The organism is Phytobacter massiliensis JC163, assembly GCF_000321045.1.
In the GTDB taxonomy this organism is placed as follows: domain Bacteria; phylum Pseudomonadota; class Gammaproteobacteria; order Enterobacterales; family Enterobacteriaceae; genus Phytobacter_A; species Phytobacter_A massiliensis.
Window position 1 is genome coordinate 337,336 of sequence record NZ_HE578949.1, and the last position, 55,634, is coordinate 392,969.

Consider the following 55,634-nt stretch of genomic DNA (forward strand, 5'->3'; position numbering starts at 1 on the left):
AGCCCCAGCGCGCAGGGACAGGCGATGATCAGCACGGTGGTGGTGATCACCAGCGTATAGACAATCTGCGGCGCCGGGCCGAAGAGATACCAGATAGCGCCGCTCAGCAGCGCGATGGCAACCACCACCGGCACGAAGACGGCGGAGATTTTATCCGCCAGCTGGCCTATCTCCGGCTTGCTGCTCTGCGCCTGGCGCACCATGCGGATAATGCGCGACAGGGTGGTGTGGCTGCCCACCGCGCTGGCGGTAAAGAGTACGCTGCCGTCCTGCACCACCGTTCCGGCGTGGACGGCATCGCCTTCGCCTTTCTCCTGCGGGACCGGTTCGCCGGTCAGCATCGCTTCGTCAAACCAGCCCTCGCCTTTGCTAATATGGCCATCCACCGGTACGCGATCGCCGGTGGTCAGGCGCAGGGTCATGCCGGGAGTGACCTCCGCCAGCGGGACGGTTTTTTCGCCTGTTGGGGTCACCACTCTGGCGGTGGGCGGCGTCAGGTCGAGCAGTTTTTCCAGCGCCTTTGAAGAGCGCTGCCGGGCGCGCGCTTCCAGCATATGGCCGAGGTTAATCAGGCCGATGATCATCGTGCTGGCTTCGTAATAGAGGTGACGGGCCTGCATCGGGAACCACTGCGGCCAGAGGTTGACGCTAATGGAGTAGAGCCAGGCCGCACCGGTCCCCAGCGCCACCAGCGTATCCATGGTCGCCGTGCCGTTGGTCAGGCTTTTCCAGGCGCTACGGTAGAAGTGGCCGCCTGCGACCACCATCACCACCAGCGTCAGCCCGCCGAGCCACAGCCACAGCGTACGGTTTTCCGGGGTGACCATCATATTGTCGCCCACCATGCCCCACAGCATCAGCGGGATGCCGAACAGTAGCGCGACAATGGCCTGCCAGCGAAAACGCCGGGTAGTGGCCTCGGCCGTCTCCTGCTGGCGTTCGCGGCGTTTGATATCGTCTTCAATCGCCTCAGCGCCGTAGCCTGCTTTTTCCACAGCGCTGACTAAATCTGTCGCGGAGGCGCTGCCCATTACAAGGGCAGTGCGCTCCGCAAGGTTGACCCGTGCCTGCGTGACGCCCGGCACCGCCTGTAAGGCGTTCTGTACGCGGGAGACACAGCTGGCGCAGCTCATGCCGTTAATGAGCAGCTGCTGGCTGTCATCTGCGTCATCGGCTGCCGGAAGCTCAGGGGAGGCCGCTGTCAGTGCTTCCGACGGGGTTGATGACTCTGCCAGCGGGTTAGCCTTTGGGTGGCTTACGCTCGCGCCATACCCGGCTTCTTTAATGGTGTCGATAAGGGCTGACGCGTCGGCGCTGCCGGTAACCCGCGCATGGGTGATGGTCACGTCCGCCTGTTCGACGTCGTCGCGTTTTTCCAGACTCTCTTTGACCCGTTTAACGCAGTGGCCGCAGGAGAGGCCATCCAGTTCCAGTTCAGTAATGTGAGACATAATAAGTTTCCTGTATTATTGGTCGTGTAAACATTGACCTGGTTAATCACGTGTAAGGTGACTGTGTTAAAGGTTAAACCTTCCATCAAGGGGAAGGTCAAGGGGGGAAAGGTGAATATCAGTATCGTGGCAAAAAAACCGGTTTAACCAGCAAGGCCATCCGTTTTTATGAAGATAAAGGGCTGGTGACGCCGCCGCTGCGGGGCGAAAACGGCTATCGCAGCTATACGCAGCAGCATATCAACGAACTGACGCTGTTACGCCAGGCGCGGCAGGTGGGATTTAACCTTGAAGAGTGCGGCGAACTGGTCAATCTGTTCAACGATCCGGCCCGTCACAGCGCGGATGTTAAAGCGCGAACGCTACAAAAGGTGGCGGAGATCGAGCGGCATATCCTTGAGCTGGAAGCGATGCGTAAGCAGCTGCTGGCGCTGGCGGAAGCCTGCCCAGGCGATGAGAGCGCCGACTGCCCGATTATCGACAACCTTTCCGGCTGCTGCCACACGCCTCGCCCCTGACGGGATTAAGCATAAACACCACGGTGCCGCGATACCACGCCGACGCAGGCTGGTTTTCCTCGCGCCATTCACCGTGCTGCACCAGGCCAAGCTTAAACGGAATGCGCAGCGCCGCAAGGGCGGGCAGGTAATCGGCATAGTTGCTGACGGTCCTGCGCCCCTGGTAGCTCTGAATAACCAGTTCATCAATGGGCAGGGTGTTGATAACGGCGATATCTCCCGTTTTCGCCCAGTCGAGCAGGCCGGTCACTCCCAGCGCATAGCCCGCGGGCAGCACCGCTCTGACCCTTTTCAGGAACAGGCCGTACTCGTCAAGACGGTGGGTGGCGGCGTCAAAATCTATCTGGAGCCCGATAACCCGGTTGCCTTTGCGCTGCCAGCTATCCAGCAGACGCACAATACGCAGCAGCAGCGCGTCCGGCACTTCAAGCGTGGCGAAGCGCACCGTTATCCACAGGGTGGGGAAGCTAAGTCGGCTCGCAGGCAGGCCCAGTTTTTCAAACGTTGCGCCCGCGGGCAGCGCGACCACCTCTCCCTGATGCAGGTAAACGATCTGCGCCTGCTTCATCTCCGCCGTCGGCTTAACCCCCGACCACAGCCAGAAGGCCTGATGATCGGCGGGTTGCACCGCCGCCACTGATGCTGGCGGCAGCATCAGCGCGGCGATTACCAGTAATAGTCGAGTTTTTGCGCCCACGGACTGCCCGGATATTGTGTTTTCAGCTGGGTAAACCAGCCCTTGCGCTTGCGTTTATCCACCTCTTCGCCGCCGCAGTCGTTATAGCCTGCGGGGGCGTAGCAGCGAACGGCGCGATAGAGGGCGTAGGCCTTATCTTCCACTTCGGCTTTATTGTCGGTGATTATCTGCTGATAGTAGCGTTGGCGGTCTGGTTCACCGTTTTTAAGGGCTTTCGCGACTGCGCTACTCAGCGCATCATTGCCCTCGGCCTCTTTCCAGCTGTTTACTTTGGCCTGAGTGGTGCGGAAAAATTCGCCCAGGCAGTTAAGGGCGTGGGCATCATCGGGGTTTTTCGCCAGTACCGAGACGGTGTTGGCGAGCGCCGCGCAGTAATAGCCTTGCTCCGTCTGCTTGCCGTTCCAGTCAAACACCGTCAGGCTGACATCGCTAAACGCTTCGTCAATCACCGGACGGGAGATGTGGCTGGCCAGTTTTTTTATCCGTCAGCCACTCGCCGTAACGCCCGTCAATCAGGTCTTTCATCAGCAGCGTATGCAGGGCGATGGTGCGCTCTTCGCTGTTCGGGCCGTTGATGACCTGTTGGCGAAGAAGATCGGCAGAGGCTTTCGTTTTCAGCACCAGCGAACGGTAGCGCAGGCTGGTGACCGCGCTGTCGGCGGCGAACACGGCATCGACATTGCCGCTCTCAAGCTCCGTCGCCGCCAGTTTGGCCTGCAGATACTGCTGCTGTTCGAAATCCTTGCTCAGGCCAAGCAGATGCAGCCAGTGGCTGCGGGCTTCGGGCCACTGCTTCTGCGCCATCAGCGCCTCGCCGTACAGTGCCTGCTCGCTAAACAGCAGAATGTCACTGGCCGGTAGCGAATCAACCGGTTTGATGGCGCTGACCACGGCGGGGTAGGCCTTTTGCGCGTACTGATGGCGAAGCGACAGGTAGCGCCACAGCTCAGGCTTACCGCTGTTGTCAAAAATGGGTTTGATAGCCTGCAGGAAAGCATCGTCAACGCAGGGGGCATTATCGTCACATTCAGTGGCGCGCATCAGACGCAGGGTCTGGGTGAAGGTGATAAGCGGCGCATCAGGGGCGCTGATAAAAAAGTCGTCGTAGCCGCTGAGATCTTTGCTCTGCAATTTGCTGTCGTTCTCGGCAATCAGCGCGACCAGCGCTTCGCCGCTTTGCGCCTGGGCGAAGGCCTTTTCGTACAGCGCCGCCAGACGATCCCAGTCCTGGCGATACCAGCTGATTCTGCGCATCAGCCCGCGAGTGGACGAGGCATACATGCCCTCCGGCCAGCGCTGAAGGTAGCTTTCCGCCCACGCCTGCGCCCGATCGGCGGCGGCTTTATCTACCTTAAGCACCATAAACTCGCCGTAGTCGCCCCTGGCGTTGGCCGTACTCTGGTTAAGCGCGGTACGCATCAGCATATAGGTCGCGGTTTCGGCAAGCCAGGGCTGCGGTGAGTCCTTAAGGCGGGCAAAAATGGCCGCAGCCGGAGCATAATCCCCCTGATAAAAATGGTCTGCGGCCAGCAGATAATCACGAAACGCCGCTGCGGAGCCTTCGGCGTAAGGCAGTTCAGAAAGCATTGTTTGCAGCTCTGCGCCGCCGGGGACGGCAAGCCTCGCCCTGGCGAGAGTGGTGCGTTGGTCCGGCGTTAGCGACTTATCCGCCAGCAGCGCGGCGAAAAGCGCCGAGGCGGACTCAGGGCTATTAGAGATAAAGCGCCCGGAGGCGTCATCACCGCGAAAAGTGTTTTCGTTGAGTTCATCCGCAGAAAGATTAAGCGCTTTTAACCGTTCATCAAAAGCCGTTTCGGCCAGCGGGGATGCTGTCTCCTCATCCGGCGCGTCCGCGTTGTACCACTCGTCGATATGCGGGCCGAAATAGTAGCTGCGGCTGCGGGTAATATCATCAGGTATTGGCTGACGCAGCGGTGTAAAGGCATGCTTTTCGCCCGTAAGGCGCAGCAGGTTGTCGCGGCTATCGTTGCTGGTGTCCAGCACCGGGGGGCTTGCCAGGAAGCAGCCCTCATAACCCCACGGGCAGCTGCCCATATCCGATGAGGCGTGCGCGCTCAGGCTGGCGGTAGCGGTGACCGCCAGCGCCAGCATCGTTTTGTGCCAGGTTTTCATTGCTTGTCTCTGATTACTGGGGCTCAGTGAGCGCTTTGATTCGCAGGGTAATGCCTTCGACGGCGGTCACTTCCACTTTCGTTCCTGCCGGCAGGTCTTCTCCGGCGCTGACCGGCCAGGAGCTGTCGCCCACCCGCATATGACCGCGTCCGTTCACGAGCGCGTTATCCAGAATAAAGTGGCGGCCAACCAGCTGCTGCCCGCGCCGGTTAAGGGCGGCATCAGCGGGTTTTTGCTCCCGCACCCGTTTTGACAGCCACAGCCACCAGAGCCAGGCGGCGATGAGGGTCAGCAGGGCAAACAGCACCCCCTGCCACTCCCAGCCGAACGGCACCAGCCAGACCAGCAGCCCGGTGATCACCGCCGCGACGCCGCTCCACAGCAGGTAGCCGTTACCGCCGAGCATCTCGGCGGCCAGCAGCAGGCCGCCCACGGTTAGCCAGAAAATATAGGCGTGTTCAAACAGCAGGGCGATCATGGTCTCTTCCGCTCGCCGGCGCTGTCTTTGACCAGTTCAGCGATACCCGCGATGGAACCCATCAGGCTGCTGGCATCCAGCGGCATCATCACCACCTTGCTGTTATCCGCGGAGCCAATCTGCTGCAGCGCCTCGGTATATTTCTGCGCCACGAAGTAGTTGATGGCCTGAATATCGCCAGCGGCAATCGCTTCGGAGACCATTTTCGTGGCGCGGGCTTCCGCTTCCGCCGAACGTTCGCGCGCTTCTGCTTCCAGGAAAGCCGCCTGACGTTCCCCCTCAGCCTTGAGGATTTTCGACTGTTTCTCCCCTTCGGCCTTAACAATTTCCGCCTGGCGGATACCTTCGGCTTCCAGGATGTAGGCGCGTTTGGTTCGTTCAGCTTTCATCTGGGCGTTCATGGAAGAGACCAGTTCAGCAGGCGGGCGCACGTCGCGGATTTCGATACGGGTGACTTTGATGCCCCACGGGTTGGTCGCCTCATCAACAATGTGCAGCAGGCGAGTGTTGATGCTGTCGCGCTGGGAAAGCATTTCGTCCAGCTCCATCGAGCCAAGAACGGTACGGATGTTGGTCATGGTGAGGTTGATGATCGCCAGTTCGAGGTTACTGACTTCATACGCGGCTTTTGGCGCGTCGATCACCTGGATAAAGCACACCGCGTCAATGGTGACGTTGGCGTTATCTTTGGAGATGACCTCCTGGGAGGGGATATCAAGCACCTGCTCCATCATGTTGATTTTGCGGCCAATGCGGTCCATAAACGGCACCACCAGGCTAAGACCAGGCTGCAAAGAGCGGGTATAGCGGCCAAAACGCTCCACCGTCCACTCATATCCCTGCGGGACAATTTTGACCCCGGCGCCGACAATCACCAGCGCCACGAAAATAAGGACGGGAATCACAATAAGCATCAAATCAACCTCCTGTTTAATTTGCTGCCATTCTAAACAAATTTGGGGATCAAAACAGCGAGATCCCCAAATTTAGCAGGCGGCCTTCTTAATAAAGGAGTGAATAAAGCTGACGGCGATACTTCGCGGCCAGCGCATCGCCGGTGCCGAGCGCGGCCAGGATCTCCTGCAGCATTTTCCGCGCCTGGCCGTCCGCCGCGCCCAGATCCTTGCGCAAATGGCCGAACAGCAACTCCAGCGCCTCTTCATTACGGCCGACCTGATGCAGCTGTAACGCCAGCTGCGTCGCCAGCTGGGCATCCTCGGGGCTGGCTTCAACCTGCTGTTGCAACTGCTGAATTTCTGGGGTATCCGCCGCCTGTTTCAGCAGTTCAATCTGCGCCACCAGTCCCTGATAGCGGGTGTCCTGATCCTGCAACGGCACGGTTTTCAGCACCGCCTCCGCCTCATCGGAGCGGTTGAGCGCAATCTGCGTCTCGGCCAGCAGCAGGCCGATTTCGCTGCTCTGGTTCGATAACTGCCAGGCTTCTTTCAGCAGCGGCAGGGCCTCGGCGTGCTTGCCTTCTTCAATCAGCGCCAGCGCCTGCTGCGCTTTCAGTTCCTCTTCACGCGGCAGCACTTTATCGAGCAGCGCGCGAATTGCCTCTTCCGGCTGCGGCCCCTGGAAGCCGTCTACCGGCTGGCCATTCTGGAACAGGTAGACCGTTGGAATGGCGCGCAAACCGAACTGGGAGGCGAGCATCTGCTCGGCGTCGCAGTCGACCTTCGCCAGAATAAACTGGCCGTTATACTGCGCCGCCAGGCTTTCAAGGATTGGGGTCAGTTGCAGGCAGTGCTGGCTGCGTTCGGACCAGAAATAGAACAGCACCGGCGTAGTAACGGACTGATCGAGCGTCTGGTGAAGGTTGGCTTCTGTAATATTGACGATGTTCTGTACAGACATGGGTCATTCTCTGTTTAAGTGTTTAGGATTACATGGGGACAGGCGGCGCGCCTTCAACTCACCCCTGTAAAATTTTATCCATAACGCGCCCCGGCAGCAGGCGTTTGAGCAGGCTGACCGCGTGGGTCACCAGCGTCACCGGGTAACGCAACCTGGGCCTGGGGCTTTCAAAAGCATGGCGCACTTTGGCGACCACCGCCTCCGGCCCGAGGGTAAAACGGGCCGCGATACCGGGGTTTTCCACCGGTTTGTCGCTGGTCTGGTTAACGTTTTCCGTAAAGCGCGTGCGGATGGGGCCGGGTTCAATCAGGCTGACTTTAATACCGGTATGACGCAGCTCCATACGCAGCGCGTCTGCCCAGGCTTCCAGCGCGTATTTGCTGGCGGCGTAAGCGCCACGGCCCGGCGTGGAGATCAATCCCATTACCGAAGAGGTCATCACAATGCGCCCTTCGCCGTGGGGTATCATCGCGGGCAGCAGGCGCATGGTGAGCTGATGCGCGCCAAAAAAGTTGGCGGAAAATTGCTGCTCCATCTGCGCGCGGCTGATTGTGTTGAGCGGGCCATAAACGCCAAACCCGGCGTTATTGAAAATACCGTACAGGCGGTTGCCGCACAGGGCGATAACCTCATCGGCCGCGCGATCCACGCTCTCCGGCGCGTCAAGATCGAGCTGAATGCCGGTAAAACCCAGCCCGTTGATCCGCGCAACGTCCTCGGCTTTGCGGCAGGCCGCCAGCACCTGGAAGCCCTGGCGTTTCAGGTCATGGGCGCTTTCCAGGCCGATACCGCTGGAACATCCTGTTATTAAGACCGTTTTTTGCATAACTTTACCTGAATGCACCCCTGATAACTCAGGAGTCATGGTTAACTAATGGAGCCAGACGGGTCGCCATCCAGTCGGCGATAAAAGGCTGCGCGTCGCGGTTAGGGTGGATGCCATCATCCTGCATCCACTGCGGTTTCAGATAGACTTCTTCCATAAAGAACGGCAGCAGAGGCGCATTAAACTCTTTAGCGAGCTTCGGATAGATAGCGCTGAACGTCTCAGTATAGCGGCGGCCGTAGTTAGGGGGCAGACGAATCTGCATCAGCAACGGCTCTGCGCCAGCCTCTTTTACCGCCTGCAATATCGTGCGCAGCGTCTGTTCGGTTTGTTGCGGGGCAAAACCGCGCAGGCCGTCATTGCCGCCCAGTTCCACCAGCACCCAGCGCGGCTGATGCGTTTTCAGCAGCGCCGGAAGGCGCGCCAGCCCCTGCTGGGAGGTATCGCCGCTGATGCTGGCGTTAATGACGGACGGCTTTTGCTGCCACTTATCATTCAACAGCGCGGGCCAGGCGGCGGTGGCGGCCATACGATAGCCCGCGCTCAGGCTGTCACCCAGCACTAACAACGTGTCAGCGGCGGCGCGCACGCTAAACAGAAGCAGAAACAGGAAGGGCAAATGCCAGCGGAAAACATTGTTGAAGTTCATCATCTTAAGAAGTCCGTCGGTCAGGGGGAACATGAACTCTCCATCCTTACCGGAGTTGAGCTGGTTGTCAAACGGGCGCAGACCATCGCGCTGATTGGCGAGTCTGGCTCCGGCAAGTCCACTCTACTGGCGATCCTGGCCGGGCTGGACGATGGCAGCAGCGGCGAAGTCTATCTGCTTGGCAAGCCATTACATACCATGGACGAAGAGGCGCGGGCAAAACTGCGCGCGGAGCACGTCGGCTTTGTTTTTCAGTCCTTTATGCTTCATCCCCACCCTTAACGCGCTGGAGAACGTTGAGCTGCCAGCGCTGCTGCGCGGCGAGAAGAGCGCTGACAGCAGGACGAGCGCTAAAGCGCTGCTGGAGACGCTGGGGCTGGGTAAACGCCTCGATCACCTGCCCGCCCAGCTTTCCGGCGGCGAGCAGCAGCGGGTGGCGCTGGCCCGCGCCTTCAATGGTCGCCCGGCGCTGCTGTTCGCCGACGAGCCCACCGGTAACCTTGACAGACAGACCGGCGACAAAATCGCCGACCTGCTGTTTGCCATGAATCAGCAATATGGCACCACGTTGATTCTGGTGACGCACGATCCGGCGCTGGCCGCGCGCTGCGACAGGCGGCTACGTCTGGTGAACGGCGAACTGCGGGAGGAAGCATGATTGCCCGCTGGTTCTGGCGCGAGTGGCGCTCGCCCTCGCTGCTGATTGTCTGGCTGGCGCTGAGCCTGGCGGTGGCCTGCGTGCTGGCGCTCGGTAATATCAGCGACCGCATGGAAAAGGGGCTAAGCCAGCAGAGCCGTGAGTTTATGGCGGGGGATCGCACCCTGCGCAGTTCCCGCGCCATTCCCCAGGCGTGGCTGGATGAGGCGCGTAATCGGGGGCTTAGCGTCAATGAGCAGCTCTCTTTTTCAACCATGACCTTTTCCGGCGATACGCCGCAGCTGGCCAGCGTTAAAGCGGTGGATGACACCTACCCCCTTTATGGCGAACTGCAAACCCGCCCGCCAGGCTTAAAGCCGCAGGCGGGCAGCGTACTGCTCGCCCCGCGCCTGATGGCGCTGCTGAATCTGAAAACCGGTGACATGATTGACGTGGGCGACGCCACGCTGCGTATCGCCGGGGAGGTGGTACAGGAGCCGGATGCCGGTTTCAACCCGTTCCAGATGGCCCCGCGCCTGTTGATGAACACCGCCGACGTGGCGAAAACCGGTGCGGTGCAGCCGGGCAGCCGGGTAAGCTGGCGGGTGAAATTCGCCGGTCAGCCCGCGCCGCTGGCGGCCTACGAAAAATGGCTACTGCCGCAGCTTAAGCCAGAACACCGCTGGACCAGCCTGGAGCAGGATGAAGGGGCGCTGGGCAAATCCCTGCAGCGTTCGCAGCAGTTTCTGTTGCTTTCCGCGCTGTTAACGCTGCTGCTGTCGGTGGCGGCGGTTGCGGTGGCGATGGGGCACTACTGCCGCAGCCGCTACGATCTGGTGGCCATCCTGAAAACGCTGGGAGCGGGCAGGGCGCAGCTGCGTAACCTGATCGTCGGCCAGTGGCTGATGGTACTGGCGCTGGCGACGGTGACGGGCGGGGCGATTGGCCTGCTTTTTGAAAATGTGCTGCTCGTCCTGCTTAAGCCGGTGCTGCCGGTGGCGTTACCCGCCGCTAGCGGCTGGCCGTGGCTGTGGTCTGTCGGGGCGATGCTGGTTATCTCCCTGCTGGTGGGGCTGCGGCCTTATCGTTTGCTGCTGGCGACACAGCCGCTGCGCGTGCTGCGCCGCGATGCGGTAGCCAATGTCTGGCCGCTCAGGTTTTATATTCCTGTTGTCTGCGCTGTTGCCGTGCTGCTGCTCGCCTGGCTGATGGGGGCCAGCATGCTGCTCTGGTCGGTGCTGGCGGGCGCGGTGGTGCTGGCGCTGCTGTGCGGCGTGGTGGGCTGGCTGCTGCTGCGGGTGCTGAAAACCCTCACCGTAAAAACGCTGGCGCTGCGCCTGGCGGTGAACCGTCTGCTGCGCCAGCCGTGGTCGACGCTGAGCCAGCTTTCCGCCTTTTCGCTGTCGTTTATGCTGCTGGCGATGCTGCTGGTGCTGCGCGGCGATCTGCTGGACCGCTGGCAGCAGCAGCTTCCGCCGGAGAGCCCGAACTATTTCCTGATCAATATCGCCCCCGAGCAGGTGGAGCCGCTGAAAACGTTCCTTGCCGGGCATGACGTGACGCCACAGACATTCTGGCCGATTGTGCGGGCGCGTCTGACGCAGATAAACGGCAGCGCTCCCGTGCATTCCAGCGATGAGTCGTTAAACCGCGAGCTGAACCTGACCTGGCAGGCAGGGGAGGCGCGTTACAACCCGGTGACGGCAGGAAGCTGGCCGCCGAAAGCGGGCGAGGTGTCTATCGAGCAGGAGCTGGCGAAGCGGCTGGGCATTAAGCTCGGGGATAGCGTGACCTTTACCGGCGACACGCAGCCCTTTACCGCTAAAGTTTCCAGCCTGCGCAAGGTGGACTGGGAAAGTCTGCGGCCTAACTTTTTCTTTATCTTCCCGCAGGGGGCGCTGGATGGACAGCCGCAAGGCTGGCTGACCAGTTTCCGTCTTGAGAATAACAACGCCATGCTGACGCAGCTTAACCGGGCGTTTCCTACCGTCAGCCTGCTGGATATCGGGGCGATTTTGAAGCAGGTAGGGCAGGTACTGGAGCAGGTGAGCCGGGCGCTGGAGGTGATGGTGGTGCTGGTGACGCTCTGCGGCGTGCTGCTGTTACTGGCGCAGGTGCAGGTAGGCATGCGTCAGCGCCATCAGGAGCTGATTGTCTACCGCACCCTGGGGGCGGGCAAACGGCTGCTGCGCGCCACTTTGTGGTATGAGTTCGCGCTGCTGGGGGTTGTGTCGGGGCTGGTGGCGGCAATCGGCGCAGAAACCGCGCTGGCGGCGCTGCAAACGAAGGTGTTTGATTTCCCGTGGGAGCCGGACTGGCGGCTGTGGGTAACGCTGCCGCTGTGCGGCGCGCTGCTGCTCTCCCTGTGCGGCGGCTGGCTGGGCACGCGGCTGCTCAAAGGCAAGGCGCTGTTTCGCCAGTTCGCCGGTTAAGCGCGGCCTTATTTCCCTCGCCCCGTTGGGGAGAGGGAATGTATTTGTAGCCCGGATAAGCGAAGCGCATCCGGGGGAAATTCCCCCCGATCAGTGACCTGCTTCACAGGATCATGAAATTTTTTCAATTACCGCTGCGGCGCGTTTATGCCATCTTATCGGCTGGCATACCGAGCGCGCCGCAGGTACGGCGCGCCACACAGCACACATACCTCAACAGGGAGACTGTAATGGGACGCACCGGTTTACGCGCCGCCTTTGGCGCGCTGCTTCTGGCTTGCGGGCTGACCGCCGCGCAGGCAAACAGCGATCCGCATACGATCGTTTTCGGCGTTGCGCCGGGGCCGTATGGCGATATGGTTAAACAGGCCATTGCGCCAACGTTAAAAGAAAAAGGCTATAAAGTGGTCGTGCGCGAGTTCAGCGACTACGTACAGCCAAATATGGCGCTCTCTAACGGCAGCATTGACGCCAACCTTTTCCAGCACTCGCTCTATTTCGATAAGTTCACCGCCGATAAGGGGCTGAAACTCACCAACCTGATCAGCGTGCCGACGGCGGGCATGGGCTTTTATTCCCACAAAATCAAAAGCCTTGATGAACTGAAAAAAGGCGATATCGTTACCCTCTCTAACGATCCGACCAACCTTGCGCGCGGGCTGCGTTTCCTGAAATCCCTCGATCTCATCACTATTAAAGAGAATATCGATCCGACAAAAGCCTCCGAGCGTGATATCGCCAGCAACCCGAAAGGGCTGGTGTTCAAACCGCTGGAAGCCGCGCAGCTGCCGCGCACCCTGGATAGCGCCACCGCCGCGCTGGTCAACGGCAACTTTGCTGTCGCCGCCGGGCTTGATCTGTCGACGGCTATCAAGCAGGAACATCTGGATGAGAACCTGAAAAATATCATCGCGGTGCGCACCGAAGATGCCGACAAACCTTTCGCCAAAGATATTGTCGAGGCGGTGAAATCTCCGGCTTACCGTGCCGTTATCGACGACCCGAAAAATATCTACAGCGCTTTCCAGAAGCCCGACTGGATGACCGCCGCAGATAAAAAATAAGCATTGATGCTGAATCAGGCAGGCTGCGGCCTGCCTTTTGCCGTTTGAGGAACACATGATTGAAATAGATAAGGTCTGCGTCGACTTTCCCGCAGGCCGTGGCACCGCGACCACCCGCGCCGTGGATGAGGCGAGTCTGCATATTGCGGCCGGTGAAATTTTTGGCATCGTTGGCACCAGCGGGGCAGGGAAAAGCACCCTGTTACGCACGCTGAACGCCCTGCAACGCCCAAGCCAGGGCCGCGTTAAAGTCAACGGCGTGACCATCTCCGAGATGGAAGGCGCCACCCTGCGCAAAGCCAGACAGCGCATTGGCATGATTTTCCAGCACTTCAACCTGATGCACACCCGCACCGTGGCGCAAAATGTGGCGTTCAGCCTGAAAGCCGCAGGCTGGGAGCGTAGCAAAATCGCCCCTCGCGTCGCGGAAATTCTTGAGCTGGTCGGGCTGAGCGATAAAGCAGGGCGTTACCCGGTACAGCTGAGCGGCGGGCAAAAGCAGCGTGTCGGCATTGCCCGCGCTATTGCTAACCACCCGGACGTGCTGCTGTGCGATGAACCGACCTCGGCGCTGGATCTGGAAACGTCAGCCACCATTCTGGAGCTGCTCAAACAGATCAACGCCCGTCTCGGGATCACGATCGTGCTGATCACCCATGAGATGAACGTGATCAAAACCATTTGCGATCGTGTAGCGGTGATGTCCGGCGGTAAAGTGGTGGAGATGGGAGATGTGTTCGATATTTTCGCCCATCCGCAGCATCCCTTTACCCGCCAGCTGGTCTCCCGCACGCTCAACCTGACGCTGCCGGATCGCCTGCGCGAACATCTGCCCGGCCAGCTGCTGAAAATTCTGTTTGTCGGCGACTCCGCCGAGCAGCCGGTGCTCTCTGACGCCGCCGTCAATTTTGGCGTGGCGGTAAATATTCTGCACGGCAAGATTGAGTATATTGGCGAGCGCGCGCTGGGCATTCTGGTGGTGCAGTTGACCGCCCCGGAGGCCGCCGTGGTTGAGCGCGCGGTGGACTATATTCGGCAACGTACCGCAGAGGTGGAGGTGATCCGTGGATGATTTACTGGCCGATCTGAGCCTCGCCTTTGGCGAAACCTTCCAGATGCTGAGCATTTCAACGGTGCTGGCGATTATCGGCGGCCTGCCGTTAGGCTTTCTGATTTTCGTTACCGACCGAAATCTCTTCTGGCAAAACCGCTTTGTCTATCTGCTGAGTTCGGTGCTGGTGAACATTGTTCGCTCGGTGCCGTTTGTCATTCTGCTGGTGCTGTTGCTGCCGCTCACTCAGTTTCTGCTGGGCAACACCATCGGCCCGGTGGCGGCGTCGGTGCCCCTTTCCGTTGCGGCGATCGCCTTTTACGCCCGGCTGGTGGACGGTGCGCTGCGTGAGGTGGATAAAGGGATTATCGAAGCGGCGGAAGCCTTTGGCGCAAGCCCAATGCGTATCATCTGCACGGTGCTGCTGCCAGAGGCGAGCGCCGGTCTGCTGCGCGGTCTGACCATCACCCTGGTGAGCCTGATCGGCTACTCGGCGATGGCCGGGATTGTCGGCGGCGGCGGCGTGGGCGATCTGGCGATTCGCTACGGTTACTACCGCTACGAAACCGAAGTGATGATCGTCACCGTTGTGGCGCTGATCGTGCTGGTGCAGGTGGTGCAGATGCTCGGCGACTGGCTGGCGCAGCGGGCGGATAAGCGCGACCGGCACTAGCTGTGGTTATTCCCGGATGCGGCATGCCGCCTTATCCGGGCTACAGACCGTGCGGTGATGCATCCGGGCAACGTTAAACGCCGCGATGGCTGAGGTAATCGGCAACCGTCTGCCAGGGGCCGCGAAAAACAATATTCGCGGCTTTTTTCTCCAGCTGATAGCGGTACATGGGGTCGTAATATTCGTTGAGCAGCGGAACGAGCCAGGCCATGTGTCCGTCGGTATCGCCGCTGGCCTGCTGGGCGAGCAGCGCCGAATCCAGGTGCGCCGTAAGCTGGGCGAAACGCGCCAGGCCAAGACGGCGGCGAATGGCGAACAGCCCGTGATGCAAATAGTCGCTGTAAGCCTGCCAGCCCGCCTCTTCGCCATACGCGGCGGTAAAATCATGATGCATTCGCACAAAGTACTCATCGCGCAGGCGCTCAAGACGCAGGGCCAAAGGGTCTTCAACCACCACTACCTGCGCACTGAGCATACGCACGCGCAGGGACTCCGGCAGGTGGTTCGCACCGATGGTAGGGCCTTCATCCTCCAGAACCCAGCGGCGTGAGGCGGGGCGAGCGTCGATTTTCACCATCTCTGCGGCGAGTAAATTCTCAAAGCTGGCCTGGCTAAGCTGGGTTTTCAGCGTGCGGCCAAACGAGGAGCCGCGATGGCGCGCCAGCCCTTCCAGGTCGATGCCGTCAGGCTGCTGGCGCACCAGCTGCGTTTTGCCACTGCCGGTACAGCCGCCGATCAGCACAATCGGTTTTTGCACCAGCGCGTCGGTGGCCTGAATTGCCGCCTGGCGTAGCGCCTTGTAGCCCCCCTTAACCAGCGGGTAGTTGACGCCCGCCTCGGCCAGCCACTGCTGCACAATATGCGAGCGCTGACCGCCTCGCGCGCAGCAGATATAGCCTTCCGGGTGCTGGCGACAGGCGGCCAGCCACGCTGCCAGACGCTGCTGCCGACGCTCTCCGGCTACCAGCTGGTGGCCCAGCGCCAGCGCCGCCTCCGGCCCGTGGCGTTTATAGCAGGTGCCGACGGCGGCGCGTTCGTCATCATTCATCAACGGCAGGTTGATAGCGCCCGGCATTGCGCCCTGTTGAAACTCAACCGGCGCGCGGACATCAATTAATGGCGTACCGGCGCAGAGAATCGCCCGGTAGTCCGTGACTTCTTTCATGGAGAACCCTGGAACAGACAAGATATCCGGGGATTTTACGCGCGAGGAGAGGGGCCGGGAAAGGAAAAGCGTCCCTTCCCGGCATTAATCGCTTAGTTAAACTTTGCCTGCGCCCAGGCGATACCGCTCGCATACTCCGGCGGTAACAGCGGCAGCAGCGCTTCCAGCGTGGCGCACAGGCGCGCGCTGTCGCTGTCATTGAGGTTCAAATGGCCCACTTTACGACCGGGGCGCACCTCTTTATCGTACCAGTGAAGATGCACAAGCGGCAGCTTCAGCCAGTCATAGTTCAGATCGCTGCCGATAAGGTTGATCATCACGGACGGGCTGTTGACCACCGGCGGCGGCAGCGGGAGGTCGACCACCGCGCGCAGATGCAGCTCGAACTGGCTGATGGAGGCGCCGTTCTGCGTCCAGTGCCCGCTGTTATGCACGCGCGGCGCCAGTTCATTAATCAGCAGCCCCGCAGGCGTGACAAAGCACTCCATCGCCATCACGCCGACATAGTCCAGTTCGGCCATGATGGCCGAGAGCATCGACTCTGCCTGCGCCTGCTGCTGCGCGCTGGCCTGTGGGAAGACAACGCTGGCGCGCAAAATGCCCTCCTGATGCAGGTTGTGGGTAAGGGGATAAAAGACGGTGCTGCCGTCCCGGGCGCGGGCGCCCACCAGCGAGACTTCGCCTGAAAAGTGAATCCCCTGCTCAACAATACACTCGCCGTAGCAGTCGTCCGGCAAAGTCTGTGTGTCCGTTGCGTGCAAACGCCACTGCCCGCGACCGTCATAGCCGCCAACGCGACGTTTAACGATAGCCAGCGAGCCCAGGCGGTCGAACACCGCAGGCCATTCGCTGGGGTCGGCCAGCAGCTGCCACGGCGCGGTGGCGAGGCCGAGCTTATCGAAAAGCTGTTTTTGCGTCAGGCGGTCGGCGATAACGGGAAAAACATCGCGGTTAACAAACGCCGGGTGGCGGGCCAGCTCGCGGGTGAGGGCGGTCTCGGGCCAGCGTTCGATTTCAGCGGTAATGACGCTTTGCGCAAAAGGCACCGCTTCCGGTTCGGCATCGAGCCCAACCGGCCAGACGGCAATACTGAGCGGTTCCCCTGCCTGGCGCAGCATACGGCCAAGCTGACCGTTGCCGAGGACGCAAACCTGCTTCATGCCTCACCTCGCGGATCCGGGTTATCCAGCACTTCGTCAGTCTGGGCTTTACGCCACTGCGCCAGACGCTGGCGCAGCACATCATCTTGGGTGGCAAGAATTTGCGCCGCCAGCAGGGCCGCATTCGCCGCGCCGGCTTTACCAATTGCCAGCGTACCCACGGGAATACCGCGCGGCATCTGTACAATAGAATAGAGGCTGTCAACGCCGCTTAACGCCGCGCTCTGCACCGGCACGCCCAGCACCGGCACCAGGGTTTTGGCCGCGATCATGCCTGGCAGATGCGCCGCGCCGCCTGCGCCGGCAATAATCACCTGATACCCGTTCTCTTCGGCGCTCTCGGCAAAGCTGAACAGCTTATCGGGGGTACGGTGGGCAGAGACGACTTCAATATGGTGCGGAACGTTCAGGATATCGAGGATTTCAGCGGCGAACTGCATGGTCGCCCAATCGCTTTTCGATCCCATGACGATGGCGATACGCGCCGGATGGTTGCCAGAAGACATGCGTCTAAAAACTCCTGTGGGTGTGCTACGAACAGCGTCAAGGGCACAAAGAATAGCACGTTCTGCCAGCGAGGAAAACGTTTGCGTAGCGCCGGTAGCAGTGCGGCGGCGATACCGGTCAGAAGGGGAAATGGCTGAGTTCAATGCCCTCAGGGGTGACTTTTACCATCGAGCCTTCGCTGTGCCATGCGCCCAGCACCACGCGTTGCGCGGGCATGCCGTTAACGGTGAGCGCGTGCACCGCCGGGCGGTGGGTATGGCCATGGATCAGATACTGGACATGCTGTTTTTCCATCGCATCGATCACTGCCTGCGGGTTCACGTCCATAATGTCCACTGACTTGCTGCTGTTAGCGGCTTTGCTGCCGGCACGCATTCTGGCGGCGATGCGGCGGCGGATAAATAGCGGCAGGGCTAAAAAGAGGGTTTGCAGCCAGGGCTGATGCACTTTGGCGCGAAATGCCTGGTAACCCGCATCGTCAGTACAGAGGGTGTCGCCATGCATAATCAGCACGTTGCGGCCATAGAGATTGAGCACCTTTTCTTCCGGCAAAAGCTGCATGCCGCTTTCACGGGCGAAGCGTTTGCCGAGCAAAAAGTCACGATTGCCATGAATAAAGTAGCAGGGGACGCCGCTTTCCGTCAGCGCGCGGAGCGCCGCCGCAACCTCATGGTGTAGCGGGGTAGGGTCGTCGTCGCCAATCCAGGCTTCAAACAGATCGCCCAGAATATAGAGCGCGTCAGCCGCGGAGGCCTGGGTGCGTAAAAAACGCAGAAAACCGGCGGTAATCGCCGGTTCTTCTGTTTGCAGATGAAGGTCTGCGATAAAAAGTGTCGCCACCCGTTACTCGCTGACGGTCACGCTTTCAATCACAACGTCTTCTTTCGGGACGTCCTGATGCATACCGCTGCGGCCGGTAGAGACGGCTTTAATTTTATCAACCACGTCCATGCCTTCTACGACTTCGGCGAAAACACAGTAGCCCCAGCCCTGCATGCTTTCGCCAGAAAAGTTAAGGAAGTCGTTATCGACAACGTTAATGAAGAACTGCGCGGTGGCGGAGTGCGGCGCCTGGGTACGGGCCATCGCCAGCGTGCCACGGGTATTTTTCAGGCCGTTGTTGGCTTCGTTTTTAATAGGGTCTTTGGTCGGTTTCTGGTTCATGCCCGGTTCGAAACCGCCGCCCTGGATCATAAAGCCATTGATCACACGGTGAAAAATGGTGTTGTTGTAGAAGCCTTCACGGCAGTAGTCCAGGAAGTTTTTAACTGTTTCAGGCGCTTTGTCGTCAAAGGTTTTGATGACGATATCGCCGTGATTTGTGTGGAATGTAACCATTTTTGCATCCTGTTCCGGTAGTTTGCAGCACAGACCCGATGCGGGCCAGAGATAGTCGCTTGTTATAGCATAACCGACTGGCGGGATCACCTTGCAAAGTGTGCTGCTTCGGGGTTGAATTACAGGTAATATATGCGTTTTTCCGTCCCACACACGTCTACATGGAATCTTCGATGTTAAAAATCTTTAATACACTGACGCGCCAAAAAGAGGAATTCAAACCTATTCATGCCGGGGAAGTCGGCATGTACGTGTGTGGTATTACCGTTTACGATCTCTGTCATATTGGCCATGGGCGCACTTTTGTCGCTTTTGACGTCGTCGCGCGTTACCTGCGCTTTTTGGGCTATAAGCTGAAATATGTGCGCAATATTACCGATATTGACGACAAAATTATCAAGCGCGCCAATGAAAACGGCGAAAACTTCGTTGCGCTGGTCGATCGTATGATCGCCGAAATGCATAAGGATTTCGACGCGCTGAATATTCAGCGTCCGGACCTGGAGCCGCGCGCGACCCACCATATCGCTGAAATTATCGAAATCACCGAACAACTTATCGACCGCGGCCACGCCTATGTGGCGGACAACGGCGACGTGATGTTCTCCGTGCCGACCGATCCGCACTACGGCCAGCTTTCCCGCCAGGATCTGGATCAGCTGCAGGCCGGGGCGCGCGTTGATGTTGTTGACGTTAAGCGTAACCCGATGGACTTTGTTCTGTGGAAAATGTCGAAAGAGGGCGAGCCGAGCTGGCCGTCGCCGTGGGGCGCGGGCCGTCCGGGCTGGCACATTGAGTGTTCAGCGATGAACTGCAAACAGCTGGGCAACCATTTCGACATTCACGGCGGCGGTTCGGATCTGATGTTCCCGCACCACGAAAACGAAATCGCCCAGTCGACCTGCGCCCATGATGGCGAATACGTTAACTACTGGATGCACTCCGGTATGGTGATGATTGACCGCGAAAAGATGTCAAAATCGCTGGGCAACTTCTTCACCGTGCGCGATGTGCTGAAATATTACGATGCCGAAACCATCCGCTATTTCCTGATGTCCGGCCACTATCGTAGCCAACTTAACTACAGTGAAGAGAACCTCAAACAGGCGCGTTCCGCGCTGGAGCGCCTCTACACCGCCCTGCGCGGCACGGATAAAACCGTGGCGGCGGCTGGTGGCGAGGCGTTTGAAGCCCGCTTTATCGAGGCGATGGATGACGACTTCAACACGCCAGAGGCCTATTCCGTGCTGTTTGATATGGCGCGCGAAGTCAACCGCCTGAAAACGGAAGATGCCGCGGCGGCCAGCGCGATGGCTTCCCACCTGCGTAAGCTCGCTGCCGTGCTGGGGCTGCTTGAGCAGGAGCCGGAGCTGTTCCTGCAAAGCGGCGCGCAGGCGGATGAAGGTGAAGTTGCTGAAATTGAAGCGCTGATCCAAAAACGGCTGGATGCCCGTAAAGCGAAGGACTGGGCGGCGGCGGATGCGGCGCGCGATCGTCTGAGCGAAATGGGCATTATTCTGGAAGATGGCCCGCAGGGCACGACCTGGCGTCGTAAGTAATCTCTACCCCCTCACCCAGACCCTCTCCCCAATGGGGAGAGGGGATCAGGAGGGCATCAGCGTCCACGGCGCAGGTGCCACAACACGCCCATCAATATGATTCCCGGCACCCACACCCACAGCAGTTCCGACAAGATCACCTGCTGGCCGTAGGGGGTTGTATAGCGCGACAGGGCAAACGGCGCGACTTTAATCACCTGCCACGGCGCGAAGAAGCGTTCGTCTGACCATGGCCACAGCCAGCCCACCCCTTTGCCGCCATCGGTAATAGAATCCAGCAGACTGTGCGACAGCAGCGACACGGTCAGAAATGCCCAGCAGCGTAGCAGGGAGGCTTTAAACCATCGTCGCCCCAGCCATAACGTTATCAGCGGCACAATAAAGGCGAACAAAAGAGAGTGGGTAAAACCGCGGTGTCCCAACACGTTGCCGTAAGCAACGCCAAATTTAAAGGCGAGCACATCGGCGTCCGGCAGCATCGCCAGCGCGATACCAGCCAGCAACAGGCGGCGGGGAATAATGTTCTGGCCTAATCCTAAGCCGAGACAAATCGGCACGGCGGCGTGGGTAACAATGGTTGGCATCCTGGCATCCATAAAAATGAAAAAGTATATCTGCGTTGTTACCGCAGGGGGAGAAAGGATGCGCTGAAAATGGCTATGCCGACTCGCGCACCACCAGCTGGCCGGAGAGGGTAATCCGCTGCGTCAGCAGATCGTGCTCTTTCAGCTTGCGGATAATCAGCCCCGCGGCCTGCTTTCCCGCCTCTTCGCTGGCCGAGGAGACATAGGTAAAAGAAGGGGAGGTGAGGTTGACATGCAGCATATCCTCAAAGCCAATCAGCGCCACCTGCTGCGTCAGGAAGACATCCTTACCGATGGTGCGCCCCACATGATGGATCCCGCTAATAGATCCGATAACCGCATTGGGCGAGTGGCAGAGCAGGGCGGTGATGGTGTTGTTTTTCTCCAGCAGCTGTCGGGTCGCCAGGCTTGCCGCTTCGGTGCTCTCGCTACAGGCCGGGGTGTACTCCTCGCGTAGCGCCATGCCGTACTGTTTGAGAGCGCTATGCACGCCCAGCAGGCGCTGATGACGAACCAGATCTTTTTCCGTTCCGCCAATATAGGCGATATTACGATGCCCACGTTCAATAAGGTAGCGTGTGGCGACGCTGGCGGCCTGGCGGTTATCGCGCATCACTAAATTACACTCTTCTTCCGGTAGCGCTTGCGACACCACCACCAGCGGCAGAGGGCAGCTGGTAATCTGCGGCGGCAGATGCGAACTCAGGGTATCGGATGAGAGATAGATGACCCCGGCGACGCCCTGCTGCTTAAAAGAGAGCAGGCAGCGTTCGAGATGATCGCTATCGTTAAGCGGCTGGCCCAGGAACACCATATAACCCTGGCGCTCCAGCGCCTGCACGGTACTGGCCATCACCTTGATTGAAAAGCTGTCGCTGAAATCACGTAGCAGCAGGCCGATAAGGTTTGAGGTGTTGGCGCGCAAATTGGCTGCCGCAACGTTATGTACATAGCCCAGCTCGTTAATAGCGGCGTGGACACGTTCAATCGTGGCGTCGGAAATTTTGCCCTTCTGGCGCAGCACCAGCGATACCGTGGAAACCGAAACCCCTGCCAGTTTAGCGACATCAATGATGCTGACCTTTTTCAATCGAGCTCCCTGAAAGTACAAAATAACCTGTCAGAAAATAGTAAAGCCTCCTGTATAAATACAGGAGACTTATTTCACCCTAACCGCACGCGATTATTTGCCAAGCGATGTCGCCATCGTCTGGGCGAGGAACTGCGCGCGGGCGCCGAATATAACCTGTACGCCCTTATCGCCCACGAACACCACGCCGCGAGCGCCAACGCCGTTAAGCCCCTCTTTATCGACTTTGCTACCGTCGAGAACCTCAACGCGCAGGCGGGTGATACAGGCGCCAACGGAGTTGATGTTAGACGCGCCGCCCAGCAGAGCGACAATGTCCGTCACCAGTTCGTCATCGGTTTTGTCGCTGGCATCGACAGAGACTTCCGTGCGGCCCGGCGTTTTAACGTCGAAACGGCGAATGACATAGCGGAAGGTAAAGTAGTAAATCACCGCCATCGGCACGCCGATGATAATCGCGTTCAGATAGTTAGTCTCATAGCCGTTGAAGGACGGCAGGATGCCGAACGACAGATAGTCGATAAACCCGGCGGAGAACGATTTAGCGATATGCGCGTGCATCAGGTACATCGTCATATATGCCAGCCCCGCCATGATGGCGTTAAAGACATACAGGATCGGCGCGACAAAGATAAAGGTAAATTCGACCGGCTCGGTGATGCCGGTTAAGAAACAGGTCAGCGCGGCGGAGAAAAGAATACCGGCGGCGATTTTTTTGTTTTTGGTGTGCGCTTCGTGATACATCGCCAGACAGGCCGCGGGCAGCGCGAACAGCATCAGCGGGAATTCGCCCTGCATGAATTTACCCGCATTCTGGTAAGTGTCGCTGCTAAAGCTTTTCACCCCCTCTTCCAGCATTTTGAACCAGATGGTCTGGTCGCCATGTATAACCTGGCCGGCCTGGGTGGTGTAGTCGCCAAAAGAGTACCAGAACGACGGGTACCAGATATGGTGCAGGCCGAGCGGGATCAGCGCACGTTCCGTCAGGCCAAAGATAAAGGTCGACGCCGCCTGGTTATCGCCGTTCACCACCACCGAGAGCGCATCAATGCCTGACTGAATATGTTGCCAGATATACGGCAGCACCAGCCCCAGGATGAAGGAGAGAAACGCGGTAGCAATGGCCACGAAGCGTTTACCGGAGAAGAAGCCGAGGAATTCCGGCAGCTGTAAGGTATGGAAACGGTTATAGCACCAGGCGGCGAGAATACCGCAAATCAACCCGCCGAATACCCCCATCTGCAAAGAGGGGATGCCGACGACCATCGCGTATTTACCGCCCTGAGAGGCCATTTCCGGAGTAATGGAGAGCACAGTGCTGATAGTTATGTTGGTCACAAAGACGGAGACCGCCGCGGAGAGGGCGGCGATACCCGATTCCGACGCCAGGCCTACGGCTGAACCGATGGCGAACAGCAGCGGCAGGTTATCGAAAATAACCCCGCCCGCGTTCATCATTAACGGCAGATGAAACTTATCGCCAAACGCCAGTAACAGACCGGCGGCAGGCAGCAATGAAATGGGCAGCATCAACGCGCGCCCAATCATAGAGAGCTTTGAGAGTGACTTTATCAGTCCTGTTAACACATTCATCCTGTGATTCCCCCGACTGTGAGTATTCTTTGCGCAAATCAGCGCTATTATTTTAGGTAGAACGTTCTAGTAAAACGTTCTACTTATCGTCGTAGAAGCGATTTCCCGGCGCAACTAAAATCGCAGCGCCAGCCATAGCAATTTCTGATTATTTGAAGGGGATCAAATATCGCCCGCGACGGCAGGCGGAAGGAGAGGCCCGGCAGCGCGGGCCTTTAGGTGATCAGGCAACGATGGTGATGCTGTGGCCGTCGAACGTGACCGTTTGGCCCGCGACGATTTTGCAGCGTTTGCGCCGCTCAACCTGGCCGTCAACCTTCACCAGACCGTCATCAATGGCGATTTTCGCCTGTGCGCCGCTTTCGCTCCAGCCTTCCAGCTTAAGCAGATCGCAAAGCTCTACATGCGGGTGCTTACCTAATGAAAATGTCGCCATTATGCTTTCTCCACGTCGTGATACTCTTCGCACGCCTGTAAGGTATTCTGAATCAGCGTTGCTACCGTCATCGGGCCAACGCCGCCGGGGACGGGGGTGATATAAGCTGCCCGCGCGGCGGCCTCATCGTAAATGACATCGCCCACCACTTTGCCGCTTTCCAGCCGGTTGATGCCAACGTCAATCACAATCGCGCCTTCTTTAATCCAGTCGCCCGGAATAAAGCCCGGTTTGCCCACCGCGACCACCAGCAGATCGGCATTCTCAACGTGGTGACGCAGGTTTTTGGTAAAACGGTGGGTAACGGTAGTCGTGCAGCCCGCCAGCAACAGCTCCATGCTCATCGGACGCCCGACGATATTGGATGCGCCAATCACCACCGCATTAAGGCCGAAGGTGTCGATATTGTAGCGCTCAAGCAGCGTGACTATTCCCCGCGGCGTACAGGGGCGCAGACGCGGCGCGCGCTGGCAGAGGCGGCCAACGTTATAAGGATGGAAACCGTCCACGTCTTTGTCCGGCGAAATGCGTTCCAGCACTTTCACATAGTCGATACCTGCGGGCAGCGGCAATTGCACCAGGATACCGTCAATCGCGTCGTCGGCGTTGAGCTTATCGATCAAGGCCAGCAGTTCTGCTTCTGTTGTGGTTTCAGGCAAATCGTAGGAGCGGGAGAGGAAGCCTACCTCATCACAGGCTTTACGTTTGCTGCCGACATAAATTTGCGAAGCGGGGTTATTGCCAACCAGCACGACCGCCAGACCCGGCGCGCGTTTTCCGGCTGCTAAGCGGGCCTGCACCTTTTGTGCAACCTCAGCGCGTACCTGCTGCGCAATCGTTTTACCATCAATAATCTTTGCTGCCATCAGAGAAAAGATTCCATCTGTAACTGACCAAGGGGGGAGGGGGATATTTTGTCAGAAGCCGGGCCGGTTGTCAGTCTCCGGTTTCTCTGTAATGCATCCGCGACAGGTGTGCATGTGAATAATCCGTAGCGTAAGTGGCCCTGCTGAGCGGTTTCTTTCGCTTTCTTAGGAAGAGGCTTAGGCGACTTAGAGTAATGGACGATATTTTTGACCGCCGCCGTTGATTAGTATTCTGCCGTCGTGAAGAGGGGGCAAATGCGCGTCAGCTTCACTGATAACGGAACTTAAATTAACGCCTGTTTGGGGGTGTTTTAAATATCTCTCAGGGATGCAGAGAATAATCAGTCCGGGGTGTGTAGGTTCGTTGGTTATATACCCGTTTCCTCTTGAGTATCAGGAAGAACGTTTGGGCTTGTTGCCAGCGAGCGGACATATACGGATAAACAAACGGGTCGTGCAGGATGCAGAGCCGTATACGCTATTTACTTTGAAGGAATATTCATGAAACTGAACAAAATCGCAGCTACCGTTTTTGCAACTATGGCATTAATGGCTGGCGCCGCTCATGCAGAAGATACTACTACCACCACCACCACGACTGTTAATGGCGGTACTATCCACTTCACTGGCGAACTGGTAAACGCGGCTTGCTCTGTAAGCACCAAGTCTTCCGATCAGACCGTTGAGCTGGGCCAGTATCGTACTGCTGATTTCCCGACCGTAGGCTCTGTAAGCGCAACCAAAGGGTTCGAAATCGTGCTGAACGATTGCGATCCGGAAGTCTCTAAAACCGCGTCTGTTGCTTTTAGCGGCCAGACTGACGGTACCAGCCCCGATCTGCTGGCCATCGCTTCCGCCGATAACGGTTCTACCGCATCTGGCGTAGCTATTGAAATTCTGGATACCACCTCTAAGGCGCTGTCTCCGAATGGCGCAGTCTACTCTACCGCTCAGGCGCTGATCGACGGCACCAACACCCTGCACTTCAGCGCACACTATAAATCTACTTCTGCGACAGTGACCGCTGGTCAGGCTAACGCTGACGCGACTTTCATCATGAAGTACGAATAAGCCACTCAGCGCTTAACGTAGGCTCAGGGAAGAGAAATCGCCTCAACGGATGAGGCGAATTTAATCTGGCGGGAAAGTTCTATGGGAAATGGAAGGAAGCTCTTCTTGTCGATACTTTTACTGACGAACGCTGTTCAGGCATCGTCGGACGTCAGCGATGGCACCATTCATATGCGGGGCTCGCTGGTGAACGGGGGCTGCGCGGTTGCTCAGCAAAGTCAGAACCTGTATGTGGATATGGGGCAATACCGTACGGATATGTTTTCCGGAAAGGGCAGCTTCGCCACGGCTATCGTGCCTTTCGCGCTTGAGCTGGTCGAATGTGACGCCGATGTCTGGCGCTACGTGGGTATCGCCTTCCAGGGCGTTACGCCCGCAGCCGATCCGCAGGTTTTTCTGGCGACCAACTGGCCCGATAGCGCAGGGGGAGACAGCGGAATAGGCCTTGCGATTTTTAACGACCAGCAGCAACACATCATCCCCAATGCCGCCCCGCTGCATTTTACGCCGATCGTTACCGACAAAGTTACCTACCATTTCAGCGCCCGTTATCGTGCCCTGTCCGGCACGTTTATACCTGGAAAAGTTCAATCAGACGTTTGGTTTACGCTGGTCTATCCGTAACACAACCGTAAGCCAGAATAAGGGATTATCAACATGAACGCTTTTTTAAATCGGGGCTTATGCTGTGCCTCGGCCTCTTTTTTTCTCGTTTAATGCCCAGGCGAGCGGTGGCGTAGCCCTTGGCGCAACCCGTGTTATCTATCCGGCTGATGCTAAACAGACCTCGCTTGCGGTGATCAACAGCAACCCTAAAGAGCGCTTTCTCATTAATGCCTGGGTTGAAAACAGCGAGGGGAAAAAAGAAAAAAGCTTTGTGATTACCCCGCCGCTGTTTGTCAGTGAAGCAAAAAGTGAAAACACGCTGCGTATTATTTATGCGGGCAATCCGTTACCGACGGACCGGGAATCTATTTTCTGGTTAAACGTCAAGGCGATTCCTTCGATGGATAAAAACAAGCCTGACACCAAAAACGTCCTCCAGCTGGCGATCCTGTCGCGCATTAAGCTTTTTGTCCGCCCACGAAATTTAGCGATGAACCCGAACGAAGCGCTGGAGCAATTACGTCTGGAGCGTGCGGGTAACCACCTGAAAGTAAATAACCCATCGCCGTATTACATTACGCTGGTCAACATAAAAGTGAATGGTAAAAAAGTCGACAACATGATGGTCGCGCCGAAAAGCTTTGCGCAGCAGGCTTTACCCTCAGGAACGGGCGGCGGCAGCGTTTCATACCAGACAGTGAATGACTACGGCGCAATTACAGCTGTACGGAATGCAACGCTGTAAATCTGCCGCGGCTAGCCGGGATCATGGAGGAAAATAATGAATCATTTACTGCGCCATCATTATATTCGAACGCGGAAACTTCCTCGTGTTAGCGCGCTTACGCTTGCCCTGACGGCCGTTCTCTACCCGCAGTCAAGCCATGCGGAAAAATACTTCAACCCGGCATTTCTGTCAGAAGATACCGCCAGCGTGGCGGATTTGACCCGCTTTGCTAACGGTCGCAGCCAGGCGCCGGGCGTTTACCGCGTGGATATCTGGCGCAACAGTGAATTCATTATTACTCAGGATTTACAGTTTCAAGCTCAGGACGCAGAGCGCGACAGCGGTCCGAATTCGGGCGGGCTGACGCCATGCGTCTCGCAGTCGCTGCTAAAGCGGATGGGCATCAACACAGCGGCCTTCCCTGATCTTAAAAAATACACTGAAAACGACTGTATTCCATTAGGCTCCGCGATCCCGGACGCCTCCACGACATTTAATTTCTCCAGGCTACGCCTGGATTTTGAATTTCCCCAAGTGGCGATGGCCAACAGCGCGCGCGGCTATATACCGCCGGAAGAGTGGGATGAAGGTATTCCCGCCGCGCTGGTCAATTACAGTTTTAGCGGAAATCGCGGTAGTGAAGATGACAGCTATTATCTCAACCTGCAAAGCGGGCTTAATTATGGGCCGTGGCGACTGCGGAATAATGGCGCATGGAGCTATAACTCCGACACCCATTACAGACGCTGGAATAACATCGGCACCTGGGTGCAGCGGACGGTTATCCCGCTAAGAGGCGAGCTGGTAATGGGCGACAGCAACACCGGCAATGATGTCTTTGACAGCGCGGGGTTTCGCGGGGCGCGCCTGTACTCCGCTGATAATATGTACCCGGATAGCCAGCAGGGCTACGCGCCGACGGTAAGAGGCATTGCCCGTACGCCGTCAAAAGTAACAATCCGGCAGAACGGCTACGTCATTTATCAGAGTTATGTTCAGGCGGGGGCGTTTAAAATAGACGACCTCAACCCTACCTCTTCCAGCGGCGATCTTGAAGTTACCGTTGAGGAGAAGGGCGGACAGCAGCAGAAGTTCACGGTGCCTTATTCAACGGTGCCGCTGCTTCAACGCGAAGGGCGGGTTAAATATGATGTGACGATGGGCGATTATCGCAGCGGCGACAGCGGCCGCGATGAGCCTTTTTTCGCCCAGGGAACGCTGCTTCTCGGGCTGCCGCATGATTTCACGCTCTATGGCGGCACGCAGCTGGCGTCGCGCTATAGCGCGGTAGCGCTGGGGGCGGGGAAAAACCTCGGGGATTGGGGGGCCGTCTCCCTGGATGTGACCCATGCCCGCAGCAAACTCACCGATGACTCCGTACACACCGGGCAGTCGCTGCGTTTCTTGTACGCTAAATCACTTAACAGCTATGGCACCAACTTCCAGCTACTGGGCTACCGTTATTCCACCCGTGGGTTTTATACCCTGGACGACGTCACCTGGAAGAGTATGTCGGGCTATCAGTACGGCGACGATAAAGATGAAAACGGCGTACGCCAGGTCGAGAGCTATCACAATCTGAGCTGGAATAAAAAGGGCCGTTTTCAGGTCAGTATTTCGCAGTCGCTGGGTGAGTGGGGCTCGGTTTATCTCTCCGGTAATGAGCAAACCTACTGGGGAACCAGTGAAACCAATACCTGGTATCAGGTTGGCTATTCGGGCTCCTGGAAAGGGGCCAGCTACTCGCTCTCCTGGTCGAGAAATAAATCGGTCGGCATTTCCGATACCGACAACATCTTTGCTTTTAATCTCTCGGTACCGTTTAGCGCGCTGCTTGGCCACGGCTTTTCCCGCAAGTCAGCCCTCGACCGCGCCTGGGCGACCACAACCTGGAACCAGAACAGCAAGGGTGACAGCAGCTGGCAAAGCGGGGTAAACGGAACGCTGCTGGAGGGGCAAAACCTCAACTACAGCGTCACCCAGGGGCACTCCAGCAATGGCGGCTACAACGGAGGGGCGACGGCCAACTGGCAGGCGACCTACGGCACGCTTGGTGTCGGTTATAACTACGACAGGGATAGCCATGACCTCAACTGGCAGCTTTCCGGCGGGATAACCGGCCATGAGAACGGCATTACGCTTAGCCAGTCGCTCGGCAGCACCAACGTGCTGATCAAAGCCCCTGGCGCGTCCGGCGTCAGCGTTGAAAACCAGACCGGCGTGAAGACGGACTGGCGTGGCTATACGGTTATGCCCTACGCAACGGTATACCGCTATAACCGTATCGCGCTGGATATCAATACCACCGACGATCACACCGATATTAAAGATAACGTCAGCAGCGTCGTGCCCACCGAAGGGGCGCTGGTGCGCGCCGCCTATGATACGCGGATCGGTATTCGCGCGCTGTTTACCGTTCGTCGCGACGGTAAACCCGTGCCTTTTGGCGCCGTGGTGCGCGAGGTAGAGAGCGGGGTCACCAGCATGGCGGGCGAAGACGGACAAATCTATTTAAGCGGGCTGCCTGTGCAAGGGAAGCTGTTAATTCAGTGGGGAGATGGCGATTCAGCGCGCTGCTTCGCGCCCTATACGCTAAGCGAGCAAAGCCTGAAACAGGCGGTGACCATCGCTGACATAACATGCTCCCGCTAATGCTATGAAAAGGAAATGACGATGAAAGCAGCGTATTTACTGGTGGGGGCCGCGCTTATGATGGGCGCGTTTACCGCGCAGGCAACAGTATGTGTTAATAGCACTGGCACGCCAACGGATGTTTCTTACGATCTTTCCGGGGTGTTTAACAGTTCGAATAACCAGGTGGGACAGATTGTTACCCTTGCAGAAAAATCAGGCTATGTTGGCGTCTATGCTGTCTGTCCGGTGGGAACGGAAAATGGCACTACTTATCGTAGCTATGTGACCGATCTGCCTGTAACAACTACTATCGATAGGTTTAAATATGTAAAACTTAACGATTATCTTGATGGGGCAATGCAAATCACCGACGATTACGCTGGTGCGTTTTATCCACCGCAGAACTACGTGAAAATGGGTGCTTCTTATGCCGTTCCGATTCAAGTACCTTTTGAGGTTCGCGATTCAAAACTTATTTTTCGGCTTAAAGTGACCCGCCGCTTTATCGACATGGTGGTCATTCCCCGTCAGGTGCTTTTTCGGGTATATGTTACCTCTACCCCTAATGACCCTTTAACCTCGGTGGTCTATACCATCAGCTATAGTGGTACAGTCCAGGTGCCGCAAAACTGTGAAGTCAATGCTGGCAGTATGGTGGAATTTGATTTCGGCGATATTAGCGCATCCCAGTTCAGCAAAGCGGGAGCGGGCAACCGTCCTGAAGGCGTGATGCCGCAGAGTAAAACGCTGGGAATCAAATGCACCAATATTGAAGCGCAGGCCTATTTAACGCTGCGCCTTGAATCAGAACAGTCCAGCGGCAATATGATGGTCTCTTCCAACCCTAACGTGGGGTTTATTGTTGCCGATAAGAACCTCACGCCGCTGGCGCCCAATAATGTGTCGAGCAAAATCCCTTTCCAGCTTGACGGCAGCGCTTCGGCGCAAATTCCTATTATCACCTGGCCGGTCAGCGTTACCGGCTTAAAACCTCAGAAAGGCTATTTCGTTGCACGCGGCTACCTGGGCGTCGATTTTGATTAAGGAGAGCGTAATGAGATGGCATGCACTGATTCCTCTTTTCGCCCTCGCTGTATTACCGCCACCGACGCAGGCGGATACGCTGGGCCGTATCAACATTCAGCTCTACGGTAATATTATTGACTGGACCTGCGTTGCCGTTGCCGACGACGTCACTAAAAGCGTGCCGCTTGGGCGCTGGACGACAACGCAGCTCTTGCATAAGGGCGACACGACGCCGCCCGTTCATTTCCAGCTCAGGCTTACCGGCTGTCCAACCGGCCCGGTGTCGATAGCGTTTCGGGGGATAAGCGATCCCTCGGATGAAGGTCTGCTGGCGCTAAATAGCGGCAGCAGCTCAAAAAATGTGGCGGTGCAGTTTATGGATCAGTATAAAAAAAATCTGCCCTTTAAACAGACAAGCCAGACAGTACAGGCGGATGAGAATGGCAACGCGGTGTTCAATTTTTATGCACGTTATATCGCCGTAGCGGATTATCCCAAACCAGGGACCGCAGATGCGGACGCCCTCTTTTTGATTAACTACGACTGATCGTTACGCCCACACCTTGAAAAACTCCCGGTTTACCGGGAGTTTTTTTTACAGTAGTTCGTGTGCTTTGGCGTAATCGATCAGTTCAACAATAGAGTGGACGCCAAGTTTCGAGAATATATTCGACTTATGTGCGCTAATCGTTTTGTTACTTAACAAAAGCTGCTTTGCAATCTCTTTATTGGAGAGACCGTTCGCCAGATAGCGAAGCACGGTCACTTCTCTGTTTGAAAGAGGCATATCGTCACGTTCGCGCAAGCGTCTGGGAAATTGATTAAACTGAATAAGAATTTCTGAGGGAAAGAAAGAGTATCCGGCCAGCAGCATTTCTACAGCATTATATATCTCATTGAGATCGGTCTTTTTGCTGACGAAGCCGTTGGCCCCGGCGCGTATAGCCCGGCCTGCATAAAATGACTCAGATTTAGACGACAAGAAAAGTACCTGTGTATTGGGTCGTATCTCTTTAATTCTCTTAAGAAAAGTAAAACCATCCGAATTGGGTAGTTCAATATCAAGGATAACCAATTCGACATTATGCTTGCGAATGTAGCTTAATACTTTATGTCCATCATCTGTATTAAGGACCACATTGATATTCTTATTGTTTTTAAGCAAGACCTCTATTGACATTCTGATTAAAGGGTGTTCATCCATAATTATCACAGATGCCGTTTTCATTTTGTACCTCAGTTAGTAAAAGTTGAGCCAAACTCCTTATCAGGCTCAAGTATGAAAAAGGTATTACAAAGCTCTTTTCGTCAGACGTCTTTTAACCCCAGCGTCGGTATTGGTTATGTCGAAAGGAGACTTAATACGATGAGTGGAACTCCATCATTTAACAGCGAAGGTTTATTATACCTGGGATTCCACGCTGCAAAAGTAAGGCGAAATAGGCCAGATTTTATATTTCGCTAAAACCTCCTGCTGAATGAATAAAATGGCCTGATTTGGAAATTTTCATATCGGATTTTGTTTTTTTAGAGATATACTTTGTTTTTCACGTAAAAAAGTACTTTTGTAACAGCGCGTTCACTATTTTTCTTCTGTAATCAACATTTCGTTATGCCCAGCCGTAACATGAGCTATGAAGTATTGCTATTGTGAATATTTTACGACTGGTTAGTCTATTTTTAAACTCAAAATAATTCGACAGTCAATAAAATAACTAAGATCTATTAATTGAGGTAAAATTTTACTGCTGACTTAAGAGTCAATTACTCCAGGAAAAGTGAGAATTGTTTTAGCGATGTTACATGCAGCAGTGACTTTGGTTGAAAAATAAGCCTTTTCTTACCTGTATCTCAGGAAAATGCTGTTTATGACGGATACTGATTTGTTAAGCGCTGGATAAGGTGCATTAGCGCCGGCCGGCCAGAAAGCTGTAGCTTTTGCAGGATCATTTTTAATCTGTACATCACGCAGTGGTAGGGCTGGTTTGACTGGCATGCTATCTCCTTTAACGATAAACCTCGCGACAGCGAAAAGATAAGCGTCCATTCGCATTTATTCAGGGTTGCGCTGATAGCCGACGGGTGTTGGGGTGAGGTCAGAATATTCTTACGCATCAAAGAAATACTCTCGCTCTTGTTGGTTTGCCTGACGGGCAGGGCTTTTTCCAGAAAGAGAAGCACCTGGCGATCATACTGCTCCGTCAGCAAAACGATGCCGGTTGTGCCCTCGTTACAGGTCAGTTGGCGTAGAGTATTAATTTCATCCAGCACCGGCTCTGCCAGAGAGGCAATATCAATAATGATTTTACTGACCTTAACCCTTTGCTTGAATTGCCAGGCTTCATACAGTGAGGTCAGGTGAGTGATGTTATACAGCGGGTAAAAGGCGGCGGTGATTCCCAGCGACAAAAAATTATCTCTGGTAACCAGGAGAAGCGCAGCACTATTTTTGGGATGCTGACCAGCGAAATAGATAATCCTGTCTGATCGCTTAAGAATGAACGTATCGCTGGGGACATGTACATTTCCTGCCTTTGAGCGGCGGCCTTTTTCCCGGCGTCCCATTGTAGATAGAAGATCCTCTGGAATACTTTTCGTTATGGCAAACTTTGCGAGAACAATCGCTTTTATTGAAGGTTCGCAAATGCAGCCTCCAGTTCATGCTTCTGCTGGTCCCATTGAAAAGGTCTTCGGGTCACCCATTTTAATGACGCCCGTTTTGGTAAACAGAAGACCGTGCTTATTAAACCCCAGGATTTTACTTTTTTACGATATAAAGTGTTAATAATTACTACTGTTAAAGGATGACGGAACGGATAGCGTACATTACGCAACCAGTTGGCAGGAAAGGCATTGACTCGTTGTCGGGGGGCCGTATAATCCCGGTCGTTTGTTCCAGGTAATGCGCCCTTAGCTCAGTTGGATAGAGCAACGGCCTTCTAAGCCGTGGGTCACAGGTTCGAATCCTGTAGGGCGTACCATTACATTTCATACACTTACGCCAGTTTTAGTCCTGCCTGATTTGCTCCTTGTGTCGTATTTGTGTCGCTGGCCCCAAAAATGGTGTCGATTTTCCTCGCATGCTCGCTGAGGTGGTTCGGCGAGAGATGCGCGTACCGGCGTACCATTTCGATGCTTTCCCATCCACCCATTTCCTGCAAAACGGAAAGCGGGACTCCTGACTGTATCAGCCAGCTCGCCCAGGTATGCCGCAGGTCATGAAAGCGAAAGTTTTCTATACCGGCTTTTCTTAACCCGGTATACCACGCGTTGTTGTCATCAACACGCATTTTTCTGACAGCTTCCGTTAGCGTACCGTCAGGGCGATGTTTTGCGGTGGTGTGAACAAACACCCACCGGGAATGTTTTCCTATCTGATCCCTTAACACCTTGCATGCGGTATCATTCAGAGCGACGCCAATAGCCTTGCCCGCCTTCGCGTTCTCCGGATTTACCCATGCAACCTTCCTCTGCATATCGACCTGCTGCCACTCCAGATCAATGATATTGGAGCGGCGCAGGCCGGTAGCCAGCGCAAATATCACAACAGGTCGGATACTGTCCGACATACAGCTGATCAGCCTCTCTGCTTCTTCCCTTGTAAGCCAGCGTATCCTTTTGCTGACCGGCTTCCGCGTTTTTATCACCGGCGCCGACTTTATCCACTTCCATTCATTAGCTGCGGCGCGAAGCATAGATCTGATGAAAGATAAATGCTGTGACCGGGTTGCCAGGCTGACGGGCTTAGGTTCATACGCCGGAACGGGAAGCCCCTTCCTGATTGCTGCATCCCTCCGGCTTTCCCATATTTGCAGGTGCTTTCGGTTAATCATCCCATTTACGGCTTCGTGTATTTCATCGGCCGTAATCTTCGAAACATCCCGCCCGGAAAAATTCTGCAGCCAGAAAGCGATTTTTGTTTTGTCGTCATCCAGTGAACGCTTATGCTCCTTTTCCAGGATCCACCGATAGCAACATTCCTGAAAGGTTCGCGGAGGCAGTTCTCCCATCTGATCCACCCGCCACGCCTCGGCCTTCAACTTGTCATGGAGCTCCTGCGCTTGTTTCTTGTCCTTTGTGCCAAGAGAGCGTCTAACTCTTTTTCCTGACGGCGTAAAGAAATGACAGTGCCACACGCCGCCCCTGAGGGTGATTGACATAGTTTTTCCTCTTTATGTTCACCCGCGTTCGCGGGAACAGGATCGCCTGGTGAAGTCAGATACGCAATGCATGCCGCTTCGGTAGTCCGGTATTTATTGCCGATTTTCTTTCCTGACAGCAGACCGGAGTCGATCAGTCGGTAGATAGTGCGTGGAGAAACAATCAGCAGTTCAGCCGCCTGCTGTGCGGTAATGGCTCGTTCTGATGGCATGTGATGTATCTCCGGTTGGATTATGAAAGGCAATAAAAAACCGCCTCAGTGGGCGGTTAGTGGTAATGGGGGGGGGTGGGCGCTTAATTTCCAAAAACGAAGCGAACTCCTCCTGAGTGCCCGAGCAAATCCTTCATGCGCTTGTATGTTTTTGGCGCAGAACCATTGCCGGTGCTAATTTCTGCCTTTAGCATTTCTATCAGGGAATCCCACTCTTTGATAATCGGCGCAAACTGCTTACACACCACGGAGATTTTGTCGAAGTGCTCCCTTATTTCTGGAATCTCCTCTACAAGCAACATGCACCTTCTCAAATCAGAGGCATCACTTGGCGCGTCAAATCTGGAGCCATAAATATTTCGTTTAAGTCCAAGGGCGATAGACGCCATTGTTGCACTGCTCACCCCTACATCCCCGCTTGTTTGCCAGTGCAGAACCTTTATTGCCAAATCACTCATCACATCCTCCATAAAACAAAACCCGCCGCAGCGAGTCATTTAAACCAGATAGTCATCAGCGGGTTATCAGCTACATAGCCAGTGTGCAGCATGCAATGTGCATCACTCCGGCGCTGTCGGGCCGTACCGTATCAATCTCATAGCCAAAATCGGCGCAGAACGCGTTGAGGCGCTCGAAAACAACAATAACCCCCATCGATATACCCGCGAGGAACTAGAACGCATCAGAGCGCGTTACAGGGCCTTATTACGCGAGTTAATCAAAAGCAGGAGTGAGGCAGCATGAACCATACAGTCAAAACCATTCCTGATTACCTGGTAGAGAACTATGGCAATCAGACAGAAGTAGCTCGAAAGCTCAACTGCCATCGAAGCACGGTAAACAAATACGCATACGACACCAAAGGCAATCGCCATGCGGTTGTTAACGGCGTCCTGATGGTTCACCCAATGGGAAGAGGGCGTTGATATGAGCACCATCACATCAATAGCCTCAGCACAGCAGCGCCACAAAGACCGGGAGATGCTTGGCGATATCGACAAGGCGTTACAGACAAACGAGGAAACTCGCCAGCGCCTGGAAGCTATGAGGCGTGAGGTCGTCAATCGCCTGGGATTGAATAAACCTGATGGGCCGGAGGTAGCATGATAACCATGGCACTGGTGTTTTACGCATTCATGGCAGGCATGACTGCTGAGTGGTCGCACACAAGACTAAAAAGCCTTGGAGCTAAAGGCGGTATCGCTCTGGTTTCTTTAGGCGCCGGCCTTGCGTGGCCTTATTTCATATGGGAGATGTCCCGATGAGACTGGAATCTGTCGCCAAATTTCACTCGCCAAAAAGCCCGATGATGAGTGACTCACCACGGGCTACGGCTTCTGATTCGCTTTCAGGTACTGATGTGATGGCAGCCAGGCGCTGCGCTCCTTACTGAGGGCGCGCCCATCCAGTTATGTCGGGGTCACTACGATGGGGATCACTGTGCGAACAGGAAACCGTCTGGCCGCTCAGTCCGATCGGCGTATCAGCGTGGTACCCACCCGGATTTATAGCGGAGGTCGAACCGCACGCAGCATTAGTGGGGCGCTGTATCACGTACTGGAATCTCTGGGTTTCACTGCAGACCAGATAGACAGCAACGCTATCGACGCCCTGGAGTCAACATACTGGACACCACGTGGTGAGACATTTGATTTTGCTACAGGTGAGAGCACGTCAGCGCTGGAGATGCTGCAGAAAATCTGCTATGCCGGAATGGGATATTTTCTGCTGACCGATGGGCTTGTGTCAGCAGGAAGGGAAGGGGTTAAACCCTGGGTTGGCATGATCACCCCGCAGGAAACTACCGAGGAGTTGCAAACCTCGTTTAAAGCTCCGTCGCAGGATGATTACGATGGGGTTGATGTGACCTACATCAACGGCACAACCTGGGCAGAGGAAACCGTGCAATGTAAGCTTCCAGGCAATCCCACACCATTGAAAGTTGAGAGCTATAAACTGGACGGCGTTCTGGATCAGGACCGCGCGTATCGTATCGGTATGCGCCGTTTGCTCGGTTACACGCTACAGCGCCTGCAGCACACCACCTCAACGGAAATGGATGCACTTTGCTACGAGTATATGGACAGGATAATCCTTGCTGATGATATACCCGGCAGCCAGACACTGAGCTGCCTGATTACGGATGTCTCATATAACAGCAGTACGATCACCCTGACCCTAAGTGAATCCCCTGACTGGTCGTTCGAAAGCCCGAGGGTAATTATCAGGAATCAGGAGGGCAGCGCCTCTTTAATGCTGGTACCTACCCGTATTGATGATTACACCATCTCTATCCCGTACAACCCATCGCTTGAGGTTGAAACATGGGCGATTAACGACCCATACATAGAACCCCCACGGCTTCTTTTTTGTTCTTCCGTTCGCGTCCCCTATGACGCACTAATCGGCGAAATTTCCCCGGGTAACGATGGAACAAGCAGCGTCTCAGCTGTTCAGTATAACCCAGGTAAATATGCGTATGACGACGCCAGCTATCCCGGCGATGTCGCGTAAACACACCACAATCCTTTAACCCGCTTCGGCGGGTTTTTTTATGCCCGGAGCGAGCATGACACAATACGCCACCCTTAATCCGCTGGGGTCTACCAGCCCATACGATTTATTCGACAACGCGCAGAATTTTGACTTTGCTATTAACGACATTACGAACGCCATCTGGCAGGATCGCTTCGGTCGCACTCGGCAGACCTGGTACGGGCTTGAACAACTGGCCAAGGCAGCCATTGCTGCGTTTGGCTACATCACCATGGACTCGTTCCAGGCCGGCGCCACGCTTACCCTGCCTAACCAGGTTCTCCGCGATACCAGCACGGGCGAGTATTACCGCTGGGATGGCGCATACCCGGTTCACTCTATCTGCGCGGAGGCCCGTCAGGAGGGTTTAAGCGCACCTGGAAAAAAGAGAGCGGAAACGGAAATACCGGCTGGGTTGAAGGAGCGGATTTATGATTCAGAAAATGAAATGCTTTTACAGTAAAGATGGCACCCTTATAAACATAGGCCCATGGGATTATCAACGGTTCCCGGTTTACGACAATGACGGATTTGTTGATGAAGTGGTGACAGGTAACCCTCTGCCTGACGGAGCCTACGAAAAGGAGATGGATGTTGTTGTCAATGAGGATGGCAGTCGCTCTGTAGCTCAGTAGTCATCATCCGCGTCTCTCATCTTCGAGCGGATAACCAGAGCAGCAAACAGGACAATGACGGCAAGGATGCCGATAACCCACCACATAAAAACCCCCAGCGCGAGAGAAGAAATGCATGAAAGAGAAAAGCGCTACGGCAACGCAGGGCTTTTCTTTCTCTGTGTCGCTGGCGTGTCGTACCTGAAAGGCACTGGATGAAAATGAATGACAAATGACGACACAATAAGACACAAACACCGGAGCGAACGCGGGAAATATTTGTGTTTACAGTGTGTTATTGAGTGCTCTACTTTCTTCTAAGCCGTGGGTCACAGGTTCGAATCCTGTAGGGCGTACCATTACATTTCAATCAGTTACGCATTTTGCATCACCTCCAGATTGTCTTCGTGCGACATATTTGGGACATCTTCGTTAAAAATCGCATCATTCTGGCGGGCATGTTCAGTCAGAGGGTTAGGTGCAAGGTGTGCATATCTACGCACCCTCTCTATCGATTCCCAGTCGTCCATTTCCTCTAAACCTGAACGTCACGCCTGTAATTCCGGCAAACTACTATTTTTAATAGGGGTTCAACAAGTATTTGCGTAAGATCAATATTGGTTAACATTTCGACGAATACGCTGGATGTTCATCTCACGCTCGGAGCGGGCAAAATGAACATCAAACTAGTCGCTTTATCAGTTATAACTGCTGCCCTTCTCATTTCATCTGACATGGCTACCGCTAAATCGAACCCGTTAACTGACGATCAGGTAAAGCAAAAAATTATTGAAGACTCTATAGCGTCCTATCAAGGTACTTGTGCTTGCCCTTTTAACACAGCAAGGAACGGGAGTTCTTGTGGCCGCCGCAGTGCCTGGAGCAAAGCGGGAGGGTACTCGCCTATCTGCTACAAGAAGGAGGTCACAAAGGAGATGGTTAAAGAGTGGCGTCAACAAAATCAGTAATTAAATTTATCCTATAACTTATTGATTTTTAATTAATATGGGTATTGGTCCAGACTTGCAAGTTGAACCCTGGAAAGCATTTTAATTTTCCTTTGAGAGGCTATTTTTAATACTTCTATTTAAAATTAACGAGTTATGAGATAGTTTTAAACTCAACATAGCTCCTTTAGGCTCCCTTCTTCATAAACTTTTAATCGCCTTTTTGCCGCTGCAGCGACAGTTATTGTTAATTTCATGTAAATTTTGTGTCGCGTTCGCTGCGCAAAAGATAATTCCTGGATATTACGCTACGCTTTGCAAACAGAGCGCAGTCAACGCTCGGATGTACAACGTCATACAGGTCGACACGGCGCTTAACCTGGCGTCACCGTGCTTCACATCCTCTGTAGACATTGCCACGATGAGTAACCAGGGATAGCAACGATGAACGTCAATCATGAAGATGAATTGCAGGCGCTACGTGCAGCCCTGCAGTGCCGCCTCGATCAACTCCTCCCCGCCGCAGAACAGCAGGATCTCGTCTGGACCGCGATGCGTGAAGGCACTTTGGCTGCGGGCAAGCGCGTTCGGCCTCTGCTGTTGGTGCTGACGGCACGGGATCTCGGTTGTGATATTGAACAGCCCGGCCTGCTGGACCTGGCGTGCGCCGTGGAAATGGTGCACGCTGCCTCGCTGATGCTCGATGACATCCCCTGTATGGACAACGCTCTGTTGCGCCGGGGAAAACCTACCATTCATCTCCAGTATGGAGAAAATGTAGCCATTCTCGCTGCCGTTGCGCTGCTAAGCCGCGCGTTTGGCGTTATCGCCGAAGCCCAGGCGCTGCCGCATGACTGTAAAACCCAGGCGGTGGCTGAACTGTCGATCGCGACCGGCATGCAGGGGCTGGTGCAGGGACAGTACCGCGATCTCAACGAAGGCGCGCAGGCGCGCAGCGCCGAAGCGATTCTGGTAACCAATGAGCTGAAAACCAGCCGCCTTTTTGACGCCACGCTGCAAATGGCGGCCATTGTGGCGAATGCATCGCTGCCCGCGCGGCAGCGGCTACGCTGCTTTGCCCGCGATCTGGGGCAGGCTTTTCAACTGCTCGACGATCTCGCCGATGGGGTGAGCGGCACCGGCAAGGACCTCAATAAAGATCATGGCAAATCTACCCTGGTGGCGATTCTGGGGGCGGATGCGGTGCGGGCGCGCCTGCGCGACCATCTGCGCAGCGCGGATGAGCATCTGGCCCATGCCTGCGAGAAGGGGGTTGCCACCCGGTGTTTTATGCACGCCTGGTTTGATAAACAGATGGCGCTATTTGGCCAGGACCGGCCCCAATCTCTGACGGAGTATTAATGAAGGATCTGACTCAGCGCAAAAACGATCATCTGGATATCGTTCTCGGCGGCATGTCTGGCATAAAACAGCGCGGAACGGGTTTCGACCGCTGGCGGTTTGAACACTGCGCGCTGCCGGAAATCGATCTTGATGCTATCGATCTGCGGGTGTCGCTGTTTGGCAAAACCCTGAATGCGCCTCTGCTCATCAGCTCCATGACCGGCGGCGCCCGCCGCGCGGCAGATATTAATCGCCACCTGGCGCAGGCGGCGCAGACGCTGGGACTGGCGATGGGCGTAGGTTCGCAGCGGGTGGCGCTGGAAAGCGAGAATAACGGCGGACTGACCCGTGAGCTGCGGCAGTTCGCCCCGGATATCCCCCTGCTGGCTAACCTTGGCGCGGCGCAAATTGCCGCAAAAAACCGGACTGGATTATGCCCGGCGCGCGGTGGAGATGATTGAAGCAGACGCGCTGATTATCCATCTCAACCCCTTGCAGGAAGCGCTACAGCGCGGCGGCGATCGCGACTGGCGCGGCGTGCTGACGGCGATAGAAGCGACGGCCAGCGCGTTGCCGGTGCCGGTAGTGGTCAAAGAGGTGGGCGCGGGGCTCTCCGTCACCGTTGCGCGTCAGCTTATAGAGGCTGGCGTGGCGATGCTGGATGTCGCGGGGGCGGGCGGCACCAGCTGGGCCGCCGTCGAAGGCGCGCGCGCCGCCACGCCGCAGGCCCGCGAGGTGGCGATGGCGTTTGCCGACTGGGGAATTCCACCGCCGAAGCGCTGTGCGCGCTGCATCAGGCGTTGCCGGATTCGCCGCTCATCGCCTCCGGCGGCATCGCTGACGGCATCGATGCGGCTAAAGCGCTGCGTTTAGGGGCGACGCTGGTGGGGCAGGCGGCGGGCGTACTCGGCAGCGCCACCCTCTCCGCGGAAGCGGTAGCCGCCCATTTTCAGACCGTGATTGAACAGCTGCGGGTCGCCTGTTTCTGCACCGGCAGCGCCAGCCTGAGCGCGCTGCGCCAGGCGACGCTGGTGCGCGAAGCATGAGCCATTATGCGATTATCGCCCCGCCGCTTTACAGCCACGTGCGGGCGCTGGAGGCGCTGGGGCAGCAGCTTATCGCCCGGGGCCACCACATCACCTTCTTTCAGCAGGCGGAAGCGCGCGCGCTATTGAGCGACGCGCGCATCGGCTTTTGCGCCGTGGGGGAACAAACGCATCCGCCGGGAAGTCTGGCGCGCACCCTCAACGTCACGGCGCACCCTTTCGGGCCGGGGCTTTTCCGGTTGATTAACGATCTGGCCGGGACCACGGATATGCTCTGCCGTGAGCTGCCCGCGGCGCTGGAGCGCTGCGCCGTTGATGGCGTCATTGTCGATCAGATGGAACCCGCGGGCGGCCTGGTGGCCGAAGCGCTGGGGTTGCCATTTGTCTCTGTAGCCTGCGCGCTGCCGGTAAATCGTGACGAAACCATTCCGCTGCCGGTGATGCCGTTTCTCTACAGTACAAGCGCCCGCAGCCACAAGCGCTACGCCGCCAGCACCCGAATTCACGACTGGCTAATGCGCCGCCAGGGCGACGTTATCGCCTTTCATGCCGAACGGTTTGGCCTGACGGCGCGTCGGGGGCTGCATGAATGTCTGTCGCCGCTGGCGCAAATCAGCCAGACGATAGACGCTTTTGATTTTCCTCGCCATCTGCCCGCCTGCTTTCATGCCGTCGGGCCGCTGCGCCCGGCGCAGGCGACGGCGATTGACGCGCAGGAAGTGCCAGACGAACCGCTTATTTTTGCCTCGCTTGGCACGCTACAGGGGCATCGCTACCGGCTGTTTCACACCATTGCCGCGGCCTGCCGGCAGCGCAATGTCCGCCTGTTGATAGCCCACTGCGGCGGCCTGAATGCGCGACAGGCGGCGACGCTGGCAGCAACGGGCGCGAGGGTGACCGACTTTGCTGAACAGCCCGCTATTCTGCGTCAGGCGCAGGCGGTGATTACCCACGGTGGGCTCAATACGGTCATGGATGCTATCGCCAGCGGCACGCCTGTGCTCGCTATTCCACTGGCCTTCGATCAGCCAGGCGTTGCCGCCCGGATTGAGTACAGCGGTATTGGTCGCCGGGCGTCGCGTTTTGCCTGTAGCCGTAGCCTTGCGGATAAGCTGGGCGATTTACTCTCTAACCCTCGCTACCGGCAACGGCTGACGGCCATGCAGCCTGCATTGCAGCAGGCGGGCGGCGCGAGGCTTGCCGCCCGGATTGTTGAGCAGGCGCTGGGCTCCAGACGTCCGGTTCTGGCAGGTGCGGCATGAATCGCCGGGAATGGGACCTGATCCTTGTTGGCGGCGGGCTGGCGAATGGCCTTATCGCCTGGCGTCTTAGACAGCAGCAGCCAGCGCTGCGTGTGCTGGTGCTGGAGGCGGGGATGCAGCCTGGCGGCAATCATACCTGGTCCTTTCATCACGACGATCTCACCCCCGCGCAGCACCAGTGGATTGCGCCGCTGGTGGCGCATCGCTGGCCAGGCTACGAGGTACGTTTCCCGGCGCGAACGCGCACGCTGCACGGGGCGTACCTGAGTATGACCTCGGAACGTTTCGCTGCGGTGATAACCGGGGCGCTGGGCGAAAATCTCCGCACCGCAACGCCGGTGGCCCACCTGACGCCGGACGCCGTCACCCTTGCCAGCGGGCAGGCGTTGCAGGCAGGGGCGGTTATCGACGGGCGTGGCTACCGCCCTGGCCCGCACATGACGGTGGGGTTTCAGGCTTTTGTCGGCCAGCAGTGGCTGCTTGAGGAGCCGCACGGCTTGACGCGCCCCATTTTGATGGACGCCACCGTCGACCAGCAGGCGGGCTATCGCTTTGTCTATACGCTGCCGCTCAGCGCGCAATCGCTGTTAATTGAAGATACCCACTATATCGACAGGCCGACGCTTAACAACGAACAGGCGCGCCAGCATATCCACGATTATGCCCATCAGCAGGGGTGGCGGCTGAAAACGCTGGAGCGCGAGGAGCAGGGCAACCTGCCCATTACCCTTGCAGGGGACAGCCGCGCCTTCTGGCGCGAACAGGCCGGGCAGCCGTGTAGCGGCCTGCGCGCCGGGCTGTTTCATGCCACGACCGGTTACTCTCTGCCGCAGGCGGCGACGCTGGCGGACCTTATCGCCAGCCAGCGTGATTTTACGGCCGCAGCGCTGTCTGACGTCATCGGGCAGTACGCGCGCGGTCAGTGGCGGCGGCAGCGCTTCTTTCGCCTGCTTAACCGCATGCTGTTTCTTGCCGGGCGCGCCGACCAGCGCTGGCAGGTGATGCAGCGGTTCTATGGCTTAAACGAGGGGCTGATTGCCCGCTTTTATGCCGGTCGACTGACGCCTTTCGATAAGGCGCGGATCCTCACCGGCAAACCACCGGTACCGCCGGGCGAAGCTCTGCGGGCCATTCTGAAACAGACTCCCCGGCTGCGGGCTTTTAACGATGAATAAAACGATTGTAATTGGCGCTGGTTTTGGCGGCCTGGCGCTCGCCATCCGTCTGCAGGCGGCGGGTATTCCGGTGTTACTGCTTGAGCAGCGCGATAAGCCCGGCGGGCGTGCCTATGTCTATCAGGATAAAGGTTTTACCTTTGACGCCGGGCCGACGGTTATCACCGACCCCTCCGCCATCGAAGAGCTTTTCGCCCTGGCGGGCAAAAACATGGCGGATTATGTCGATCTCATGCCGGTTACCCCCTTTTACCGCCTGTGCTGGGAGGATGGGGTGCAGTTTGACTATGATAACGATCAGGCGCGGCTGGAGGCGCAAATCCGCCGTTTTAACCCCCGCGACGTCGAGGGTTACCGGCGCTTTCTCGCCTACTCCAGAGCGGTGTTTAAAGAGGGGTATCTTAAGCTCGGCACGGTGCCGTTTTTGTCGTTTCGTGACATGCTGCGCGCAGGGCCGCAGCTGGCGAGGCTGCAAGCCTGGCGCAGCGTGTATGGCATGGTGGCGAAGTTTATTGAAAATGAGCAGTTGCGCCAGGCGTTCTCTTTTCATTCGCTGCTGGTCGGGGGCAACCCCTTCGCCACCTCGTCTATCTATACCCTGATCCATGCTCTGGAGCGGGAGTGGGGCGTCTGGTTTGCGCGCGGCGGCACCGGGGCGCTGGTACAGGGGCTGGTGCGGCTGTTTCAGGATCTGGGCGGCGAAATTGAACTCAACGCTCAGGTGAGCCAGCTGGAGACCGAGGGGGAACGGATAAGCGCCGTGCAGCTTGGCGACGGTCGGCGTATTGCGGCGGCGGCGGTGGCTTCAAATGCGGATGTGGTGCACACCTATGAAAAGCTGCTCGGCCATCACCAGGTGGGGGCGGCGCGCGCCGTCTCGCTTAAGCGTAAGCGGATGAGCAACTCTCTGTTTGTACTCTATTTTGGCCTGAATCACCACCACAGCCAGCTGGCGCACCATACGGTCTGCTTTGGGCCGCGCTATAAAGAGCTCATTAGCGAAATATTTAACGGACCGGCGCTGGCGGAGGATTTTTCGCTCTATCTGCACGCGCCCTGCGTCACCGATCCCTCCCTTGCGCCCCCCGGCTGCGGCAGCTATTACGTACTGGCCCCGGTGCCGCACCTCGGCACGGCAAATCTTGACTGGACGGTGGAGGGGCCGCGTCTGCGCGATCGCATTTTCGCCTATCTGGAAAAGCACTACATGCCGGGCTTGCGCGAGCAGCTGGTGACCCACCGGATGTTCACGCCGTTTGACTTTCGCGACCAGCTTAGCGCCTGGCACGGGTCGGCTTTTTCCGTCGAGCCGATTCTGCGCCAGAGCGCCTGGTTTCGTCCCCATAACCGCGACAGCCGTATCCCCAACCTTTACCTGGTAGGGGCGGGAACCCATCCGGGGGCAGGCATTCCCGGCGTGATTGGTTCGGCGAAAGCCACGGCGAGCCTGATGCTGGAGGCCCTCTCCTGATGAACGGGACGTTAATGGCGCATGCGTCTGAAACCATGGCGGCAGGCTCGAAAAGCTTCAATGCCGCGGCGAAGCTCTTTGATCCCGCCACCCGCCGTAGCGCTCTGATGCTCTATGCCTGGTGCCGCTACTGTGACGATGTCATTGACGATCAGCACCTTGGGTTCAGCGCGACCGCGCGCAGCGACAGCGCCTTAGCACGCCTGGAGATGCTGAAAAGCGAAACCCGCCGCGCCTTTGCGGGGGAAACCATGCGCGAACCGGCCTTCGCCGCCTTTCAGGAGGTAGCGACGCGGCATGCCATTTCGCCGCAGCTGGCGTTTGACCATCTGGAAGGGTTTGCGATGGATGTGCGGGAAACCCGCTACGACACCTTTGATGATACGCTGCGCTACTGTTATCACGTCGCAGGGGTGGTGGGGCTGATGATGGCGCAGGTGATGGGCGTGCGGAATGACGCGGTGCTCGATCGCGCCTGCGACCTGGGGCTGGCGTTTCAGTTAACCAATATCGCCCGCGATATCGTTGAGGACGCCGGAACGGGGCGCTGCTACCTGCCTGCCCGCTGGCTGGCGGAGGAGGGGATAGATGCCAGCCAGCTGACCGACCCGGCGAAACGGCAGCATCTGGCGCGCCTGGCGCAGCGGCTGGTGGCGCATGCCGAACCTTATTACGCTTCGGCGCGCGGCGGGCTGCATGGCCTGCCGTTGCGCTCGGCCTGGGCTATTGCATCGGCACACGGGGTTTACCGCGAAATTGGAATGAAGGTCACGGCGGCGGGGGCGCATGCATGGGACACGCGCCAGGGCACCCGTAAAGGGGAAAAACTGGCGCTGGTGATCAAAGGCGGGCTGGCGGCGCTCAGCTCTCGCGCTGGCGCGATGCCTGCGCGTCCGTCCGGGCTGTGGCAGCGTCCTTATCTGCCGCACGAGAACGGCGGGCGTTAAGCGCCGCTTTTTTACGGCTGCGCAGCGTCGCCTGCAGCTGTTCTACGGGCGGCGCATAGAGAAAACCGAACGAGACACAGTCCTCTTTTCCCCGCACCGCATGGTGCAGGCGATGCGCAAGATAGAGGCGTTTTAAATATCCCCGGCGGGGGATATAGCGAAACGGCCAGCGTTGATGCACCAACCCATCATGCACAATAAAATAGAGCGCGCCATAGAGCGTCATTCCCGCGCCAATCCACTGTAACGGCCAGAAGCCTGCCGTGCCGAGGGCAATCAGCGCAATGGCCAGCACGGCGAAAACCACGGCATAGAGGTCGTTGACCTCAAACCAGCCGGTGCGCGGTTCATGGTGCGAAAGATGCCAGCCCCAGCCCCAGCCATGCATGATGTATTTATGCGCCAGCGTGGCGATGATTTCCATTGCCGCTACGGTCGCCAGAACGATCAGGGTGTTCCACAGTACGAGCATGATGACTCCTTCTTCCCGTTCACAACGTTGTGCCTCCAGTCGCTCGCCTCTGCGGGCATCTCACCCGCGTTCCGGCCCACTCCGAAAAGGGAGTGGGCACGGTGGATTACTCCCCGGTTAACGCATCGGTGGTCAACACCACCTTGCCCACATGCGCGCTGGCGGCAAGCATCGCATGCGCATCGCTCGCCGCTTCCAGAGGAAAGGTTTTGAAGATTTGCGGCTTCACTTTGCCCTGCTCTACAAGCGGCAGCACGTGTTCGCTGAGGGCGTTAATCAACTCGGCCTTCTGGGCAGGCGTACGCTGACGCAGGGTGGAGCCAATATGGGTAAGCTGCTTGCTCAGCAGCGGGAAGAGATCCACCTCTTTCGCTACGCCGCCGATGACGCCAATTTGCACAATACGTCCGTTCATCGCCGCCGCCGCGTAGTTTTTGGCTATATAATCCCCGGCGACAATATCGATAATAATGTCGGCCCCGTGGCCGTCGGTCTCCCGTTTCACCACTTCGACGAAGTCTTCTTCTTTACGCAATACCACCACATCGGCGCCCAGCTTCAGGCTGGCCTCGCGGTGTTCCTCAGACCCTACGGTGGTAATAATTTTCGCCGCGCCAAAGGCTTTCGCCAGCATGGTAGCGGTCGTACCGATACCGGAAGCCCCCCCGTGAATCAAAATAATATCCCCCGCTTTAAACTGGCCGCGCTGGAACATATTTAGCCACACCGTCATAAACGTTTCGGGCAGGGCGGCCGCTTCGACCAGGCTCAGGCCTGGCGGTAACGGCAGTACGTTGGTGGCGTGCGCCGTGCAGTACTCTGCATAGCCGCCGCCTGGGATCAGCGCGGCGACATGGGCGCCTGGCTGCACATCTTTCACTTTCTCGCCGCAGGCCACCACAATACCCGCCACTTCAAGACCGGGGATATCCGAGGCCCCCGGAGGCGGCGCATATTGCCCTTTACGCTGTAACACATCGGGGCCGTTCACCCCTGCCGCGGCAATGCGAATCAGCACTTCATCGCCGGTGGGGCGAGGGACCGGGCGGGTTGTCGCCTTTAAAACCTCGGGGCCGCCGGGTTCGGTTATCTCAATGGCGGTCATGGTCTGCGGAATGGTATGGTTTTGATCTGGCATTGCATCCTCCTGTATGGCATTGAAACAGTATGGCTGCGTTCAGGGGGATATGGGGTTGTAATTCTGTGCGTTTTTGAAAAAAACGGAGGGAGTATGCAGAATGACGCCTTCGCACCGGTTGCAAAGGCGTAGGGTATTCACAGCTGCCGCAGCCAGAAGGCTGGAGTGGAACGCTTAGAGCGGCTTCTTCATACGCTTGTCCAGGTAGTGCCGGGTCGCTTCCAGAACGCCTCGCTGGCGGGAACATGTGACCATGATTTCCTGCGCGCGAAGCACCATGATGAGGTTGTCGGCCTTAACGGGCAGGCGTGAATTCATCAGATAAGTGGCTGCCAGGCCAATTGCCTCATGGATTTCCTCAGGTAGAACGTGCTCATCTTCGTTCAATTACACTCCCGATGCTGCAATAATGAATGTCTTCTAAAGCCGAAGGCCCGATCAAATTCACAAGAAGCATTATGTGGGAACATGCTGGAGCAAGTCTGATTAGAAGGAGAAATAGAAACCCGTTAACCGTACCGATTAAACAGGTTCGGGGATATCAGTGCTTCACTTCTTTACTGCTGCTGGCGAAAGCAGAATAGCGCATACGACTTTTGCGCTGGGTCATCTGTAAACGACTGGCGGCGCCCTTACGCTGTTCGGGCTGGGCGCGAAAATTATGCACCCCGCTTATCGCAGTCCGGTAGGCTTCCTGCCGTTCGCCGTTGGTTTCAGCGCTTAAACTGACTTGTAACTGCCCAATCAGAGCATCAAAGGAAACATCGTCATCGGAGTCCAGCAGCGAAAGCACCGCTTCTCCCATGACAGTATCTACCAGTTTATCCTTATCATTTTTACTCATTTCGCCTCTCAGGATCACGACACTGTTCTGTGTAAGCAATAGTCATTATGCATGCGTACACGCATTATGCCTATCATTGTTGAAAGCGTTAACATCAATGAAATAGCGATGTAACATTCTTTTGTTGTTAAATCATTTGGTTATATTATTTTGCCGTATAGCGCAAATATCCGATGACCCCATCGCTGTGACCATCGTTTGGGTGGTTGACCCCATCCATGACTTTCAGCTCCGGAAAATCAAAAGGCGATATCCCCTCCAGGCAGGCGACGTTTACGCCATACTGATCGGGCGAGGAACGGCGCTGGTGGAAGGTGTAGATACCGCATACCGAACAAAAATAGTGTACGGCGGTGCGGGTGTTAAAACGGTATTCCGTCAGCTTTTCTTTCCCCCGGGTAATGGTCAGGCCGGAGAGCGGCGCGGAAACGGCAACCGCGCCGCGCATCCGGCAGAATGAGCAGCTACAGCGCCGGGCGGTATTCAGCCCGTCAAGGAGTTCAACGGTAAAAGCGACGGCCCCGCAGTGGCACTGACCGTTCATTATTTCTGGCATACCGATACCTCTCGCCTGTTATTACCTGCCGCTATCACGATCTTGCCGGCGGGGATTTCATCTGTAAGTTAAAGGACTGGTCCAGATCGACTTTCTCCAGCGTCACCGGTCGGCTGATAAAATAGCCCTGGGCAATATCGCACTGGTAGCTTTTCAACTGGCTAAGCTGTTCCTGCGATTCGACCCCTTCGGCGGTCACCTCGAGATTAAAATCTTTACCAAGGCCGATGATTTTTTCCACAATGTGTTTTGCGGTTTCTGAGCCGTCCATCGCAAAGATAAACGACTTATCCAGTTTAATGCCGTCAAAGGGGAAGCTGCGCAGATAATTGAGCGAGGCGTAGCCGGTGCCGAAATCGTCCATCAGCAGCCTGACGCCCAGCCCTTTGAGTTCATGCATGATTTTTTGCGTCTGTTCCGGGCGCGAAAGGGTGACGTTCTCCGTGACCTCCAGCTCCAGCCTCGACGCCGGAAACCCCGTCGCCTCAAGCGTATTTTTTACCCTTGCGGCAATATCGGTCGCTCTGAATTCTACCGGCGACATATTGATGGAGACCGAGAGCGACTCAAAATGGCGGCCAACGTCACGACATGCCGTCGTCAGTACCCAGTCCGTGAGCGCGACGATAATGCCGGTTTCTTCCGCCAGCGGGATAAACTGATCGGGCATCAGCAGCCCGTAGCGAGGGTGACGCCAGCGTACCAGCGCCTCCAGCGAGGTAATTCTCCCCAGCCGGATGTCGTAGCGCGGCTGGTACAGAAGGAATAGCTGGTTCTCTTTGATGGCCTCCCGCAGCGCCTGCTCCAGCTCCCGGCGCTGAACAATCAGTTCAGCCATATCCGGCTTATAGAATACCCAGGGGGTATTTTTATCTTTTTTCGCTTCGTACAGGGCGATATCGGAATAGCGCAGCAGGTCGCTGGCGGTACGTGCATGCTGTGGAGAGAGCGCGATCCCCATGCTGGCGCCGATAAACATCTCGTTACCGCAGACGTAGAAGGGGCGGCGAAGCTCCTCAATAATCCGCCGACAAAAGATATCAATATCATCGTGGTTGACCAGATCCGGGGCGATGATAATAAACTCATCGCCGCCCTGGCGCGCCACCAGGTCGGTACTGCGCATACAGTTGCGCAGGCGGGCCGAGACTTCACTCAGGACGGCGTCGCCTGCGGAGTGGCCGTAGACATCGTTGATGGTTTTAAAATCGTTTAAATCAAGGCTTATCATCGCCAGCGGCCTGTCTACTTCGCTGCCTTTCTGCAGCCTGCCTTCGAGGAACTCTTTCATCTGAATACGGTTGGGCAGGCCGGTTAATTCGTCGTGATGGGAGAGGTAGTGAATACGTTCGCTGGCTTCCACCTCCAGCGTGACGTCGGTAGCCGTACCGCGAAAGCCGATGGTGCCGTCACTGCGCGTCACGCGCTTAACCGTTAAGTTGCAGTAGCGCTGGCTACCCTGCGCAGAGAGATAAGGGCAGTGGGTCAGGGTCAAAACATTGCCCGTTTCGGGCTGCTCCAGCCAGAGGCACAGCGCCGGATCAACGGTAGACAAAAAACTGTGGAATGACCGCCCGAGCCAGTCATTAATACGATAGCCGGTAATGGCGGGGAAGCGAGCGGAAATCCAGCTTAGCTGCTGTTCTTCATCCGCCTCCCAAATCCAGTCGGTGGTTGTTTCAACGATATCGCGGAACCGGCGTTCGCTTACCTCAAGCGCCTGCCTGCTTCGCTCAAGGAGAAACGCTTTTTCATCGTTCATCCGTGCCTTGATCAGCGCCTTGCGCGCCAGCACCAGCGCAAAGAGCACGGAGATGATCATCAGTAAGACCAGCAGCGGCAGAACCCATGTCAGCAGGATGTCACCGGGACTTTTTTTATCCCATGCGAATGCCACCGTTCCCCCTGATACGGGAAACAGCGTATCCGCTCTCTCCGGCCTGTCGCGCAGGATGTCCGCCTGGACCATATGGAGGTCGTGAATAACGTACTCTTCGCCTAGTGCGGCAAGCTTCGCCGGGGTGAGCGTTTCGGCAAAGATCATCAGCGAATGGTCGTCCGGCCCCTCCGATGCGCTTTTTTCCTCCGATGTAATCCAGGCCGCCGCCACCAGCGTCAGGCGGTCATCGACCAGTTGCAGCCTTGAAATAGCGCGGCCATCGTTACGCGCCACCTCGCGGCGCAGTTCAGCCAGCACGTTTTTACCCAGCCACTGCTCGAATGGCACAAGCTGCAGCCGTCCTGACAGCACGCTGTAGCGGGTCTGCCCATCCGCAGAGAGAACAAAGACCCCATCATAGCCAAAGGTCGTAAACAGGGACTCCCCTAAATTCTGCGCGTCCCACGCCCATTGTGTATTCACCTGCTGATGAAGATTTTCCCAGGCTTCGTTCCACGCCGCGTTATCGCTTAGATGATCACGAATACTTTGCTGGCCGTTATCCAGCGCTTTGGTTAGGAGCTGCGTCGCCTGCTGTTTCGCGTTGCGATACAGGTCATTTTGCGTCTGGAAAAGCGTAAAAATCGTCGTCAGAAAAATGGCCACCATCAGAAAAAGCATCAGGGTGACGGTTTGTTTCATAATTTGATGCGTATCAGGCGCCTGTACCGGAGCGGTATCACCATCGGCTGCTGACATATTCCACCCTTAATATCCAAAGTCATTCTTAAAATATGGTCGAAGATCACTGGAATTAACGGCACGGCGGCATATTTATTTAGCGCAAGTGGGGGAGGCGGCGGGATTGTGAGCAGTTCTGTGACAGCAATCGCTCTTTACCATCAGGGCGATTCAGGAAGCTTAAAAAAGCCTTAAGAAATAATAAAAAAACCGGCTCGCCCAGGGGCCAGTGTAGCCCCTGGGCGCAGGATCACGGGATGATACGTTCCTGCCGGAGCGTATCGAACAGGCCGGTGAAAGCGTCCAGCGTGGCGCGATAGCCGGTAAAGCCAGCCTTACGGCTTTTGCTCATATCGGTGAACGCCTCCATTGGACGGCCCAGATCCGCGTCGGTGTGCCACCAGGAGGCAAGACGGTTGATATCCGCTTCGGCAAGCTGATAACGTCCGGCGATCTCCCGCCACGCCGCGGCAGCCTCCTGCATGCGGCCTTCCAGCGGCATCATTGTCTCCGGATAGGGCGCTGCCTCTATGCCGAAGTAGGCGGCCAGCCGCGGCCACAGCCACTTCCAGCGAAACACATCGCCATTGACGGCATTAAAGTCCTGGTTTGCCGCATTCGGGCTTTCAGCCGCCCAGCAGAGCTGTTCCGCCAGCAGCCCGGCGTCGGTAACATCAGAGACGCCGTTCCACTGTTCCGGTGAGCCGGGGAAGATAAACGGCCAGCCTTTTTCGCGGCAAAGCGTGGCGTAAACCGCCAGCGTCTGACCCATGTTCATCGCATTACCAAGGGCGAAGCCGACAATGGTATGCGGGCGATGAACGCTCCAGCGATAGCCATATTTCTCCGCCCCGGCGAACAGCGCGTCTTCCTGGGCATAATAGAAGTTTTCTACCGGCTGGCGACCCTGTTCTTCACGAAACGGCGTGACCGGCACTGCGCCTTTACCGTAGGCTTCAAACGGCCCTAAGTAATGTTTAAGACCGGTCACCAGCGCTACGTGCGCCCCTTGTAACCTGTCGCCCAACGCGTTGATAACGTTCTCTACCATCGCGCCGTTGACGCGAATATTCTCTTTTTCCGTCGCCTGGCGCGCCCAGACGCTAAAAAAACCGCATCCGGTTTTATGTCGCCCAGCGTCTGTTGCACGGCCTGCGCATCCGTTAAGTCTGCGGTCAGGCTGGCGCAGCCTGGGGGGATCGCGCCGCGCCCGCGCGACAGCCCGGTGACGCCGCTGATTCCGACAATAAGCGCTTCACGCATATTCATTTCCTCATCTGTACGTATAACACGTAGACTAATAGAGAATGCAGTTCTTATCTCTGGCATTAATTCACGTCATTCTTAACCTGAGTTCATTAATCAATGCACGATCAACGTCTGAAAGATATCGTCCCCTTTGTCGTGAGCGTGGAAGAGGGGAGTTTTGCGGCGGCGGCGGAGCGGCTGCATCTTACCGGGTCGGCTATCAGCAAGTCCGTCAGCCGACTGGAGACCCGGCTGGGTTCACGGCTGCTTGAGCGTACCACCCGCAGGCTCGATCTGACCGATGCCGGAGAGGCTTACTACCAGACCTGCCTGCGCGTGCTGGAGGATCTGGCGGAGGCGGAGTCGGTACTGGCGGCGCACCGCGCTATTCCATCAGGCCGCCTGCGGCTGGCGGTGCCAAACAGCTACGGCAGGCTCTGCGTCATGCCGCTACTGATTCCGTTTTGCCAGCAGCACCCGGAAATTGAGTTAAGCCTGAGCTTTTCCGACCGTTTTCTCGATCTGTTTGATGAAGGGATTGATGTGGCGGTACGCATCGGCAAAAGGGCGGAGATGCCCGCATCGCTGGGCTGGCGGCAGCTTGGCCGCGAGCGGATGGTATTTTGCGCCTCGCCGGACTATTTACGCCGGGAAGGGCGGCCGCAGAGTATCGCCGAACTGTTACGCCACCGGGCGATTTTATACGAGCGGGTCGACGGTACGCCCAAACCCTGGCTGTTTCTGTCCGAAGATGGCTACCCTGACTGGCGCGACGTGCCGTTTCGGCTGGCGCTGGGGGACGTCGACGCCCAGCTACAGGCCGTCTGCGCGGGACTGGGCGTGGCGCAAATGCCGACCTGGCTTGTCCAGGGCCCGCTCGCCCGCGGCGAACTGGAGATTATTCTGCCGCATATGCGCCCCGACGGGCTGGCGCTGACGCTGGTATGGCCGCGACGCAAGCAGCTTTTGCCCAAGGTCGATGCCCTGCTGGCTGCGCTAAGCGCGCTGGATATTACCGGCTGATGGCCGACGCGCGGCTTACCCCCGGTCGTCTTTCGGGCCGAGGAACCAGAACGCGAACGGCAGCGAACCAATGACCGTAAACACCAGGCTATAGATAAACGCCCATGCGCCCTGAATAAAAAACATGGAGGTGGTCCACTCTTCCATTGGCAGATTGTATTGATCTTCTACCCCATGGAAGGTGACGTTAGAGATAACCGTCACGGCGACCAGAAAAACGATAATCACCGCCAGAATGAATTTTTTTCCCTCAGGGGTACGCAGTTTTTCACGCATGGGTTGCTCCTGTTGTCATCATTCGCCCGACGCGATAGCGCCGTCATAAGTTGCAAAATATCAAACTCTGGGTGAGAAAGCGAAATCGGGTTAACCGTAGGCTGCGGTTTTTGGTATAACAACTTTTTACTGTTGTCAGGCCTGTTTAGTGCAGTGGGGAGTTTCCATGCTGAGGACGCGATATGGCCTCGTCTGATACCCGGACAGAAAACGCCGCAGAAAAGAGCGGCTCCGGGCGCATCTCCGGGGTGGCGCTGCTGGTGGCCAGCGCATTTTTTTATGGAGTTTCTGGACGGCACCGTTATTGCCACCGCGCTGCCGGATATGGCAAAAGCGTTTGGCGTGTCGGCCATCGATCTGAATATCGGTATCAGCGCCTACCTGCTGACGTTAGCGATGCTTATCCCCGCCAGCGGCTGGGTGGCGGAGCGTTTTGGCGCACGCACTGTTTTCAGCCTGGCGCTGCTGATTTTTACCGTCGCTTCGTTATTTTGCGGCCTGACGGAAAGCGTAACCGGCTTTGTCCTGATGCGGGTGCTGCAGGGTATCGGCGGGGCGATGATGGTGCCGGTCGGGCGGCTGGTGGTGCTGCGCACCACCCCTAAAGATCAGCTCATCAAAGCCATTGCCACCCTGACCTGGCCCGCGCTGGTGGCGCCGATTATCGGCCCGCCGTTGGGTGGTTTTATTACGACCTATGCCAGCTGGCACTGGATCTTCTTTTTGAATGTGCCGCTGGGGCTGGTGGCGATTGTGCTGGCGATGCGTATGATGCCCGGCCTGTCGGCAGAGGAAAAACGACCCTTTGACGTGGTGGGATTCACGGCGACGGGGCTAACCATGCTCTGCCTGGTCTGCGGGCTGGAGATGCTCAGCCAGCAGCAGGTTAGCCTGCTGAGCGCCGCTGCGACTATCG

The 55,634-nt window shown here is 56.8% G+C and carries 56 protein-coding genes, 1 tRNA gene and 7 pseudogenes (2 of these 64 only partly in view); 32 read left to right on the top strand and 32 right to left on the bottom strand.

Annotated features, from left to right (window positions below):
* Positions 1–1,451: the 5' portion of a copper-exporting P-type ATPase CopA gene (copA, locus tag ENTHG_RS21500; protein WP_044184812.1), read on the bottom strand. Its footprint begins 1,051 nt before the window's first position; 1,451 of the gene's 2,502 nt are visible here — the first part of the coding sequence; it begins with the start codon at positions 1,449–1,451; its stop codon lies beyond the left edge, outside the window.
* A 131-nt stretch (positions 1,452–1,582) separates the two neighbouring features.
* On the opposite strand from copA, the pseudogene cueR reads away from it, so the two are divergent.
* Positions 1,583–1,969, top strand: a pseudogene (gene cueR, locus ENTHG_RS21505) (Cu(I)-responsive transcriptional regulator); the annotation flags it as partial.
* On the opposite strand, the gene ENTHG_RS21510 reads toward cueR, so the two are convergent.
* From ENTHG_RS21510 to tesA, 7 genes and pseudogenes are all read right to left on the bottom strand, one after another.
* A complete protein-coding gene (locus ENTHG_RS21510) occupies positions 1,926–2,666 on the bottom strand; it encodes a DUF3142 domain-containing protein (RefSeq protein WP_044184818.1) in 741 nt (246 codons plus the stop codon). The pseudogene cueR and the gene ENTHG_RS21510 overlap by 44 nt on opposite strands.
* Positions 2,636–4,799, bottom strand: a pseudogene (locus ENTHG_RS21515) (PA5441 family protein). Before ENTHG_RS21515 ends, ENTHG_RS21510 begins: the two are co-directional and overlap by 31 nt.
* Positions 4,800–4,812: 13 nt before the next feature.
* On the bottom strand, positions 4,813–5,277 hold the full coding sequence (locus ENTHG_RS21520; protein ID WP_044184821.1) for an NfeD family protein: 465 nt from the start codon (positions 5,275–5,277) through the stop codon (positions 4,813–4,815).
* Complete coding sequence (locus ENTHG_RS21525) at positions 5,274–6,191, bottom strand: SPFH domain-containing protein (protein ID WP_044184824.1); 918 nt, start codon at positions 6,189–6,191, stop codon at positions 5,274–5,276. Before ENTHG_RS21525 ends, ENTHG_RS21520 begins: the two co-directional genes overlap by 4 nt.
* A gap of 88 nt (positions 6,192–6,279) precedes the next feature.
* Positions 6,280–7,134, bottom strand: coding sequence for a co-chaperone YbbN (locus ENTHG_RS21530; RefSeq protein WP_044184828.1), 855 nt, complete (start codon positions 7,132–7,134; stop codon positions 6,280–6,282).
* A gap of 58 nt (positions 7,135–7,192) precedes the next feature.
* Positions 7,193–7,999, bottom strand: coding sequence for an SDR family oxidoreductase (locus ENTHG_RS21535; protein WP_106403345.1), 807 nt, complete (start codon positions 7,997–7,999; stop codon positions 7,193–7,195).
* Positions 7,989–8,612, bottom strand: coding sequence for a multifunctional acyl-CoA thioesterase I/protease I/lysophospholipase L1 (gene tesA / locus ENTHG_RS21540; RefSeq protein ID WP_122959185.1), 624 nt, complete (start codon positions 8,610–8,612; stop codon positions 7,989–7,991). Before tesA ends, ENTHG_RS21535 begins: the two co-directional genes overlap by 11 nt.
* On the opposite strand from tesA, the pseudogene ybbA reads away from it, so the two are divergent.
* The 5 genes and pseudogenes from ybbA to ENTHG_RS21565 all read left to right on the top strand — a co-directional run bounded on the left by ybbA (position 8,580) and on the right by ENTHG_RS21565 (position 14,466).
* Positions 8,580–9,267 (top strand): annotated as a pseudogene (ybbA, locus tag ENTHG_RS21545) (putative ABC transporter ATP-binding protein YbbA). The gene tesA and the pseudogene ybbA sit on opposite strands and share 33 nt — an antisense overlap.
* Positions 9,264–11,678 (top strand): putative ABC transporter permease subunit YbbP, encoded by a 2,415-nt coding sequence (gene ybbP, locus ENTHG_RS21550; protein WP_044184836.1) that lies wholly within the window; start codon positions 9,264–9,266, stop codon positions 11,676–11,678. Before ybbA ends, ybbP begins: the two are co-directional and overlap by 4 nt.
* A 230-nt stretch (positions 11,679–11,908) precedes the next feature.
* On the top strand, positions 11,909–12,742 hold the full coding sequence (locus tag ENTHG_RS21555) for a MetQ/NlpA family ABC transporter substrate-binding protein (RefSeq protein WP_044184839.1): 834 nt from the start codon (positions 11,909–11,911) through the stop codon (positions 12,740–12,742).
* 55 nt (positions 12,743–12,797) lie between these two features.
* Positions 12,798–13,814, top strand: a complete 1,017-nt coding sequence (gene sfbB, locus ENTHG_RS21560; RefSeq protein ID WP_044184842.1) for a virulence-associated ABC transporter ATP-binding protein SfbB — start codon at positions 12,798–12,800, stop codon at positions 13,812–13,814.
* Positions 13,807–14,466, top strand: a complete 660-nt coding sequence (locus tag ENTHG_RS21565; protein WP_044184845.1) for a methionine ABC transporter permease — start codon at positions 13,807–13,809, stop codon at positions 14,464–14,466. The genes sfbB and ENTHG_RS21565 overlap by 8 nt, the downstream gene beginning before the upstream one ends.
* Positions 14,467–14,539: 73 nt before the next feature.
* Here ENTHG_RS21565 and mnmH read toward each other — a convergent pair whose 3' ends face one another.
* The 5 genes from mnmH to ppiB all read right to left on the bottom strand — a co-directional run bounded on the left by mnmH (position 14,540) and on the right by ppiB (position 18,636).
* Entirely contained in the window at positions 14,540–15,631 is a 1,092-nt protein-coding gene (gene mnmH, locus ENTHG_RS21570) for a tRNA 2-selenouridine(34) synthase MnmH (RefSeq protein ID WP_044184849.1), read from the bottom strand.
* A gap of 92 nt (positions 15,632–15,723) precedes the next feature.
* Positions 15,724–16,791: a 5-(carboxyamino)imidazole ribonucleotide synthase gene (gene purK, locus ENTHG_RS21575; protein ID WP_044184853.1), complete on the bottom strand. Its 1,068-nt coding sequence runs from the start codon at positions 16,789–16,791 to the stop codon at positions 15,724–15,726.
* Positions 16,788–17,297 (bottom strand): 5-(carboxyamino)imidazole ribonucleotide mutase, encoded by a 510-nt coding sequence (purE, locus tag ENTHG_RS21580; protein ID WP_044184856.1) that lies wholly within the window; start codon positions 17,295–17,297, stop codon positions 16,788–16,790. The genes purK and purE overlap by 4 nt, the downstream gene beginning before the upstream one ends.
* Before the next feature lie 118 nt (positions 17,298–17,415).
* The gene (gene lpxH / locus ENTHG_RS21585; RefSeq protein WP_044184859.1) at positions 17,416–18,138 is read right to left on the bottom strand and encodes a UDP-2,3-diacylglucosamine diphosphatase; all 723 of its coding nucleotides are present in this window, start codon (positions 18,136–18,138) and stop codon (positions 17,416–17,418) included.
* Positions 18,139–18,141: 3 nt separating this feature from the next.
* Complete coding sequence (gene ppiB, locus ENTHG_RS21590) at positions 18,142–18,636, bottom strand: peptidylprolyl isomerase B (RefSeq protein WP_044184862.1); 495 nt, start codon at positions 18,634–18,636, stop codon at positions 18,142–18,144.
* 173 nt (positions 18,637–18,809) lie between these two features.
* Between ppiB and cysS the strand changes: the two genes are divergently transcribed.
* A complete protein-coding gene (gene cysS / locus ENTHG_RS21595) occupies positions 18,810–20,195 on the top strand; it encodes a cysteine--tRNA ligase (RefSeq protein ID WP_044184865.1) in 1,386 nt (461 codons plus the stop codon).
* Between the two features lie 56 nt (positions 20,196–20,251).
* Here the strand turns inward: cysS and ENTHG_RS21600 are convergent, their stop codons facing one another.
* The 5 genes from ENTHG_RS21600 to folD form a co-directional block, all read right to left on the bottom strand.
* Positions 20,252–20,779, bottom strand: coding sequence for a metal-dependent hydrolase (locus tag ENTHG_RS21600; RefSeq protein WP_044184868.1), 528 nt, complete (start codon positions 20,777–20,779; stop codon positions 20,252–20,254).
* 73 nt (positions 20,780–20,852) lie between these two features.
* A complete protein-coding gene (gene malI / locus ENTHG_RS21605; protein WP_044184871.1) occupies positions 20,853–21,869 on the bottom strand; it encodes a Mal regulon transcriptional regulator MalI in 1,017 nt (338 codons plus the stop codon).
* A 93-nt stretch (positions 21,870–21,962) separates the two neighbouring features.
* Positions 21,963–23,462, bottom strand: a complete 1,500-nt coding sequence (locus ENTHG_RS21610; protein ID WP_044184874.1) for a PTS transporter subunit EIIC — start codon at positions 23,460–23,462, stop codon at positions 21,963–21,965.
* A 223-nt stretch (positions 23,463–23,685) separates the two neighbouring features.
* Entirely contained in the window at positions 23,686–23,898 is a 213-nt protein-coding gene (ybcJ, locus tag ENTHG_RS21615) for a ribosome-associated protein YbcJ (RefSeq protein ID WP_044184877.1), read from the bottom strand.
* Positions 23,898–24,764 (bottom strand): bifunctional methylenetetrahydrofolate dehydrogenase/methenyltetrahydrofolate cyclohydrolase FolD, encoded by an 867-nt coding sequence (folD, locus tag ENTHG_RS21620; RefSeq protein ID WP_044184880.1) that lies wholly within the window; start codon positions 24,762–24,764, stop codon positions 23,898–23,900. Before folD ends, ybcJ begins: the two co-directional genes overlap by 1 nt.
* 501 nt (positions 24,765–25,265) lie before the next feature.
* Here folD and fimA point away from each other — a divergent pair.
* The 6 genes from fimA (at position 25,266) to sfmF (ending at position 31,375) form a co-directional block, all read left to right on the top strand.
* Positions 25,266–25,835 (top strand): type 1 fimbrial major subunit FimA, encoded by a 570-nt coding sequence (gene fimA, locus ENTHG_RS21625; RefSeq protein WP_044184883.1) that lies wholly within the window; start codon positions 25,266–25,268, stop codon positions 25,833–25,835.
* A gap of 81 nt (positions 25,836–25,916) precedes the next feature.
* Positions 25,917–26,459: a type 1 fimbrial protein subunit FimI gene (fimI, locus tag ENTHG_RS21630; RefSeq protein ID WP_052332754.1), complete on the top strand. Its 543-nt coding sequence runs from the start codon at positions 25,917–25,919 to the stop codon at positions 26,457–26,459.
* 64 nt (positions 26,460–26,523) lie between these two features.
* The gene (gene fimC, locus ENTHG_RS21635) at positions 26,524–27,186 is read left to right on the top strand and encodes a type 1 fimbria chaperone FimC (RefSeq protein ID WP_237567516.1); all 663 of its coding nucleotides are present in this window, start codon (positions 26,524–26,526) and stop codon (positions 27,184–27,186) included.
* Positions 27,187–27,222: 36 nt separating this feature from the next.
* Positions 27,223–29,820 (top strand): fimbrial biogenesis usher protein, encoded by a 2,598-nt coding sequence (locus ENTHG_RS21640; RefSeq protein ID WP_044184891.1) that lies wholly within the window; start codon positions 27,223–27,225, stop codon positions 29,818–29,820.
* Between the two features lie 15 nt (positions 29,821–29,835).
* Positions 29,836–30,846, top strand: coding sequence for a type 1 fimbria D-mannose specific adhesin FimH (gene fimH / locus ENTHG_RS21645; RefSeq protein WP_106403347.1), 1,011 nt, complete (start codon positions 29,836–29,838; stop codon positions 30,844–30,846).
* Positions 30,847–30,856: 10 nt separating this feature from the next.
* The gene (gene sfmF / locus ENTHG_RS21650) at positions 30,857–31,375 is read left to right on the top strand and encodes a fimbria assembly protein (protein ID WP_044184897.1); all 519 of its coding nucleotides are present in this window, start codon (positions 30,857–30,859) and stop codon (positions 31,373–31,375) included.
* A gap of 48 nt (positions 31,376–31,423) precedes the next feature.
* On the opposite strand, the gene fimZ is transcribed toward sfmF, so the two are convergent.
* Both fimZ and ENTHG_RS23805 read right to left on the bottom strand, forming a co-directional pair.
* Positions 31,424–32,056, bottom strand: coding sequence for a fimbria biosynthesis transcriptional regulator FimZ (gene fimZ, locus ENTHG_RS21655; RefSeq protein WP_044184900.1), 633 nt, complete (start codon positions 32,054–32,056; stop codon positions 31,424–31,426).
* A 638-nt stretch (positions 32,057–32,694) separates the two neighbouring features.
* On the bottom strand, positions 32,695–33,393 hold the full coding sequence (locus ENTHG_RS23805) for a hypothetical protein (protein WP_052332755.1): 699 nt from the start codon (positions 33,391–33,393) through the stop codon (positions 32,695–32,697).
* 339 nt (positions 33,394–33,732) lie between these two features.
* On the opposite strand from ENTHG_RS23805, the gene ENTHG_RS21665 reads away from it, so the two are divergent.
* Positions 33,733–33,809 (top strand) — tRNA-Arg (locus ENTHG_RS21665).
* A 15-nt stretch (positions 33,810–33,824) separates the two neighbouring features.
* On the opposite strand, the gene ENTHG_RS21670 is transcribed toward ENTHG_RS21665, so the two are convergent.
* The 3 genes from ENTHG_RS21670 to ENTHG_RS21675 all read right to left on the bottom strand — a co-directional run bounded on the left by ENTHG_RS21670 (position 33,825) and on the right by ENTHG_RS21675 (position 35,658).
* The gene (locus ENTHG_RS21670) at positions 33,825–34,982 is read right to left on the bottom strand and encodes a tyrosine-type recombinase/integrase (RefSeq protein WP_237567525.1); all 1,158 of its coding nucleotides are present in this window, start codon (positions 34,980–34,982) and stop codon (positions 33,825–33,827) included.
* Positions 34,865–35,200 carry a helix-turn-helix domain-containing protein gene (locus ENTHG_RS24535; RefSeq protein ID WP_071825920.1) on the bottom strand — a complete coding sequence of 112 codons (336 nt, stop codon included), beginning with the start codon at positions 35,198–35,200 and terminating at the stop codon, positions 34,865–34,867. Before ENTHG_RS24535 ends, ENTHG_RS21670 begins: the two co-directional genes overlap by 118 nt.
* Positions 35,201–35,283: 83 nt before the next feature.
* Positions 35,284–35,658, bottom strand: a complete 375-nt coding sequence (locus ENTHG_RS21675; RefSeq protein ID WP_044184907.1) for a hypothetical protein — start codon at positions 35,656–35,658, stop codon at positions 35,284–35,286.
* A 97-nt stretch (positions 35,659–35,755) separates the two neighbouring features.
* Between ENTHG_RS21675 and ENTHG_RS24540 the strand changes: the two genes are divergently transcribed.
* From ENTHG_RS24540 to ENTHG_RS21700, 7 genes and pseudogenes are all read left to right on the top strand, one after another.
* A complete protein-coding gene (locus tag ENTHG_RS24540) occupies positions 35,756–35,944 on the top strand; it encodes a recombination protein NinG (RefSeq protein ID WP_237567517.1) in 189 nt (62 codons plus the stop codon).
* Complete coding sequence (locus tag ENTHG_RS21680; RefSeq protein WP_044184910.1) at positions 35,941–36,126, top strand: protein ninH; 186 nt, start codon at positions 35,941–35,943, stop codon at positions 36,124–36,126. The genes ENTHG_RS24540 and ENTHG_RS21680 overlap by 4 nt, the downstream gene beginning before the upstream one ends.
* A gap of 1 nt (position 36,127) precedes the next feature.
* Positions 36,128–36,307, top strand: a complete 180-nt coding sequence (locus tag ENTHG_RS21685) for a hypothetical protein (protein ID WP_044184912.1) — start codon at positions 36,128–36,130, stop codon at positions 36,305–36,307.
* 154 nt (positions 36,308–36,461) lie between these two features.
* Positions 36,462–36,572, top strand: a pseudogene (locus tag ENTHG_RS24545) (antitermination protein); the annotation flags it as partial.
* A 56-nt stretch (positions 36,573–36,628) separates the two neighbouring features.
* Positions 36,629–37,714 carry a host specificity factor TipJ family phage tail protein gene (locus ENTHG_RS21690; protein ID WP_342355159.1) on the top strand — a complete coding sequence of 362 codons (1,086 nt, stop codon included), beginning with the start codon at positions 36,629–36,631 and terminating at the stop codon, positions 37,712–37,714.
* Positions 37,715–37,769: 55 nt separating this feature from the next.
* A complete protein-coding gene (locus ENTHG_RS21695) occupies positions 37,770–38,198 on the top strand; it encodes a hypothetical protein (RefSeq protein WP_044184916.1) in 429 nt (142 codons plus the stop codon).
* A complete protein-coding gene (locus ENTHG_RS21700) occupies positions 38,167–38,370 on the top strand; it encodes a hypothetical protein (protein ID WP_052332756.1) in 204 nt (67 codons plus the stop codon). Before ENTHG_RS21695 ends, ENTHG_RS21700 begins: the two co-directional genes overlap by 32 nt.
* Positions 38,371–38,723: 353 nt before the next feature.
* On the opposite strand, the pseudogene ENTHG_RS25190 reads toward ENTHG_RS21700, so the two are convergent.
* Positions 38,724–38,894: pseudogene (locus tag ENTHG_RS25190) on the bottom strand (integrase); the annotation flags it as partial.
* A 129-nt stretch (positions 38,895–39,023) separates the two neighbouring features.
* Here ENTHG_RS25190 and ENTHG_RS26155 point away from each other — a divergent pair.
* The 9 genes from ENTHG_RS26155 to crtB all read left to right on the top strand — a co-directional run bounded on the left by ENTHG_RS26155 (position 39,024) and on the right by crtB (position 46,541).
* Positions 39,024–39,317, top strand: coding sequence for a hypothetical protein (locus tag ENTHG_RS26155; protein WP_044184919.1), 294 nt, complete (start codon positions 39,024–39,026; stop codon positions 39,315–39,317).
* A gap of 423 nt (positions 39,318–39,740) precedes the next feature.
* A complete protein-coding gene (locus tag ENTHG_RS21715) occupies positions 39,741–40,658 on the top strand; it encodes a polyprenyl synthetase family protein (protein WP_044184922.1) in 918 nt (305 codons plus the stop codon).
* Positions 40,658–41,101: an alpha-hydroxy-acid oxidizing protein gene (locus ENTHG_RS26160; RefSeq protein ID WP_237567518.1), complete on the top strand. Its 444-nt coding sequence runs from the start codon at positions 40,658–40,660 to the stop codon at positions 41,099–41,101. The genes ENTHG_RS21715 and ENTHG_RS26160 overlap by 1 nt, the downstream gene beginning before the upstream one ends.
* Entirely contained in the window at positions 41,094–41,513 is a 420-nt protein-coding gene (locus ENTHG_RS26165) for a beta/alpha barrel domain-containing protein (RefSeq protein ID WP_237567519.1), read from the top strand. The genes ENTHG_RS26160 and ENTHG_RS26165 overlap by 8 nt, the downstream gene beginning before the upstream one ends.
* Positions 41,441–41,686 carry an alpha-hydroxy-acid oxidizing protein gene (locus ENTHG_RS26170; protein ID WP_237567520.1) on the top strand — a complete coding sequence of 82 codons (246 nt, stop codon included), beginning with the start codon at positions 41,441–41,443 and terminating at the stop codon, positions 41,684–41,686. The genes ENTHG_RS26165 and ENTHG_RS26170 overlap by 73 nt, the downstream gene beginning before the upstream one ends.
* The gene (locus ENTHG_RS21725; RefSeq protein ID WP_044184926.1) at positions 41,683–42,948 is read left to right on the top strand and encodes a glycosyltransferase; all 1,266 of its coding nucleotides are present in this window, start codon (positions 41,683–41,685) and stop codon (positions 42,946–42,948) included. Before ENTHG_RS26170 ends, ENTHG_RS21725 begins: the two co-directional genes overlap by 4 nt.
* Positions 42,945–44,123 carry a lycopene beta-cyclase CrtY gene (gene crtY / locus ENTHG_RS21730; protein ID WP_044184929.1) on the top strand — a complete coding sequence of 393 codons (1,179 nt, stop codon included), beginning with the start codon at positions 42,945–42,947 and terminating at the stop codon, positions 44,121–44,123. The genes ENTHG_RS21725 and crtY overlap by 4 nt, the downstream gene beginning before the upstream one ends.
* Positions 44,116–45,594 carry a phytoene desaturase gene (locus ENTHG_RS21735; protein ID WP_044184932.1) on the top strand — a complete coding sequence of 493 codons (1,479 nt, stop codon included), beginning with the start codon at positions 44,116–44,118 and terminating at the stop codon, positions 45,592–45,594. Before crtY ends, ENTHG_RS21735 begins: the two co-directional genes overlap by 8 nt.
* Positions 45,591–46,541, top strand: coding sequence for a 15-cis-phytoene synthase CrtB (gene crtB, locus ENTHG_RS21740; protein ID WP_425325310.1), 951 nt, complete (start codon positions 45,591–45,593; stop codon positions 46,539–46,541). The genes ENTHG_RS21735 and crtB overlap by 4 nt, the downstream gene beginning before the upstream one ends.
* On the opposite strand, the gene ENTHG_RS21745 is transcribed toward crtB, so the two are convergent.
* From ENTHG_RS21745 to ENTHG_RS21775, 7 genes and pseudogenes are all read right to left on the bottom strand, one after another.
* Positions 46,456–47,013, bottom strand: coding sequence for a sterol desaturase family protein (locus ENTHG_RS21745; protein WP_044184937.1), 558 nt, complete (start codon positions 47,011–47,013; stop codon positions 46,456–46,458). The two genes, crtB and ENTHG_RS21745, sit on opposite strands and share 86 nt — an antisense overlap.
* Positions 47,014–47,119: 106 nt before the next feature.
* Positions 47,120–48,151, bottom strand: coding sequence for an NAD(P)H-quinone oxidoreductase (locus ENTHG_RS21750; protein WP_052332757.1), 1,032 nt, complete (start codon positions 48,149–48,151; stop codon positions 47,120–47,122).
* A gap of 174 nt (positions 48,152–48,325) precedes the next feature.
* Positions 48,326–48,538 (bottom strand): hypothetical protein, encoded by a 213-nt coding sequence (locus tag ENTHG_RS21755; RefSeq protein WP_044184940.1) that lies wholly within the window; start codon positions 48,536–48,538, stop codon positions 48,326–48,328.
* Positions 48,539–48,692: 154 nt separating this feature from the next.
* The gene (locus ENTHG_RS21760; protein WP_044184943.1) at positions 48,693–48,995 is read right to left on the bottom strand and encodes a hypothetical protein; all 303 of its coding nucleotides are present in this window, start codon (positions 48,993–48,995) and stop codon (positions 48,693–48,695) included.
* Positions 48,996–49,140: 145 nt separating this feature from the next.
* Positions 49,141–49,551: a GFA family protein gene (locus ENTHG_RS21765; protein ID WP_044184945.1), complete on the bottom strand. Its 411-nt coding sequence runs from the start codon at positions 49,549–49,551 to the stop codon at positions 49,141–49,143.
* A 34-nt stretch (positions 49,552–49,585) separates the two neighbouring features.
* Positions 49,586–52,189, bottom strand: a complete 2,604-nt coding sequence (locus ENTHG_RS21770) for a bifunctional diguanylate cyclase/phosphodiesterase (protein ID WP_044184948.1) — start codon at positions 52,187–52,189, stop codon at positions 49,586–49,588.
* 232 nt (positions 52,190–52,421) lie between these two features.
* A pseudogene (locus ENTHG_RS21775) lies at positions 52,422–53,434 on the bottom strand (SDR family oxidoreductase).
* 102 nt (positions 53,435–53,536) lie between these two features.
* Between ENTHG_RS21775 and ENTHG_RS21780 the strand changes: the two are divergent.
* Entirely contained in the window at positions 53,537–54,442 is a 906-nt protein-coding gene (locus tag ENTHG_RS21780) for a LysR family transcriptional regulator (protein ID WP_044184951.1), read from the top strand.
* Positions 54,443–54,457: 15 nt separating this feature from the next.
* Here the strand turns inward: ENTHG_RS21780 and ENTHG_RS21785 are convergent, their stop codons facing one another.
* Entirely contained in the window at positions 54,458–54,718 is a 261-nt protein-coding gene (locus ENTHG_RS21785; protein ID WP_044184953.1) for a DUF2534 family protein, read from the bottom strand.
* Between the two features lie 182 nt (positions 54,719–54,900).
* On the opposite strand from ENTHG_RS21785, the pseudogene ENTHG_RS21790 reads away from it, so the two are divergent.
* A pseudogene (locus tag ENTHG_RS21790) lies at positions 54,901–55,634 on the top strand (MFS transporter) (it continues 710 nt past the right edge of the window).

Excerpts from the sequence above, each read along its gene's own strand:
- ENTHG_RS21765 (WP_044184945.1), bottom strand. The coding sequence starts at position 49,551 with ATGCCAGAAATAATGAACGGTCAGTGCCACTGCGGGGCCGTCGCTTTT.
- ENTHG_RS21555 (WP_044184839.1), top strand. The coding sequence starts at position 11,909 with ATGGGACGCACCGGTTTACGCGCCGCCTTTGGCGCGCTGCTTCTGGCT.
- ENTHG_RS21680 (WP_044184910.1), top strand. The coding sequence starts at position 35,941 with ATGAACCATACAGTCAAAACCATTCCTGATTACCTGGTAGAGAACTAT.
- fimH (WP_106403347.1), top strand. The coding sequence starts at position 29,836 with ATGACGATGAAAGCAGCGTATTTACTGGTGGGGGCCGCGCTTATGATG.
- fimA (WP_044184883.1), top strand. The coding sequence starts at position 25,266 with ATGAAACTGAACAAAATCGCAGCTACCGTTTTTGCAACTATGGCATTA.
- ENTHG_RS23805 (WP_052332755.1), bottom strand. The coding sequence starts at position 33,393 with ATGGGACGCCGGGAAAAAGGCCGCCGCTCAAAGGCAGGAAATGTACAT.
- ENTHG_RS21685 (WP_044184912.1), top strand. The coding sequence starts at position 36,128 with ATGAGCACCATCACATCAATAGCCTCAGCACAGCAGCGCCACAAAGAC.
- sfbB (WP_044184842.1), top strand. The coding sequence starts at position 12,798 with ATGATTGAAATAGATAAGGTCTGCGTCGACTTTCCCGCAGGCCGTGGC.
- ENTHG_RS21600 (WP_044184868.1), bottom strand. The coding sequence starts at position 20,779 with ATGCCAACCATTGTTACCCACGCCGCCGTGCCGATTTGTCTCGGCTTA.
- ENTHG_RS21785 (WP_044184953.1), bottom strand. The coding sequence starts at position 54,718 with ATGCGTGAAAAACTGCGTACCCCTGAGGGAAAAAAATTCATTCTGGCG.
- ppiB (WP_044184862.1), bottom strand. The coding sequence starts at position 18,636 with ATGGTTACATTCCACACAAATCACGGCGATATCGTCATCAAAACCTTT.
- ENTHG_RS26160 (WP_237567518.1), top strand. The coding sequence starts at position 40,658 with ATGAAGGATCTGACTCAGCGCAAAAACGATCATCTGGATATCGTTCTC.
- purE (WP_044184856.1), bottom strand. The coding sequence starts at position 17,297 with ATGTCTTCTGGCAACCATCCGGCGCGTATCGCCATCGTCATGGGATCG.
- ENTHG_RS21725 (WP_044184926.1), top strand. The coding sequence starts at position 41,683 with ATGAGCCATTATGCGATTATCGCCCCGCCGCTTTACAGCCACGTGCGG.
- fimZ (WP_044184900.1), bottom strand. The coding sequence starts at position 32,056 with ATGAAAACGGCATCTGTGATAATTATGGATGAACACCCTTTAATCAGA.
- ENTHG_RS21700 (WP_052332756.1), top strand. The coding sequence starts at position 38,167 with ATGATTCAGAAAATGAAATGCTTTTACAGTAAAGATGGCACCCTTATA.
- ENTHG_RS21525 (WP_044184824.1), bottom strand. The coding sequence starts at position 6,191 with ATGCTTATTGTGATTCCCGTCCTTATTTTCGTGGCGCTGGTGATTGTC.
- ENTHG_RS21760 (WP_044184943.1), bottom strand. The coding sequence starts at position 48,995 with ATGAGTAAAAATGATAAGGATAAACTGGTAGATACTGTCATGGGAGAA.
- ENTHG_RS21770 (WP_044184948.1), bottom strand. The coding sequence starts at position 52,189 with ATGTCAGCAGCCGATGGTGATACCGCTCCGGTACAGGCGCCTGATACG.
- ENTHG_RS21735 (WP_044184932.1), top strand. The coding sequence starts at position 44,116 with ATGAATAAAACGATTGTAATTGGCGCTGGTTTTGGCGGCCTGGCGCTC.
- folD (WP_044184880.1), bottom strand. The coding sequence starts at position 24,764 with ATGGCAGCAAAGATTATTGATGGTAAAACGATTGCGCAGCAGGTACGC.
- ybbP (WP_044184836.1), top strand. The coding sequence starts at position 9,264 with ATGATTGCCCGCTGGTTCTGGCGCGAGTGGCGCTCGCCCTCGCTGCTG.
- ENTHG_RS21530 (WP_044184828.1), bottom strand. The coding sequence starts at position 7,134 with ATGTCTGTACAGAACATCGTCAATATTACAGAAGCCAACCTTCACCAG.
- fimI (WP_052332754.1), top strand. The coding sequence starts at position 25,917 with ATGGGAAATGGAAGGAAGCTCTTCTTGTCGATACTTTTACTGACGAAC.
- ENTHG_RS21675 (WP_044184907.1), bottom strand. The coding sequence starts at position 35,658 with ATGAGTGATTTGGCAATAAAGGTTCTGCACTGGCAAACAAGCGGGGAT.
- ENTHG_RS26155 (WP_044184919.1), top strand. The coding sequence starts at position 39,024 with ATGAACATCAAACTAGTCGCTTTATCAGTTATAACTGCTGCCCTTCTC.
- ENTHG_RS21535 (WP_106403345.1), bottom strand. The coding sequence starts at position 7,999 with ATGACTCCTGAGTTATCAGGGGTGCATTCAGGTAAAGTTATGCAAAAA.
- ENTHG_RS21690 (WP_342355159.1), top strand. The coding sequence starts at position 36,629 with ATGGGGATCACTGTGCGAACAGGAAACCGTCTGGCCGCTCAGTCCGAT.
- ENTHG_RS21715 (WP_044184922.1), top strand. The coding sequence starts at position 39,741 with ATGAACGTCAATCATGAAGATGAATTGCAGGCGCTACGTGCAGCCCTG.
- purK (WP_044184853.1), bottom strand. The coding sequence starts at position 16,791 with ATGAAGCAGGTTTGCGTCCTCGGCAACGGTCAGCTTGGCCGTATGCTG.
- ENTHG_RS21750 (WP_052332757.1), bottom strand. The coding sequence starts at position 48,151 with ATGCCAGATCAAAACCATACCATTCCGCAGACCATGACCGCCATTGAG.
- mnmH (WP_044184849.1), bottom strand. The coding sequence starts at position 15,631 with ATGAAAGAAGTCACGGACTACCGGGCGATTCTCTGCGCCGGTACGCCA.
- ENTHG_RS21610 (WP_044184874.1), bottom strand. The coding sequence starts at position 23,462 with ATGAATGTGTTAACAGGACTGATAAAGTCACTCTCAAAGCTCTCTATG.
- ENTHG_RS21640 (WP_044184891.1), top strand. The coding sequence starts at position 27,223 with ATGAATCATTTACTGCGCCATCATTATATTCGAACGCGGAAACTTCCT.
- ybcJ (WP_044184877.1), bottom strand. The coding sequence starts at position 23,898 with ATGGCGACATTTTCATTAGGTAAGCACCCGCATGTAGAGCTTTGCGAT.
- ENTHG_RS21745 (WP_044184937.1), bottom strand. The coding sequence starts at position 47,013 with ATGCTCGTACTGTGGAACACCCTGATCGTTCTGGCGACCGTAGCGGCA.
- ENTHG_RS21780 (WP_044184951.1), top strand. The coding sequence starts at position 53,537 with ATGCACGATCAACGTCTGAAAGATATCGTCCCCTTTGTCGTGAGCGTG.
- ENTHG_RS24535 (WP_071825920.1), bottom strand. The coding sequence starts at position 35,200 with ATGCCATCAGAACGAGCCATTACCGCACAGCAGGCGGCTGAACTGCTG.
- ENTHG_RS26165 (WP_237567519.1), top strand. The coding sequence starts at position 41,094 with ATGATTGAAGCAGACGCGCTGATTATCCATCTCAACCCCTTGCAGGAA.
- ENTHG_RS21695 (WP_044184916.1), top strand. The coding sequence starts at position 37,770 with ATGACACAATACGCCACCCTTAATCCGCTGGGGTCTACCAGCCCATAC.
- crtY (WP_044184929.1), top strand. The coding sequence starts at position 42,945 with ATGAATCGCCGGGAATGGGACCTGATCCTTGTTGGCGGCGGGCTGGCG.
- ENTHG_RS21520 (WP_044184821.1), bottom strand. The coding sequence starts at position 5,277 with ATGATCGCCCTGCTGTTTGAACACGCCTATATTTTCTGGCTAACCGTG.
- tesA (WP_122959185.1), bottom strand. The coding sequence starts at position 8,612 with ATGATGAACTTCAACAATGTTTTCCGCTGGCATTTGCCCTTCCTGTTT.
- sfmF (WP_044184897.1), top strand. The coding sequence starts at position 30,857 with ATGAGATGGCATGCACTGATTCCTCTTTTCGCCCTCGCTGTATTACCG.
- cysS (WP_044184865.1), top strand. The coding sequence starts at position 18,810 with ATGTTAAAAATCTTTAATACACTGACGCGCCAAAAAGAGGAATTCAAA.